The organism is Robiginitalea biformata HTCC2501, from assembly GCF_000024125.1.
Taxonomy (GTDB): domain Bacteria; phylum Bacteroidota; class Bacteroidia; order Flavobacteriales; family Flavobacteriaceae; genus Robiginitalea; species Robiginitalea biformata.
In genome coordinates, this window is the sequence record NC_013222.1 from 1,456,450 (window position 1) to 1,510,941 (window position 54,492).

Annotated in this window: 63 protein-coding genes and 1 pseudogene (2 of these 64 cut by a window edge); 48 read left to right on the forward strand and 16 right to left on the reverse strand. The window is 55.9% G+C overall.

Annotated features, from left to right (window positions below; translation table 11 throughout):
- Positions 1-90, reverse strand: the start of a protein-coding gene (locus RB2501_RS06400) for a SusD/RagB family nutrient-binding outer membrane lipoprotein (protein ID WP_015753948.1). It extends 1,557 nt beyond the left edge of the window; only the first 90 of its 1,647 coding nucleotides appear in the window; it begins with the start codon at positions 88-90; the stop codon falls past the left edge of the window.
- 21 nt (positions 91-111) lie between these two features.
- On the reverse strand, positions 112-3,354 hold the full coding sequence (locus RB2501_RS06405) for a SusC/RagA family TonB-linked outer membrane protein (RefSeq protein WP_041327031.1): 3,243 nt from the start codon (positions 3,352-3,354) through the stop codon (positions 112-114).
- A 569-nt stretch (positions 3,355-3,923) separates the two neighbouring features.
- On the opposite strand from RB2501_RS06405, the gene rpsL reads away from it, so the two are divergent.
- The 38 genes and pseudogenes from rpsL to ctlX all read left to right on the forward strand — a co-directional run bounded on the left by rpsL (position 3,924) and on the right by ctlX (position 29,015).
- On the forward strand, positions 3,924-4,298 hold the full coding sequence (gene rpsL, locus RB2501_RS06410) for a 30S ribosomal protein S12 (protein ID WP_013305196.1): 375 nt from the start codon (positions 3,924-3,926) through the stop codon (positions 4,296-4,298).
- A gap of 22 nt (positions 4,299-4,320) precedes the next feature.
- A complete protein-coding gene (rpsG, locus tag RB2501_RS06415) occupies positions 4,321-4,797 on the forward strand; it encodes a 30S ribosomal protein S7 (RefSeq protein ID WP_041327032.1) in 477 nt (158 codons plus the stop codon).
- A gap of 5 nt (positions 4,798-4,802) precedes the next feature.
- Positions 4,803-6,932: an elongation factor G gene (fusA, locus tag RB2501_RS06420; protein ID WP_015753951.1), complete on the forward strand. Its 2,130-nt coding sequence runs from the start codon at positions 4,803-4,805 to the stop codon at positions 6,930-6,932.
- An 11-nt stretch (positions 6,933-6,943) separates the two neighbouring features.
- Positions 6,944-7,249, forward strand: coding sequence for a 30S ribosomal protein S10 (gene rpsJ, locus RB2501_RS06425; protein ID WP_007094989.1), 306 nt, complete (start codon positions 6,944-6,946; stop codon positions 7,247-7,249).
- Positions 7,250-7,522: 273 nt separating this feature from the next.
- A complete protein-coding gene (gene rplC / locus RB2501_RS06430; protein WP_041327033.1) occupies positions 7,523-8,143 on the forward strand; it encodes a 50S ribosomal protein L3 in 621 nt (206 codons plus the stop codon).
- The gene (gene rplD, locus RB2501_RS06435) at positions 8,143-8,772 is read left to right on the forward strand and encodes a 50S ribosomal protein L4 (RefSeq protein ID WP_015753953.1); all 630 of its coding nucleotides are present in this window, start codon (positions 8,143-8,145) and stop codon (positions 8,770-8,772) included. Before rplC ends, rplD begins: the two co-directional genes overlap by 1 nt.
- Positions 8,773-8,778: 6 nt before the next feature.
- Positions 8,779-9,069: a 50S ribosomal protein L23 gene (gene rplW / locus RB2501_RS06440; RefSeq protein WP_041327034.1), complete on the forward strand. Its 291-nt coding sequence runs from the start codon at positions 8,779-8,781 to the stop codon at positions 9,067-9,069.
- A gap of 9 nt (positions 9,070-9,078) precedes the next feature.
- Positions 9,079-9,903, forward strand: a complete 825-nt coding sequence (gene rplB / locus RB2501_RS06445; RefSeq protein WP_015753955.1) for a 50S ribosomal protein L2 — start codon at positions 9,079-9,081, stop codon at positions 9,901-9,903.
- Between the two features lie 11 nt (positions 9,904-9,914).
- The gene (gene rpsS / locus RB2501_RS06450; protein WP_015753956.1) at positions 9,915-10,193 is read left to right on the forward strand and encodes a 30S ribosomal protein S19; all 279 of its coding nucleotides are present in this window, start codon (positions 9,915-9,917) and stop codon (positions 10,191-10,193) included.
- 5 nt (positions 10,194-10,198) lie between these two features.
- Positions 10,199-10,606, forward strand: a complete 408-nt coding sequence (rplV, locus tag RB2501_RS06455) for a 50S ribosomal protein L22 (RefSeq protein WP_041327035.1) — start codon at positions 10,199-10,201, stop codon at positions 10,604-10,606.
- 11 nt (positions 10,607-10,617) lie between these two features.
- Positions 10,618-11,328, forward strand: a complete 711-nt coding sequence (rpsC, locus tag RB2501_RS06460) for a 30S ribosomal protein S3 (RefSeq protein ID WP_015753958.1) — start codon at positions 10,618-10,620, stop codon at positions 11,326-11,328.
- 19 nt (positions 11,329-11,347) lie between these two features.
- On the forward strand, positions 11,348-11,770 hold the full coding sequence (rplP, locus tag RB2501_RS06465) for a 50S ribosomal protein L16 (protein WP_041327036.1): 423 nt from the start codon (positions 11,348-11,350) through the stop codon (positions 11,768-11,770).
- A 12-nt stretch (positions 11,771-11,782) separates the two neighbouring features.
- Entirely contained in the window at positions 11,783-11,974 is a 192-nt protein-coding gene (gene rpmC, locus RB2501_RS06470; protein WP_041327564.1) for a 50S ribosomal protein L29, read from the forward strand.
- A gap of 13 nt (positions 11,975-11,987) precedes the next feature.
- Positions 11,988-12,245 carry a 30S ribosomal protein S17 gene (rpsQ, locus tag RB2501_RS06475; protein WP_041327038.1) on the forward strand — a complete coding sequence of 86 codons (258 nt, stop codon included), beginning with the start codon at positions 11,988-11,990 and terminating at the stop codon, positions 12,243-12,245.
- A gap of 2 nt (positions 12,246-12,247) precedes the next feature.
- A complete protein-coding gene (gene rplN, locus RB2501_RS06480; RefSeq protein WP_015753962.1) occupies positions 12,248-12,616 on the forward strand; it encodes a 50S ribosomal protein L14 in 369 nt (122 codons plus the stop codon).
- 13 nt (positions 12,617-12,629) lie between these two features.
- The gene (rplX, locus tag RB2501_RS06485) at positions 12,630-12,941 is read left to right on the forward strand and encodes a 50S ribosomal protein L24 (RefSeq protein ID WP_015753963.1); all 312 of its coding nucleotides are present in this window, start codon (positions 12,630-12,632) and stop codon (positions 12,939-12,941) included.
- 2 nt (positions 12,942-12,943) lie between these two features.
- Positions 12,944-13,495 (forward strand): 50S ribosomal protein L5, encoded by a 552-nt coding sequence (rplE, locus tag RB2501_RS06490; RefSeq protein ID WP_015753964.1) that lies wholly within the window; start codon positions 12,944-12,946, stop codon positions 13,493-13,495.
- Position 13,496: 1 nt separating this feature from the next.
- Positions 13,497-13,766, forward strand: coding sequence for a 30S ribosomal protein S14 (rpsN, locus tag RB2501_RS06495; protein WP_041327039.1), 270 nt, complete (start codon positions 13,497-13,499; stop codon positions 13,764-13,766).
- 22 nt (positions 13,767-13,788) lie between these two features.
- Entirely contained in the window at positions 13,789-14,187 is a 399-nt protein-coding gene (gene rpsH / locus RB2501_RS06500) for a 30S ribosomal protein S8 (RefSeq protein ID WP_041327040.1), read from the forward strand.
- 23 nt (positions 14,188-14,210) lie between these two features.
- Positions 14,211-14,756: a 50S ribosomal protein L6 gene (rplF, locus tag RB2501_RS06505; protein WP_041327041.1), complete on the forward strand. Its 546-nt coding sequence runs from the start codon at positions 14,211-14,213 to the stop codon at positions 14,754-14,756.
- Between the two features lie 11 nt (positions 14,757-14,767).
- Complete coding sequence (rplR, locus tag RB2501_RS06510) at positions 14,768-15,124, forward strand: 50S ribosomal protein L18 (RefSeq protein ID WP_041327042.1); 357 nt, start codon at positions 14,768-14,770, stop codon at positions 15,122-15,124.
- A 9-nt stretch (positions 15,125-15,133) separates the two neighbouring features.
- A complete protein-coding gene (gene rpsE, locus RB2501_RS06515) occupies positions 15,134-15,658 on the forward strand; it encodes a 30S ribosomal protein S5 (RefSeq protein WP_015753969.1) in 525 nt (174 codons plus the stop codon).
- 11 nt (positions 15,659-15,669) lie between these two features.
- A complete protein-coding gene (gene rpmD / locus RB2501_RS06520) occupies positions 15,670-15,849 on the forward strand; it encodes a 50S ribosomal protein L30 (RefSeq protein ID WP_015753970.1) in 180 nt (59 codons plus the stop codon).
- Positions 15,850-15,861: 12 nt separating this feature from the next.
- Positions 15,862-16,314 (forward strand): 50S ribosomal protein L15, encoded by a 453-nt coding sequence (gene rplO, locus RB2501_RS06525; protein WP_015753971.1) that lies wholly within the window; start codon positions 15,862-15,864, stop codon positions 16,312-16,314.
- An 11-nt stretch (positions 16,315-16,325) separates the two neighbouring features.
- The gene (gene secY, locus RB2501_RS06530) at positions 16,326-17,666 is read left to right on the forward strand and encodes a preprotein translocase subunit SecY (RefSeq protein WP_015753972.1); all 1,341 of its coding nucleotides are present in this window, start codon (positions 16,326-16,328) and stop codon (positions 17,664-17,666) included.
- Between the two features lie 3 nt (positions 17,667-17,669).
- Positions 17,670-17,885 (forward strand): translation initiation factor IF-1, encoded by a 216-nt coding sequence (gene infA / locus RB2501_RS06535; protein WP_015753973.1) that lies wholly within the window; start codon positions 17,670-17,672, stop codon positions 17,883-17,885.
- 13 nt (positions 17,886-17,898) lie between these two features.
- Complete coding sequence (gene ykgO, locus RB2501_RS15975) at positions 17,899-18,015, forward strand: type B 50S ribosomal protein L36 (protein ID WP_013621733.1); 117 nt, start codon at positions 17,899-17,901, stop codon at positions 18,013-18,015.
- 2 nt (positions 18,016-18,017) lie between these two features.
- A complete protein-coding gene (gene rpsM / locus RB2501_RS06540; protein ID WP_015753974.1) occupies positions 18,018-18,392 on the forward strand; it encodes a 30S ribosomal protein S13 in 375 nt (124 codons plus the stop codon).
- A gap of 9 nt (positions 18,393-18,401) precedes the next feature.
- Positions 18,402-18,812: a 30S ribosomal protein S11 gene (rpsK, locus tag RB2501_RS06545; protein ID WP_015753975.1), complete on the forward strand. Its 411-nt coding sequence runs from the start codon at positions 18,402-18,404 to the stop codon at positions 18,810-18,812.
- Between the two features lie 103 nt (positions 18,813-18,915).
- A complete protein-coding gene (rpsD, locus tag RB2501_RS06550) occupies positions 18,916-19,521 on the forward strand; it encodes a 30S ribosomal protein S4 (RefSeq protein ID WP_015753976.1) in 606 nt (201 codons plus the stop codon).
- A gap of 19 nt (positions 19,522-19,540) precedes the next feature.
- Positions 19,541-20,533 carry a DNA-directed RNA polymerase subunit alpha gene (locus tag RB2501_RS06555; protein ID WP_041327044.1) on the forward strand — a complete coding sequence of 331 codons (993 nt, stop codon included), beginning with the start codon at positions 19,541-19,543 and terminating at the stop codon, positions 20,531-20,533.
- A 42-nt stretch (positions 20,534-20,575) separates the two neighbouring features.
- Positions 20,576-21,118 (forward strand): annotated as a pseudogene (rplQ, locus tag RB2501_RS16390) (50S ribosomal protein L17); the annotation flags it as partial.
- A gap of 231 nt (positions 21,119-21,349) precedes the next feature.
- Entirely contained in the window at positions 21,350-22,477 is a 1,128-nt protein-coding gene (carA, locus tag RB2501_RS06565) for a glutamine-hydrolyzing carbamoyl-phosphate synthase small subunit (RefSeq protein ID WP_015753979.1), read from the forward strand.
- A gap of 101 nt (positions 22,478-22,578) precedes the next feature.
- Complete coding sequence (eno, locus tag RB2501_RS06570; protein WP_015753980.1) at positions 22,579-23,871, forward strand: phosphopyruvate hydratase; 1,293 nt, start codon at positions 22,579-22,581, stop codon at positions 23,869-23,871.
- A 123-nt stretch (positions 23,872-23,994) separates the two neighbouring features.
- A complete protein-coding gene (locus RB2501_RS06575) occupies positions 23,995-25,563 on the forward strand; it encodes a glycogen synthase (protein WP_041327565.1) in 1,569 nt (522 codons plus the stop codon).
- A gap of 91 nt (positions 25,564-25,654) precedes the next feature.
- Positions 25,655-26,938, forward strand: a complete 1,284-nt coding sequence (locus RB2501_RS06580; protein ID WP_015753982.1) for a citrate synthase — start codon at positions 25,655-25,657, stop codon at positions 26,936-26,938.
- A 68-nt stretch (positions 26,939-27,006) separates the two neighbouring features.
- A complete protein-coding gene (locus RB2501_RS06585) occupies positions 27,007-27,927 on the forward strand; it encodes a dimethylarginine dimethylaminohydrolase family protein (RefSeq protein WP_015753983.1) in 921 nt (306 codons plus the stop codon).
- A 152-nt stretch (positions 27,928-28,079) separates the two neighbouring features.
- Complete coding sequence (gene ctlX, locus RB2501_RS06590) at positions 28,080-29,015, forward strand: citrulline utilization hydrolase CtlX (RefSeq protein ID WP_041327566.1); 936 nt, start codon at positions 28,080-28,082, stop codon at positions 29,013-29,015.
- Between the two features lie 11 nt (positions 29,016-29,026).
- On the opposite strand, the gene RB2501_RS06595 is transcribed toward ctlX, so the two are convergent.
- Positions 29,027-30,454: an SDR family oxidoreductase gene (locus RB2501_RS06595; RefSeq protein ID WP_015753985.1), complete on the reverse strand. Its 1,428-nt coding sequence runs from the start codon at positions 30,452-30,454 to the stop codon at positions 29,027-29,029.
- A complete protein-coding gene (locus RB2501_RS06600) occupies positions 30,451-30,900 on the reverse strand; it encodes a hypothetical protein (RefSeq protein ID WP_015753986.1) in 450 nt (149 codons plus the stop codon). The genes RB2501_RS06595 and RB2501_RS06600 overlap by 4 nt, the downstream gene beginning before the upstream one ends.
- Before the next feature lie 107 nt (positions 30,901-31,007).
- Between RB2501_RS06600 and argS the strand changes: the two genes are divergently transcribed.
- Entirely contained in the window at positions 31,008-32,792 is a 1,785-nt protein-coding gene (gene argS / locus RB2501_RS06605; RefSeq protein WP_015753987.1) for an arginine--tRNA ligase, read from the forward strand.
- 134 nt (positions 32,793-32,926) lie between these two features.
- Here argS and RB2501_RS06610 read toward each other — a convergent pair whose 3' ends face one another.
- The 5 genes from RB2501_RS06610 to RB2501_RS06630 all read right to left on the reverse strand — a co-directional run bounded on the left by RB2501_RS06610 (position 32,927) and on the right by RB2501_RS06630 (position 38,768).
- Positions 32,927-33,694: a DUF6090 family protein gene (locus RB2501_RS06610; RefSeq protein WP_015753988.1), complete on the reverse strand. Its 768-nt coding sequence runs from the start codon at positions 33,692-33,694 to the stop codon at positions 32,927-32,929.
- Between the two features lie 238 nt (positions 33,695-33,932).
- Positions 33,933-36,509, reverse strand: coding sequence for a TonB-dependent receptor (locus RB2501_RS06615; RefSeq protein ID WP_015753989.1), 2,577 nt, complete (start codon positions 36,507-36,509; stop codon positions 33,933-33,935).
- Positions 36,490-37,401 carry a FecR family protein gene (locus tag RB2501_RS06620; protein WP_015753990.1) on the reverse strand — a complete coding sequence of 304 codons (912 nt, stop codon included), beginning with the start codon at positions 37,399-37,401 and terminating at the stop codon, positions 36,490-36,492. The genes RB2501_RS06615 and RB2501_RS06620 overlap by 20 nt, the downstream gene beginning before the upstream one ends.
- Before the next feature lie 154 nt (positions 37,402-37,555).
- Entirely contained in the window at positions 37,556-38,044 is a 489-nt protein-coding gene (locus RB2501_RS06625) for a hypothetical protein (protein ID WP_148214304.1), read from the reverse strand.
- A gap of 226 nt (positions 38,045-38,270) precedes the next feature.
- Positions 38,271-38,768, reverse strand: coding sequence for an RNA polymerase sigma factor (locus RB2501_RS06630; protein ID WP_015753992.1), 498 nt, complete (start codon positions 38,766-38,768; stop codon positions 38,271-38,273).
- Positions 38,769-38,893: 125 nt separating this feature from the next.
- Here RB2501_RS06630 and RB2501_RS06635 point away from each other — a divergent pair, with 125 nt between their 5' ends.
- The 3 genes from RB2501_RS06635 to folD all read left to right on the forward strand — a co-directional run bounded on the left by RB2501_RS06635 (position 38,894) and on the right by folD (position 43,167).
- A complete protein-coding gene (locus tag RB2501_RS06635) occupies positions 38,894-40,666 on the forward strand; it encodes a hypothetical protein (protein ID WP_015753993.1) in 1,773 nt (590 codons plus the stop codon).
- 152 nt (positions 40,667-40,818) lie between these two features.
- Complete coding sequence (ffh, locus tag RB2501_RS06640; protein ID WP_041327045.1) at positions 40,819-42,150, forward strand: signal recognition particle protein; 1,332 nt, start codon at positions 40,819-40,821, stop codon at positions 42,148-42,150.
- Between the two features lie 138 nt (positions 42,151-42,288).
- Positions 42,289-43,167, forward strand: coding sequence for a bifunctional methylenetetrahydrofolate dehydrogenase/methenyltetrahydrofolate cyclohydrolase FolD (gene folD, locus RB2501_RS06645; protein ID WP_015753995.1), 879 nt, complete (start codon positions 42,289-42,291; stop codon positions 43,165-43,167).
- Positions 43,168-43,283: 116 nt separating this feature from the next.
- Here the strand turns inward: folD and RB2501_RS16230 are convergent, their stop codons facing one another.
- Positions 43,284-43,445 carry a hypothetical protein gene (locus RB2501_RS16230; protein WP_015753996.1) on the reverse strand — a complete coding sequence of 54 codons (162 nt, stop codon included), beginning with the start codon at positions 43,443-43,445 and terminating at the stop codon, positions 43,284-43,286.
- Positions 43,446-43,612: 167 nt separating this feature from the next.
- On the opposite strand from RB2501_RS16230, the gene RB2501_RS06650 reads away from it, so the two are divergent.
- The 5 genes from RB2501_RS06650 to RB2501_RS06670 are packed head-to-tail and all read left to right on the forward strand — an operon-like array spanning position 43,613 to position 47,740.
- Complete coding sequence (locus tag RB2501_RS06650; protein WP_015753997.1) at positions 43,613-45,337, forward strand: alpha/beta hydrolase-fold protein; 1,725 nt, start codon at positions 43,613-43,615, stop codon at positions 45,335-45,337.
- Between the two features lie 28 nt (positions 45,338-45,365).
- Positions 45,366-45,995 carry a DUF2306 domain-containing protein gene (locus RB2501_RS06655; protein WP_041327048.1) on the forward strand — a complete coding sequence of 210 codons (630 nt, stop codon included), beginning with the start codon at positions 45,366-45,368 and terminating at the stop codon, positions 45,993-45,995.
- A gap of 17 nt (positions 45,996-46,012) precedes the next feature.
- Positions 46,013-46,531: a GNAT family N-acetyltransferase gene (locus tag RB2501_RS06660; protein ID WP_015753999.1), complete on the forward strand. Its 519-nt coding sequence runs from the start codon at positions 46,013-46,015 to the stop codon at positions 46,529-46,531.
- An 11-nt stretch (positions 46,532-46,542) separates the two neighbouring features.
- Positions 46,543-47,514 (forward strand): aldo/keto reductase, encoded by a 972-nt coding sequence (locus RB2501_RS06665; protein WP_041327049.1) that lies wholly within the window; start codon positions 46,543-46,545, stop codon positions 47,512-47,514.
- A gap of 37 nt (positions 47,515-47,551) precedes the next feature.
- Positions 47,552-47,740 carry a hypothetical protein gene (locus RB2501_RS06670; RefSeq protein ID WP_015754001.1) on the forward strand — a complete coding sequence of 63 codons (189 nt, stop codon included), beginning with the start codon at positions 47,552-47,554 and terminating at the stop codon, positions 47,738-47,740.
- A gap of 90 nt (positions 47,741-47,830) precedes the next feature.
- Here RB2501_RS06670 and RB2501_RS06675 read toward each other — a convergent pair whose 3' ends face one another.
- From RB2501_RS06675 to RB2501_RS06695, 5 genes are all read right to left on the reverse strand, one after another.
- On the reverse strand, positions 47,831-48,253 hold the full coding sequence (locus RB2501_RS06675) for a VOC family protein (protein ID WP_015754002.1): 423 nt from the start codon (positions 48,251-48,253) through the stop codon (positions 47,831-47,833).
- 46 nt (positions 48,254-48,299) lie between these two features.
- A complete protein-coding gene (locus tag RB2501_RS06680; protein WP_015754003.1) occupies positions 48,300-49,151 on the reverse strand; it encodes an alpha/beta fold hydrolase in 852 nt (283 codons plus the stop codon).
- 70 nt (positions 49,152-49,221) lie between these two features.
- Entirely contained in the window at positions 49,222-50,736 is a 1,515-nt protein-coding gene (locus RB2501_RS06685) for a TolB family protein (RefSeq protein ID WP_041327050.1), read from the reverse strand.
- Between the two features lie 87 nt (positions 50,737-50,823).
- Positions 50,824-51,387 (reverse strand): hypothetical protein, encoded by a 564-nt coding sequence (locus tag RB2501_RS06690; RefSeq protein ID WP_041327051.1) that lies wholly within the window; start codon positions 51,385-51,387, stop codon positions 50,824-50,826.
- A 55-nt stretch (positions 51,388-51,442) separates the two neighbouring features.
- A complete protein-coding gene (locus RB2501_RS06695) occupies positions 51,443-52,969 on the reverse strand; it encodes a helicase HerA-like domain-containing protein (RefSeq protein WP_015754006.1) in 1,527 nt (508 codons plus the stop codon).
- Positions 52,970-53,076: 107 nt separating this feature from the next.
- Between RB2501_RS06695 and RB2501_RS06700 the strand changes: the two genes are divergently transcribed.
- Positions 53,077-53,709 carry a 7-carboxy-7-deazaguanine synthase QueE gene (locus tag RB2501_RS06700; RefSeq protein WP_015754007.1) on the forward strand — a complete coding sequence of 211 codons (633 nt, stop codon included), beginning with the start codon at positions 53,077-53,079 and terminating at the stop codon, positions 53,707-53,709.
- On the opposite strand, the gene RB2501_RS06705 is transcribed toward RB2501_RS06700, so the two are convergent.
- Positions 53,706-54,492, reverse strand: the 3' portion of a protein-coding gene (locus RB2501_RS06705; RefSeq protein ID WP_015754008.1) for a hypothetical protein. 23 nt of this gene lie beyond the right edge of the window; 787 of the gene's 810 nt are visible here — the last part of the coding sequence; its start codon lies beyond the right edge, outside the window — the gene reads right to left on this strand; the stop codon is at positions 53,706-53,708. The genes RB2501_RS06700 and RB2501_RS06705 overlap by 4 nt on opposite strands.

Here is a 54,492-nt window from a genome sequence, read left to right on the forward strand (position 1 = left end):
CCGAAGATCCAATTCCGTGGTTTCACATGACTGGAACGTCAACGCTCCGGCAGCCAGGATGAAACTCGCTATTTTTAATACTTTTTTCATAATCTATTGCTATATTTTTTTTTAGAAACTGGCTTTGATGCTGAATCCGTAACGCTTGGAGCTCGGTCCGTTCAGGTAATCGAATCCCTGGCCATTTCCTACTCCGATACCCGCTACGTTGGGATCGAAATTGGAGCTTTCCGGCACATTGAAGGCCTTATACCACAGGTTAAATCCTGAAACGGTAAAGGAAAGGCTTCCAAACGGCGTTTTGTCCAGGTATTTGCTCGGCACACTGTATCCGAGGGATACCTCCTGGAGACGGAGCGTGGTAGCATCGTAAATCTGCAGCTCGGAAGGTCCGAAAAGCACGTTGCTAAAGTAATAAGCAGAGTTGTTGATGGCTACGGTGTTCGGGCTGCCGTCGGTGCTTACACCCGGCAGGATGAACGTGGCTTCCCGGTTGTCCGTATCGGCAATCAGCCCCCGTCCGAGTAGCGTGGCTACGGTTTGGGAGTAGATGTCCCCACCTTGCTGGTGGTTGAACAGGAAGCTCAGGTTGAAGCCTTTGTAATTCAGGTCACTGCCTACGTTGAGGATGAAATCCGGAGTCGGGTTCCCGATGACGGGCAGACGACCGTTTTCATCTACTTCTTCCGAAATGTAGTTTCCGTTACTATCCACAACAAACTCGCCGTTCTCGTTCCGCTGGATGCGGCTACCGACAATCACCCCGAGTTGCTCGCCTTCAATGGCGGCGTTCCCCAGGTTGGTGAAACCGGCGTACACGATGATATCGGTGTCTTCTCCCAGATCAGTAACTGTAGACTGGTTCGTGTTGAAATTGGCATTTACGTTCCAGCTGAAATCCTCAGTTTGAACCAGGGCTGCTCCCAGGTCAATCTCAAGTCCTTCACCTTCGATTTCCCCGACGTTCGTCTGGATGGTGGTACCACCGGTAGCCGGCCCCAGGGGACGGTTGACGATCAGGTCGTTGGTGAATCGCTTGTAGGCGGAAACATCCAGCGTCAGGAAGTTAAAGAAACGCCCTTCCAAACCTAATTCGTACTCGGCGTAACGCTCGGGCTTGATATTCGGGTTGGCCAGGGTGTTGGATACCGTGTTGGAAACCACAAAGGCACCATCCTGGTCAACGAAGTTCTGCGTGTTCAGGAACAGGTCGACAGAAGTCGGATACCCGGTTGCAAAACCGGCAGATTCCCCGTAACCACCCCGGATCTTCAGGTAGTTGATCCCTCCCGGGCTCGACAGGCCGTCAAAGGCCGAAGTCGGGATAAAGGAGAAGCTACCACCTTTGTAGAGGAGGGAGCGGTTGTCCACCGACTGGTTGGAAACCCAGTCGTTCCGCGCATTCAGCGTCAGGTAGAGCCAGCTGTCGTAGCCAAAGTCTACCTGGCCGTACAGACCGACGATGTTCCGCTGCTGCGTAAATTGGATTTCATCCTGCAGGTCGAAGTTGAAGTGACGGAGGACGCCGAAGACGTTCTGGCCGCTACTGGCAACCCCCTGTTGGTCGAAATGCGTCAGTCGCGACTGCCCACCGACGTTAAACGTCAGGTCCAGTTTTTCGGAGAGGTCGTAGGATCCGTTCAGGATCACATCGTGGTTCCAGATGGTGTTGTTGTTGTCCCAGGTCTGGTAAACCCCGCTGATATATTGGGTAGACACCCCGATACCTCCTTTGTTCTGAGCGTTCAGGTTACGCTCGTTGTACACGTCGTAACCAAAGCGGTAGAGCAGGTTCAGGTTGTCGTTGATATCGTATTGGGCTGAGATGTTACCAAAGGCCCGGTTGGTCAGCTGACGCGTAAAGGCGTTGTTCACTGTCCAAAGCGGGTGTTGGATACTGTTGTTCTGACGGTAGTAAACGCTTCCTCCGGTGATCGGGTTCTGGAACGGGATGTTCATCAGGTCTACCGAACGCGGCGTAAAGAATACGTTACTAAATACAGAAGCACCGCTACCGATTACCTGGTTACCGTCCCCGAGAGCTACAGGAGGCGATTTAAAATCGGTACGGGAATAGTTCATCGTCCCGTTGATGGTGAATTTATTGCTGAGTACCGCGCGCCCACCGAGACCGAGAGTATTCCGGTTCAGCGTGTTGCCGCGGGTAAATCCTTCGTCTTCCAGGTGACCGAAGCTCGCGTTGTAGCTCAGTGTTCCGTCGTCGGATGAGCCGTTGGCGTTTACCGAGAGATTGGAAACTGTTCCCGTGCGGAAGAAGTTCGGCACACTGGCGTAGGGCTTCCACTCGTAGCGGCGTCCCTGGAATTCCGGGAAAGCTGCAGGGATGCCCGTAGAGGCACCTGCAGTGGAGAAGGGGTGGAGGATGGTCCCGTCGTTACGAATGTCGTAAACTGACGGGAAGTTTGAAAAGTTCCCCCATCCGGCGCGGCCTTCGCGCTCAAAGGAAGGACCCCAGTTGGAGAAGAACCAGCCGAATGCCTGGTCAAACCCATTCCCGTACTTCATGGTGTAGTCCGGGGTGGAGGCGATCTTGTTAAAGAAGATCGAAGAGGAAACCGTGATTTCCGACTTCTTGGGTTGCCCGCCCACAGCACCGTTCTTGGTGGTGATCAGGATAACCCCGTTCTTACCTTGCTCCCCGTACAGGGTAGCTGCAGAGAGCCCCTTCAGTACGTTGACGCTTTCGATGTTGTTCGGGTCCAGGTCCAGGAAACGGGAGGAACCGTTGTTCCCGTCCACAAAGCTACCCTGGGCGTTGGTGTCGCTACTGAAAGGCACCCCGTCCACGATAAAGAGCGGCTGGTTGTCCTGGCTGAAGGATTGATACCCCCGGATAACGATATTGGTCGCAGAACCTGAAATACCACTTTGCTGGGTAATATTCACACCGGAAGCCTTACCCCTGAGGATACGGCCCACATCACCTTCCGTCCGGTTTTCCAGTTGGTCCTCGTCTACCGAGGAGACCGCATAACCAAGCGCTTTCTTTTCCCGCTTGATACCCTGGGCGGTTACAACCACCTCTTCCAGGGCCTGGGCGTCCTCTGCCATCTGAACGTTAATGGTGTTCCCGGCGCCCACGGTACGGTTCTCTGCACGCATGCCGAGATAGGTGAAGACCAGCACATCGCCTTCACTCGCCTGGATGGCGTAGTTTCCGTCGAAGTCGGTCTGCGTACCCGTGGTACTGCCCTGAACAAGGATGTTAACCCCAGGTAGCGGCAGACCGTCTGCGTCGGCAACCGTACCTGAAATCGTCTTTTCTTGTGCAAAGGAAATCTGCACAACCAACGCTAAAAATAGCGTCAGGATTCCATTTAATTTTGTTCTCATTTTTTAATTATTTGAATTAGCTAAGTGCGAAAATCTTAATTCTGTGTTAATAATCCAAACTTATTTTAATAAAACTTTAAGCGCTGCCGGGATAATTCGTAGTCAAAATTTTAGGCCTTTCCCATTTGTCAGATGCGTATTTTTGACCCCGCCTGGTTGCGAAAAAGATAAAATGACTGCTGCCTGCTGCCGAACGTCCACTTTAAGTCTTTCTGGTAACGAGCGTCATTTTCGACCCCGGCTTTCCGGCACGCCTTCACAAGACCGGGGGCGGCAGCTGGAGCAGGCGGCCTGTTCCCGGCCCGTGACACGCGATTGCTTCCCCGCAACTCATGTGGAAGTGTTGGGGAGACACAACCGGGCCCCTATATATATTAAGGTATAACCGAACGGCAAAACCGGCATCCGGGTGCGTGCGGTTTCAGGTGTGCGGAGGGGTCGGTCCGGGGATGAAGGGTTGCGGGGATAAAAATGCCTTAAAATTAAATGTCAGGGATTTGAATTACAGGAAATAATTGCTACATTTGCCAGCCCTTAAACAGGGGTATATTTTTTTATCAAGCGATTTTATGCCAACAATTTCACAATTAGTACGAAAAGGAAGGGCCACAATTACCAAGAAGAGTAAATCGGCTGCTTTGGATTCGTGCCCGCAACGCAGAGGGGTCTGTACGCGCGTTTACACCACCACGCCCAAAAAGCCGAATTCCGCCATGCGGAAGGTTGCCCGGGTGCGGCTTACCAACGGTAAGGAGGTCAACGCATACATCCCCGGCGAAGGTCACAACCTCCAGGAGCACTCGATAGTATTGGTTAGAGGCGGACGTGTGAAGGACTTACCGGGTGTCAGATACCATATTGTGCGCGGGGCATTGGATACCGCCGGCGTAGCCGGACGGACCCAGCGCCGGAGCAAGTATGGAGCCAAACGCCCCAAAAAGTAATTCACCACATTAATCAGAAGCAATGAGAAAAAGACAGGCAAAAAAAAGACCGCTGTTGCCAGACCCGAGGTATAACGACCAGCTGGTGACGCGTTTTGTGAATATGATGATGTGGGACGGGAAGAAATCCGTCGCATTCCGGATTTTCTACGACGCCATGGATATCGTCGAGGAAAAGAAGACGGACGAAGAGAAAAATGCCCTGGAGCTCTGGAAGGAAGCCCTTTCCAATATTATGCCCCACGTGGAAGTGCGCAGCCGTCGTGTCGGTGGTGCCACTTTCCAGATCCCGATGCAGATCCGCCCGGATCGCAAGATTTCCACCGCGATGAAATGGCTGATCAGCTTTTCGCGGAAACGGAACGAAAAATCCATGGCCCAGAAACTGGCTGCCGAGGTGCTTGCTGCGGCGAAGGAAGAGGGCGCGGCCGTTAAAAAGCGCGTGGATACGCATAAAATGGCCGAAGCGAATAAAGCATTTTCTCACTTTAGATTCTAAAGATAATGGCGAGAGACTTAAAATTTACAAGGAATATTGGTATTGCGGCTCACATCGATGCCGGGAAAACCACCACGACGGAACGCATCCTCTTTTACACGGGCGTAAGCCACAAGATCGGGGAGGTTCACGACGGGGCGGCTACCATGGACTGGATGGAGCAGGAGCAGGAGCGCGGGATTACGATTACCTCCGCGGCTACCACCTGTACCTGGCAGTTCCCGCTCGAAAACGGGCAGCCGACCGACAATACCAAGCCTTACCACTTTAATATCATCGACACCCCCGGCCACGTGGACTTTACCGTGGAGGTAAACCGTTCCTTGCGGGTGCTCGACGGACTGGTATTCCTCTTTAGTGCCGTGGACGGCGTGGAACCCCAGTCTGAGACCAACTGGCGTCTGGCGGACAACTACAAGGTGCCGCGGATGGGGTTTGTCAACAAAATGGACCGCCAGGGTTCCAATTTCCTGGCTGTTTGCCAGCAGGTGCGCGACATGCTGAAATCCAATGCCGTGCCCATCGTATTGCCTATCGGGGACGAGGCGGATTTCCGGGGGATTGTGGACCTGGTGAAAAACCGCGCCATCATCTGGAGCGAGGAAAACATGGGGTCTACCTTCGAGGAGATCGACATTCCCGCCGATATGGAGGAGGAAGTGAAAAAATACCGCGCCGAGCTGATTGAGGCCGTTGCGGAATACGACGAAAATCTGATGGAGAAGTTCTTTGAGGACGAGGATTCCATCACGGAAGCGGAAGTTCACGCCGCCCTTCGGGCTGCGGTGATGGACATGAGCATCATCCCGATGATCTGTGGCTCCGCCTTCAAGAATAAAGGAGTTCAGTTTTTGCTGGACGCCGTGTGCCGCTACCTGCCTTCGCCCCTGGACAAGGATGCGATTGAAGGAGTGAACCCCGATACGGAAGAGCCGGCCAAACGGAAGCCGGATCCTACCGCGCCTTTCTCGGCCCTGGCATTTAAAATTGCCACGGACCCGTTTGTGGGCCGCCTGGCATTCTTCCGCTGCTATTCCGGGAAACTGGATGCGGGCTCCTATGTACTGAACACGCGTTCAGGCAACAAGGAGCGGATCTCGCGGATCTATCAAATGCACTCCAACAAACAAAATGCCATCGAATCGATTGCGGCCGGGGATATCGGCGCAGCAGTTGGGTTCAAGGATATTAAAACGGGTGACACCCTCTGCGACGAGAAGCACCCGATCGTGCTGGAAAGCATGAATTTCCCCGATCCGGTAATCGGTATCGCCGTGGAGCCCAAGACCAAGGCCGACGTAGACAAGCTCGGGATGGCCCTCGCCAAGCTGGCGGAGGAAGACCCGACTTTCCAGGTCAAGACGGACGAGGCGAGCGGACAGACCATTATCTCGGGTATGGGCGAGCTGCACCTGGACATTATCGTCGACCGGCTCCGCAGGGAGTTCAAGGTGGAGGTGAACCAGGGTCAGCCGCAGGTAGAATACAAGGAAGCCCTTACCCAGGAAGCCAACCACCGCGAAGTTTACAAGAAGCAGACGGGTGGACGCGGTAAGTTTGCCGATATCGTCTTCACGATGGCCCCGGCCGACAGTGAGGAGGACCAGGGCCTGACCTTTGTCAACGAGATCAAGGGGGGTAACATCCCTAAGGAATATATCCCTTCCGTCGAAAAAGGCTTCAAGGAAGCCATGAAAAACGGGCCGCTGGCCGGTTTTGAAATGGACAGTATGAAGATCACCCTCAAGGACGGTTCCTTCCACCCGGTGGATTCGGATTCCCTCTCCTTTGAGCTGGCTGCCAAGCTCGGCTACAAGGCCGCTGCCAAGGCGTGCCGCCCGATCATCATGGAGCCGATCATGAAGCTGGAGGTGCTCACCCCGGAAGAGAATATGGGGGACATTGTAGGAGACCTGAACCGCCGTCGCGGACAGGTGAACAACATGTCCGACCGCGCCGGATCCAAAGTGATCAAGGCCGATGTGCCGTTGTCCGAGATGTTCGGATACGTCACCTCGCTGCGGACCCTTTCCTCGGGCCGTGCAACTTCGACCATGGAATTCTCCCACTACGCGGAGACCCCGTCGAACATTGCCGAAGAAGTGATTAAAGCAACCAAAGGTGTAACCGCCTAATTCCGGAAGTGATGAGTCAGAAAATCAGAATCAAATTGAAATCATACGATCACAACCTGGTAGACAAGTCTGCCGAGAAGATCGTCAAGACGGTCAAGACGACCGGAGCGGTGGTTACCGGACCCATTCCGTTGCCGACGCATAAGAAGATATTCACCGTGTTGCGTTCGCCCCACGTGAATAAAAAATCCCGGGAGCAGTTCCAGCTGAGTTCGTACAAGCGGCTGCTGGATATTTACAGCTCCTCCTCCAAGACCATCGATGCCCTGATGAAGCTTGAGCTTCCCAGCGGGGTCGAGGTGGAGATCAAGGTCTGACGCTGTCAGGCAAACCGGTTGCCAGGCCCGGGAGGGTGGGGGCAGCCCATTGAAAAGCCGGGGGGTGCGTCCTCCCACGACATGTCCGGAGCTGCAAGCGAAGGAAAAACGGAAACAAAAATACATTCGGGGTCGGATTATTTTTGGCCCTGTTTTTTTGTCGGAAAGTTGAGAATGAATTTGTAAATCAGTAATAACCGGGAGGATGGCCCGGTTCGGGTCCCCTCAGGGGCCGGAATCCAAGGCCAAAGCCCCAACTTAAATCAATTAAGTATGTCTGGGTTAATCGGAAGAAAAGTCGGCATGACCAGCATCTTTGACGAGAATGGGAAGAATATCCCCTGTACCGTCATCGAAGCGGGGCCCTGTGTCGTCACCCAAGTCAGAACCGAGGAAGTAGACGGGTACAATGCCCTTCAGCTCGGTTTCGATGACAAGGCAGACAAGCGTGCCAACAAGGCCGAGAACGGCCATTTCAAGAAGGCAGGCACTGCGCCTAAAAAGAAGGTTGTCGAATTCCGCTATTTCGAAGAGGGAGCTTTCAAACTGGGGGACACCATTAATGTTGAATTGTTTAAGGAAGGCGAGTTTGTGGACGTCAACGGTATCTCCAAGGGAAAAGGCTTCCAGGGAGTGGTAAAACGCCACGGATTCGGCGGTGTCGGCCAGTCTACGCACGGTCAGCACAACCGCCTTCGGGCTCCGGGTTCCATCGGGGCTGCATCGGACCCTTCGCGCGTATTCAAGGGTATGAAGATGGCCGGGCAGATGGGCAACCAGCGCGTCACCGTCCAGAACCTCCGCGTGCTGAAAGTCGTCCCGGAAAAGAACCTCCTGGTACTCAAGGGAGCGGTTCCGGGCCATAAGAACGCATACATAACCATCGAGAAGTAATGAAGGTAGCAGTTTTAGATATCAAGGGAAAAGAGACCGGGCGCAAAGCGGAGCTTGCGGACGACGTCTTCAAGATAGAACCGAACGAGCACGCCATTTACCTGGATGTGAAGCAGTACCTGGCCCACCAGCGGCAGGGTACCCACAAGGCCAAGGAACGCGCTGAGATTGCAGGGAGTACCCGCAAGATCAAGAAACAAAAAGGTACGGGTACCGCCCGGGCGGGCAGCATCAAGTCGCCCATCTTCCGCGGGGGTGGCCGGATCTTCGGGCCGCGTCCCAAGGACTACACCCAGAAGCTCAATAAGAACGTAAAGCGGCTGGCCCGCAAGTCGGCCCTGAGCCTCAAAAGCCAGGCCAACGCCATCACCGTGGTGGAAGACTTTTCATTCGATACGCCGAAGACGCGGGACTTTATCGACGTACTGAAGGCCCTCGGGCTGGAGGACAAAAAGTCCCTGATAGTGTTGGGTGAACAAAATAATAGCGTATATTTGTCGTCGCGTAATTTTAAGGGTGCTGAAGTTGTAACTAACACTGAATTAAGCACTTACAAAATTATGAACGCCAACAATGTCGTCCTGACCGAAGGAGCTCTGGAAGGAATTGCGGCAAATTTAAATAAGTAGGAAATCATGAGTGTGTTGATTAAGCCGATCATTACCGAAAAAATGACCTCCGACAGCGAGTTGTACAACCGCTACGGGTTTATCGTAAACCCGGCGGCCAACAAGCTGCAGATCAAGGATGCCGTGGAGGCAGCCTATGGGGTTACCGTCAAGAAGGTTCGCACCATGAACTACGGCCCTTCCCGCAAGACCCGCTACACCAAGACCGGTGTTCAGCAGGGCAAGACCAATGCCTATAAGAAGGCCATTGTGGATGTGGAAGATGGTGACGTAATAGATTTTTACAGTAATCTCTAAAGACACGGCATGTCAGTTAGAAAGTTAAAACCGATCACTCCCGGACAGCGTTTCAAGATAGTAAATGGCTTTGACGCCCTTACTTCCGATTCGCCGGAGAAGAGCCTGCTCGCCCCGATTAAAAAGTCGGGCGGCCGGAACAGTCGAGGAAAGATGACCATGCGCTACAAAGGTGGTGGGCACAAGAGAAGGTACCGTGTAATCGACTTCAAACGCGACAAACAGGATGTTGCCGCCGAAGTAAAGTCGATTCAGTACGACCCGAACCGTTCTGCATTTATCGCCCTGGTGGAATACACCGACGGCGAAAAGCGTTACGTGATTGCCCAGAATGGCATGCAGGTAGGGCAAAAGATCCGCTCAGGTGCCGGTTCGGCTCCTGAAATCGGGAATGCCATGCCCCTGGCTGAGGTTCCCCTGGGTACCATTATCTCCTGCATCGAGCTGCGCCCCGGACAGGGAGCGGTGATGGCGCGGAGTGCCGGGACCTTTGCCCAGCTGATGGCCCGTGAAGGCAAGTATGCCACCATCAAGCTGCCTTCCGGCGAAACCCGGATGATCCTGGCCAACTGCCTGGCAACCATCGGCGCCGTGTCCAATTCGGACCACCAGCTGCTCGTTTCCGGTAAGGCCGGCCGCAGCCGTTGGCTCGGACGCCGTCCCCGGACCCGTCCGGTAGCTATGAACCCGGTGGATCACCCGATGGGTGGTGGGGAAGGCCGTGCATCCGGAGGCCACCCGAGGTCGCGTAACGGCGTACCTGCCAAAGGGTACCGCACCCGTTCCCGGACCAAGGACAGCAACCGGTATATTGTAGAACGCAGAAAGAAATAAAACAGTAAGAAATGGCACGTTCCCTAAAAAAAGGACCATACGTTCATTACAGCCTGGATAAAAAGGTTCAGCAAAACGTGGATTCCGGCAAGAAGACCGTAATCAAGACCTGGTCGCGGGCTTCGATGATCACCCCGGATTTCGTGGGGCAGACCATCGCCGTACACAACGGCCGGCAATTCGTCCCGGTATATGTCACCGAGAACATGGTAGGACACAAACTGGGTGAATTTTCTCCCACGCGTTCCTTCCGGGGGCATGCCGGAGCAAAAAATAAAGGTAAAAAATAAGCGCTATGGGTGTTCGTAAAAAACAGATGGCCGAGAGGATCAAAGAGGAGAAAAAACACTTGGCATTCGCCAAGCTGAACAACTGCCCGACCTCTCCCCGCAAGATGCGTCTGGTCGCCGACCAGGTGAGGGGCGAAGAAGTTGAGAAGGCCCTGGCGATCCTGCGCTACAGTACCAAGGAGGCCTCCCGGCGGCTCGAGAAGCTGCTGCTTTCGGCCATTGCCAACTGGCAGGCTAAAAACGAGGATGCGGATATCGAGAACGCAGACCTTTTTGTACAGGAAATCCGCGTAGACGGCGGCCGCATGCTCAAGCGCCTGCGCCCCGCCCCGCAAGGACGCGCACACAGAATCAGAAAGCGTTCCAACCATGTGACTTTGGTATTGGGAGCCAGAAATAACGCAGAAAGCTAGCATAAGATAGTATGGGACAAAAAACGAATCCGATAGGGAATCGCCTGGGAATCATCCGGGGCTGGGAATCCAACTGGTACGGAGGTAACGACTACGGCGATAAACTGGCCGAGGACGATAAAATCCGCAAGTATATCCACGCCCGTCTGGCAAAAGCCAGTGTTTCCCGCGTCATCATCGAGCGGACCCTGAAGCTGATCACCGTTACCATTACCACTGCCCGCCCGGGTATCATCATCGGGAAAGGCGGCCAGGAAGTGGACAAACTGAAGGAGGAGCTCAAAAAGATCACCGACAAGGAGGTACAGATCAACATTTTTGAGATCAAGCGCCCCGAACTGGACGCGAATTTGGTTGCCGCGAGCATTGCCCGGCAGATCGAGAGTCGTATTTCCTATCGCCGTGCGATCAAGATGGCTATCGCCGCTGCCATGCGGATGAATGCCGAAGGGATCAAGATCCAGATTTCCGGCCGCCTGAACGGCGCCGAAATGGCCCGGAGCGAAAGCTATAAGGACGGTCGTATCCCGTTGTCCACCTTCCGTGCGGACATCGACTACGCCCTGCACGAAGCGCACACCACCTACGGCCGGCTGGGCGTGAAGGTGTGGATCATGAAGGGAGAAGTATACGGCAAGCGCGAGTTGTCGCCCCTGGTAGGTATGTCCAAAGGAGGCAGCAAGTCCGGAAAACAGGACGGCAAGAAGCGTCGCAGAAAATAAATAAAGAAGCTTAAAGAACATGTTACAGCCAAAAAGAACCAAGTTTCGGAAGGCCCAGAAAGGCCGAATGAAAGGTATATCGCAGCGGGGCCACCAGCTCTCCAATGGGATGTTCGGGATCAAATCCCTGGATTCCAGCTTTATTACCTCCCGGCAAATTGAGGCGGCGCGTATTGCAGCCACCCGTTACATGAAGCGCCAGGGACAACTCTGGATTAAAATATTCCCGGACAAGCCCATCACCAAGAAACCCCTCGAGGTTCGGATGGGTAAAGGTAAGGGAGCCCCGGAATACTGGGTAGCGGTTGTGAAACCGGGCCGGATCATGTTCGAAGTAGCCGGTGTGCCGATCGATGTCGCCCAGGAAGCTTTGCGCCTGGCCGCCCAGAAACTGCCGGTGAAGACAAAATTTATAGTGGCCAGGGATTACGATCCCTCTTAATTGGACCGAATCATGAAACAAGCAGAGATAAAAGAGCTGTCCGTAGAGGAGCTGAAAGAGAAGATGGCCGATTTCAAGAAGCAGTACGACGAACTGAAAATGGCACACGCCGTTACGCCGCTTGAGAATCCGCTTCAGATCAAAACGGCCCGGAGGACCGTTGCGCGACTGGCGACTGAATTAACAAAAAGGGAAAACCAATAATTGGTGTTGCTTTATGGAAAATAGAAATCTTAGAAAAGAACGTATTGGCGTGGTGACCAGCAACCGGATGGAGAAGTCCATCGTGGTTTCCGAGGTCAAGCGGGTAAAGCACCCGATGTACGGGAAGTTCGTACTGCGGACAAAAAAATATGTAGCCCACGACGAAAGCAACGATTGCAATATCGGCGATACCGTGAAGATCATGGAAACCCGCCCGCTTAGCAAGACCAAGTGTTGGAGACTCGTAGAAATCCTTGAAAGAGCCAAATAATTATGTTACAGCAGGAATCAAGACTCAAAGTAGCAGATAACACCGGGGCCAAAGAAGTATTGACCATCCGCGTGTTGGGAGGTACCAAAAGGCGGTACGCCTCCCTGGGCGACAAAATCGTGGTAACCGTCAAGGAGGCGACTCCCAACGGAACCATCAAAAAAGGAGCTGTTTCAACGGCCGTGGTCGTTCGTACGACCAAGGAAGTTCGTCGCCCGGACGGATCCTACATCCGTTTCGACGACAACGCCTGTGTGCTGCTGAACCCCACCGGGGAGATGCGGGGCACCCGCGTGTTCGGGCCGGTGGCGCGGGAACTGCGTGACAGACAATTTATGAAAATCGTTTCCTTGGCCCCCGAGGTACTCTAAATAAGACAACGAGATGAAGTTCAAGATCAAATCAGGAGATACCGTTCGCGTAATTGCCGGCGACCACAAAGGGAGCGAAGGCAAGGTGGTGCGCATTATCCGCGAGAAGAACAAAGCGATCGTGGAAGGCGTGAACACGGTGTCCAAACACGAGAAGCCGAGTGCCAGCAACCCCCAGGGAGGGATTGTGGAAAAGGAAGCGCCCATCCATATTTCCAACCTGTCGCTGATCGACGCCAAATCCGGGGATACCACCCGTGTAGGCTATGAAATGCGCGACGGGAGCAAGGTACGGGTGGCGAAAAAATCCAATGAAGTTATTTAGTTATGGCCTACGTACCAAGATTAAAACAGGAATATAAAGAGCGCGTGATCAAGGCGCTCGAGGAAGAGTTCGGGTACAAGAACATCATGGAAGTTCCCAGGCTCCAGAAGATTGTCGTTAGCCGTGGCGTCGGAGCCGCAGTTGCCGATAAGAAGCTGATCGACCACGCCGTGGACGAACTCACGATGATCACGGGTCAGAAAGCCGTTTCCACCGTCTCTAAAAAGGACGTTGCGGCCTTTAAGCTGCGGAAGGGCATGCCCATCGGGGCCAAGGTTACCCTCCGGGGCGAGCGGATGTACGAGTTCCTCGACCGGCTGGTAACTACCGCGCTGCCCCGGGTACGCGATTTCCAGGGGATCCGCGCCACCGGCTTTGACGGTCGCGGGAATTACAACCTGGGGATTACCGAGCAGATCATCTTCCCGGAGATCAACATCGACAAGATCAACCGGATCAACGGGATGGACATCACCTTTGTGACTTCGGCACAAACGGACAAGGAAGCGAAATCACTGTTAAGCGAATTGGGGTTACCCTTTAAAAAGAACTAGTATGGCTAAAGAATCAATGAAAGCCCGCGAACGCAAAAGGGCGAAACTGGCAGCAAAATACGCCGAGAAGCGCAAGGCCCTGAAAGAGGCCGGCGACTACGAAGCGCTGCAAAAGCTTCCCCGCAATGCCTCTCCGGTTCGCCAGCACAACCGCTGCAAGCTTACCGGACGCCCCAGGGGATATATGCGGACTTTCGGGATTTCCCGGGTCATGTTCCGCGAAATGGCAAACCAGGGACTGATCCCCGGAGTCAAAAAGGCCAGTTGGTAACCGATATAATACAGGAAAGAAGATGTTTACAGATCCTATCTCAGATTATTTGACCCGCATCCGGAACGCGAGCCGTGCCGGACACCGCGTGGTGGAGATCCCCGCTTCCAACTTAAAACGGGAGATCACCAAGATCCTGTTCGACCAGGGGTACATCCTGAGCTACAAGTTCGAGGAGAACAACACCCAGGGAACCATCAAGATCGCCCTGAAGTACGACAAGGTGACCAAGGAGCCGGTAATCCGGAAAATCCAGCGTATGTCCAAGCCGGGACTGCGGAAGTACGCCGGCAGTGGCGAATTGCCGCGGGTACTCAATGGCCTGGGGATTGCCATTGTCTCTACCTCCCACGGGGTAATGACCAGCAAGCAGGCCCAGCAGGAAAACGTCGGCGGCGAAGTGCTGTGCTACGTTTATTAATAGAATTATAAAGATTAAGAAGCATGTCTAGAATAGGTTTAAGCCCGATTCCGATCCCGGAGGGAGCCACTGTGGAAGTTTCCGGCAACGTGGTGACCGTCAAAGGCAAACTGGGGGAACTTACCCAGGAATTCAGCAACGTCGGGGTGAAGGTAGAAGATGGCGAGGTAATCGTATCCCGCCCGGAGAACTTTACCAAGGACGACAAGGCCAAACACGGTCTCTACCGCGCGCTGATCAACAACATGCTCCAGGGTGTTACCAAAGGGTGGACCAAGGAGCTGGAGCTGGTGGGGGTTGGATACCGCGCCAGCAACCAGGGCCAGAAACTCGACCTCGCCCTCGGGTTTTCTCACAATATCGTGATGGACCTGGCGCCGGAGGTCAAGATTGAGACTACTTCGGAAAAAGGGAAGAACCCGACCATCAAGCTCACCTCCCACGACAAACAACTCGTCGGGCAGGTAGCTGCCAAGATCCGCTCCTTCCGCAAGCCGGAGCCCTACAAAGGCAAAGGGGTGAAGTTCAAAGGCGAGCAACTGAGAAGAAAAGCAGGTAAATCAGCATAATCCAACGAACTATGGGACTATCTAAGTCTGAAAAGAGAAACAAGATCAGAAGGCGCATCCGCAAGGTGTCCTTCGGTACCGCAGAGCGCCCGCGCCTTTCGGTATTCCGGAGCAACAAGGAGATCTATGCCCAGGTGATCGACGATACCACTGGCAAAACGCTGGTTGCCGCTTCGTCCAGGGATAAGGAACTGGCCAAAGCCAAAGGCACCAAATCTGAAATCGCCGCCGCTGTCGGCAAAAGCCTGGCCGAAAGAGCCAGGGAAGCCGGTGTCGAGAAAGTGGCCTTCGACCGTGGGGGATATCAGTATCACGGCCGGGTGAAGTCCCTGGCTGAAGGAGCCAGAGAAGGCGGATTAAAATTTTAATACAAGTCTATGTACGGGAAATACAAAAATGTGGAAACGGTTAAGCCGGGCGGTCTGGAACTGAAAGACCGGCTGGTTGGAGTACAACGGGTTACCAAGGTAACCAAAGGTGGACGGGCCTTCGGCTTTTCTGCAATTGTCGTGGTCGGTGACGAAAACGGCGTAGTGGGCCACGGGCTTGGCAAATCCAAGGAGGTGGCCACGGCCATCGCCAAAGCAGTGGAGGATGCCAAGAAGAACCTGATCCGTATCCCCCTGAACAAGGGAACCCTTCCGCATGAGCAGAAAGGCAAATACGGGGGCGCCCGGGTCTATATCCAGCCTGCTTCCCACGGTACCGGTGTGATTGCCGGGGGTGCGGTACGCGCCGTACTCGAAGCCGTAGGCGTACAGGACGTACTGTCGAAGTCCCAGGGGTCTTCCAACCCGCACAACGTGGTGAAGGCGACATTCGACGCCCTGCTGCAATTGCGGGACGCGAATACCGTTGCCAAGCAGCGCGGCATTTCCCTGGAGAAAGTATTCAACGGATAAGGAGCAGACAGATGGCTAAGATCAAAGTACGACAAGTAAAGAGCAGCATCAAGCGTCCTCAGGACCAGAAACGGACCCTGGAGGCCCTTGGGCTGAGAGGTATCGGGCAGGAAGTGGAGCACACCACCTCCCCGAGCATCCTCGGAATGATTGAAAAAGTAAAACACCTGGTTTCTACAGAAGAAGCTTAAAAGAAAGGGAGTATGGATTTAGGGAATTTAAAACCTGCAAAAGGATCTGTTCACAAGGGCGGCAAGACCGTTGGTCGCGGCCAGGGTTCCGGTAAGGGCGGTACAGCCACCCGGGGCCACAAAGGGGCCAAGTCCCGTTCCGGCTATTCCAAGAAGATCGGGTTCGAAGGCGGGCAGATGCCGCTTCAGCGCCGTGTGCCCAAGTTCGGTTTCACCAATATGAACCGCGTGGAATACCGCGGCATCAACCTGGACACCCTCCAGGAATTGGCGGACAGCGGTACGATCAAAAAGGAAGTCAATGTGGATAACCTCGTTGAGCTTCGCCTGGCGCACAAAAACGACCTGGTGAAAATTATGGGTCGGGGCGAATTGAAGGCCCCCCTGAAAATCACTGCTCATAAATTTACGGCCAGTGCCAAAGCGGCCATCGAGGCTGCCGGCGGTGAGGCAATAAGTTTATAAGCGAGCCAGATATGAAGAAATTTTTTGAGATCATAACGAATATCTGGAAGATCGAAGAGCTCAGGTCCCGTATCCTGATTACGCTCGGTCTGCTGCTGGTGTATCGTTTCGGGGCCCAGGTGGTGCTCCCCGGGATCGACACCTCCCAGCTGGCCGAACTGTCGTCGAATACGGAGCAGGGCATCCTCGGTATCCTGAATGCATTTACCGGCGGGGCCTTTGCCAACGCCTCGGTTTTTGCCTTGGGGATTATGCCGTATATCTCGGCTTCCATCGTGGTGCAGCTCATGGGGATCGCGATTCCCTACCTGCAGAAACTCGATAAGGAAGGCGAAAGCGGCCGGAAGACCAAAAACCAGATAACCCGATGGCTCACCATCGCCATCTGTATTATCCAGGCACCGACCTACCTCTATAGCCTCGGGGCCCTGGGGGTTCCGGACAGCGCATTCCTGCTGGGCAAAGGCCTCAGCTTTATGGTGCCTTCCGTGGTTATCCTGGTAACCGGTTGCGTCTTTGCCATGTGGCTGGGTGAAAAGATTACCGACAAGGGAATCGGCAACGGGATTTCCCTGCTGATCATGATCGGGATCATCGCCACGCTGCCGCAGGCCTTCCTGCAGGAATCGGCCTCCCGCCTTAACGGCAACGGCGGCCCGATGCTGATCCTGGTGGAACTGATCCTCTGGTTTGTGGTGATCCTCGCCAGCGTACTGCTGGTGATGGCGACCCGCCGCATCCCGGTGCAGTACGCCCGCCGATCCGCCTCCGGGGGATATGAAAAAAACGTTATGGGCTCCCGTCAGTATATCCCGCTGAAGCTGAACGCTTCCGGGGTGATGCCCATTATTTTTGCGCAGGCGATTATGTTTGCGCCCGGTTTGATCGGAAGCACGTTTAACGAAACAGCTGTTGGACAGTGGATGGAAGTGAACTTCCAGGACATTTTCGGATTGTATTACAATATCCTGTTTGCCCTGCTGATCATCATCTTTACGTATTTCTATACCGCAATCACGGTCCCGACCAATAAAATGGCCGACGACCTGAAACGCAGCGGCGGCTTTATCCCGGGCATCCGCCCCGGAAAGGAAACCGCCGATTTCCTGGACAAGGTGATGTCGCTCATCACGCTGCCCGGCTCGGTATTCCTGGCCCTGCTGGCCGTATTGCCGGCGGTGGTGGTGAAGCTGATGGATATGCAGGCCGGTTGGGCGCTGTTCTACGGCGGCACCTCCCTGCTCATCATGGTCGGGGTGGCTATCGATACGGTGCAACAGGTAAATTCCTACCTGCTCAACCGCCATTACGACGGCCTGATGAAAACAGGTAAGAACAGAAAAGTAGCATAATATATGGCCAAGCAAGCTCCGATAGAACAAGACGGATCGATAATAGAAGCGCTTTCCAACGCCATGTTCCGCGTGGAATTGGAGAACGGTCACGTGGTGACGGCTCATATTTCGGGCAAGATGCGTATGCACTACATCAAATTGCTGCCCGGGGACAAGGTAAAGCTTGAAATGAGCCCCTACGACCTGACCAAAGCCAGAATCACATACAGATACTAAAGAAACGGACAAGATGAAAGTAAGAGCATCCATAAAGAAACGCAGCGCCGAATGCAAGATCGTACGGCGCAAAGGGCGACTGTACGTAATCAACAAGAAGAATCCTAGATTTAAACAAAGACAAGGGTAACTATGGCTAGAATCGCAGGGGTAGACATCCCAAAACAAAAGAGAGGCGTGATTGCCCTTACCTACATTTTCGGTATTGGCAAAAGCAGGGCAAAGGAAATCCTCGAGAAAGCCAAGGTGGACGAGGATACCAAGGTCTCCGACTGGAGCGACGACGAGATCGGTCGCATCCGGGAAGCTGTAGGTGAATTTACCATTGAAGGGGAACTCCGTTCCGAGACGCAGATCAACATCAAGCGACTCATGGATATCGGATGTTATCGCGGCATTCGCCACCGGTCGGGACTGCCGCTCCGGGGCCAGCGTACCAAGAACAACTCGCGTACCCGTAAAGGAAAGCGTAAAACCGTAGCCAACAAGAAGAAAGCTACCAAGTAATAGCAGATTATGGCAAAGACAGGATCAAAGGGCGCTAAGGCGGCCAAGTCGACCAAGAAACGCAAGGTGGCGGTTGAATCCACCGGGGAAGCCCATATCACGGCTTCTTTTAACAACATCATCATCTCCCTGACCAATAAGAAAGGGGATGTGATTTCCTGGGCGTCTGCCGGGAAGATGGGATTCCGCGGCTCCAAGAAAAACACGCCTTATGCGGCCCAGGTGGCTGCCGAGGAATGTGTCAAGACGGCCCACGAAGCCGGCCTGCGCAAGGTCAAGGTATACGTGAAGGGGCCGGGTAACGGACGGGAGTCTGCCATCCGGACCATCCACAACAACGGCATCGAGGTAACCGAAATCATCGATGTGACCCCGCTGCCGCACAACGGGTGCCGCCCGCCCAAGCGACGCAGAGTCTGATACGAGCAAGAAACACCAATAATTAATTTTTCACTGGGGGTGTTGTTACGGTTATCGAAGGATTAAGCCTTAATTCATAACCACATCCTCAAAATTTCTGAAAATGGCAAGATACACAGGACCAAAATCAAAAATAGCCCGCAAATTCGGCGAGGCTATCTTCGGAGACGACAAGGCCTTCGAGAAAAAGAATTACCCTCCGGGGCAACACGGGAACAACCGCCGTCGCGGTAAGAAGTCGGAATACGCAATCCAGCTGATGGAGAAGCAGAAGGCCAAGTACACCTATGGCATCCTGGAACGCCAGTTCCGGAATCTGTTCGCCCAGGCCAACCGGAGCAAAGGGGTTACCGGTGAGGTACTCCTGCAGCTCTGCGAGTCCCGACTGGACAATGTCGTCTACCGCATGGGTATCGCCCCCTCCAGGAGGGCAGCCCGGCAATTGGTTTCCCACCGGCACATTACCGTTAACGGGGAACTGGTGAACATTCCTTCTTACTCCCTGAGTGCCGGCGACGTGGTTGGGGTCCGCGAAAAATCCAAATCCCTCCAGGCCATCGAGGATTCCCTGTCCAACCACAGCAATGTGTACGAGTGGATCAGCTGGAATTCCGATAAGAAGGAGGGTACGTTCGTCGCTGTTCCGGAACGTCTCCAGATCCCGGAGAATATCAAGGAACAGCTGATCGTCGAGTTATACTCTAAATAAAAACCACACAGATCCGATTATGGCATTATTTAATTTTCAGAAGCCCGATAAAGTTATCATGATAGACTCGACCGACTTCGAGGGGAAGTTTGAATTCCGCCCCCTGGAGCCCGGTTATGGTCTGACTGTCGGGAATGCGCTCAGGAGGGTGCTGCTCGCCTCCCTGGAAGGTTTTGCGATCACTTCGGTGCGCATCGACAAGGTGGAGCACGAATTTTCGGTGATTGAAGGGGTTGTGGAAGATGTAACCGAGATCATCCTGAACCTGAAGCAGATCCGCTTCAAGCGTCAGATCGACGACGTCAACGAGGAAACTGTCTCAATTTCCGTCAGCGGAAAGGAACAACTGACCGCAGGGGATTTCCAAAAATTCATTTCCGGATTCCAGGTGCTGAACCCGGACCTGGTTATCTGCAACATGGACCCGAAGGTGAGTATCAACATGGAAATCATCATCGAAAAGGGTCGCGGATATGTTCCCGCCGAGGAGAACAAGAAATCGAATGCGCCGCTGGGAAGCATTGCCGTGGACTCGATTTTTACCCCGGTCCGGAATGTGAAATACAGTATTGAGAACTACCGGGTGGAGCAGAAGACCGACTACGAGAAGCTGGTCTTCGAAATCCTGACGGACGGTTCCATCCACCCCAAGGACGCGCTCACCGAAGCCGCCAAGGTGCTGATCCACCATTTTATGCTCTTCTCCGACGAGCGGATCACCCTGGAAGCCGACGAGATTGCGCAGACGGAAACCTACGACGAGGAATCCCTGCACATGCGGCAATTGCTGAAGACCAAGCTGGTGGACATGGACCTGAGCGTCCGGGCGCTGAATTGCCTGAAAGCCGCCGAGGTGGATACCCTTGGAGACCTGGTGTCCTTCAACAAGAACGACCTGATGAAGTTCCGCAACTTCGGAAAGAAGTCACTGACCGAACTCGAGGAACTGGTTATCAACAAAGGGTTGAACTTTGGCATGGACCTGTCAAAATATAAATTGGATAAGGATTAAGCAGGCAGCGTTCCGCGCCGCCAGCGAAACTATTGATAGAAGATGAGACACGGAAAGAAAATCAACCACCTGGGAAGGAAAACAGCGCACCGCAAGGCGATGCTGGCCAATATGGCATGTTCCCTGATCGAACATAAGCGCATCAACACCACGGTTGCCAAGGCCAAGGCGCTCAAGCAGTTCATCGAACCGCTGATCACCAAGTCCAAGGCCGAAAACAACCAGTCTGCCGAACTCGGTACGCACAACCGTCGGATCGCCTTCCGCTACCTGCGCAGCAAGGAGGCCGTATCCGAACTGTTCAGCTCGGTAGCCGAAAAGGTCGGTGACCGCCCGGGCGGATACACCCGCATCATCAAGCTGGGAAACCGGTTGGGTGACAATGCCGACATGGCGATGATTGAGCTGGTGGATTTCAACGAGCTCTACAACGCGGATAAGCCGAAGAAGAAGTCTACGCGCCGCAGCCGCCGATCCAAATCCAAGGGGTCTGCCGCCGCCACAGAGGCACCGGCAGCCGGGCAGGCGCCCGCTGAAGAGCAGGTAGCCGAAGCCAAGGAGGAGAAGGCCCCCGAGGCTCAGGAAGCCAAAGCCGCCGAGGCCAAGGAGGAGAAGGCCGCCGAGGCTCAGGAAGCCAAAGCCGCCGATGAGCCGGCTGAGGCTCCGGAGAAGGAAGCGGAAGACCAAAAAAAAGCCGATGATTCCAAGGAATAAGCGGTACTTTTTAAAAGTTTTAAACCAAAAAGGGATAGTCTTCACAGGCTGTCCCTTTTTTTATGTTATTTTGTCTAACACCTATAATTCACGGAAGTATCTATGAAGTATCAGTCCAAGCGAAAAGCACTGATTTTGCTAGCCGACGGCACCGTATTTTACGGAAAGGCGGTAGGCGACAAAGAGGGAACCGCCTTTGGCGAAGTGTGTTTTAACACGGGAACCACGGGGTATCAGGAAATTTTCACCGATCCGTCCTACTTCGGGCAGCTTATGGTGACTACCAATGCGCATATCGGGAACTACGGTGCCCGGGAGGAGGAAGTGGAATCCGACGGGGTAAAGATTGCCGGGTTGATTTGCAAGAATTTCTCCTATAGTTACAGCCGGCCGGATGCAGATTACAGTTTGCAGGAATTTCTGGACAAGAATGGCCTGTTTTCCATCTCGGACGTGGATACCCGCGCCCTGGTGAGCTATATCCGGGACAACGGCGCTATGAATGCCGTGATTTCCACCCGCGTGGATGAGCTGGACGCCCTCAGGGAGGAGCTCGCAAAAGTGCCCAGCATGGAAGGCCTGGAACTGGCCTCTTCGGTTTCTACCCGGGAACCCTATTTTGTCGGTGAAGCGGATGCGGAGATCCGGATAGCCGCCCTGGATATCGGCATCAAAAAGAACATCCTGCGCAACCTCGCCAAACGCGGGGCTTACATCCAGGTATTTCCGCACGATACCACTTATGAAACCATGGAAGCCTGGAGCCCGGACGGGTATTTTATTTCCAACGGCCCCGGGGACCCCCAGCCATTGAAGGCGGCTGTGGAACTGGCCAAAAAGATCATCGCCGCGGACAAACCGCTCTTCGGTATATGCCTGGGGCACCAGGTGATTGCCCTGGCCAATGGGGTAAGCACTTACAAGATGCACCACGGGCACCGGGGGATCAACCACCCGGTAATCAACCTGCAGACCGGCAAGGGGGAGATCACCTCCCAGAATCACGGATTTGCCGTAAACCGCCAGGAGACCGAGTCGCACCCGGACCTGGAGATCACCCATCTCCACCTGAATGACGACACGGTGGCAGGAATAAGGATGAAGGACAAGAACGTATTCTCCGTTCAGTACCACCCGGAGGCGAGTCCGGGCCCGCACGATGCGGAATACCTCTTTGACCAGTTCTTCGAAACCATCCGGAAAACCACAACAAAAACAACGGCTGTTTAAGATATTGTTACGCGGGTGTCAATAGCCCGGGTACCCGGGCCGGGTCACCGCTGCGTTTCGTATCTTTGCAACCGGAATCAACCGAATAAATCGACAACCTTATGAGTATCATTATCGACGTTCACGCACGACAAATCCTCGATTCGCGGGGCAACCCCACCGTGGAGGTGGACGTAGTGACCGAAAACGGCGTCCTGGGCAGGGCGGCCGTCCCTTCCGGGGCATCCACAGGCGAACACGAGGCCGTGGAATTGCGCGACGGGGGAAAGACATATATGGGCAAGGGCGTGAGCCAGGCCGTAAAGAACGTAAACACGGAAATCGCCGAAAAAGTCCGTGGCATGCTGGTGTATGAGCAGAACAAGATCGACCAGGCGATGATTGAACTGGACGGCACCCCGAATAAGGGAAGGCTGGGCGCCAACGCGATCCTGGGGGTTTCCCTGGCCGTGGCCAAGGCAGCCGCCAATGAAATGGGCCAGTCCCTGTACCGCTATGTGGGCGGGGTAAGCGCCAATACGCTGCCGGTTCCCATGATGAACATCATCAACGGGGGGTCTCACTCGGATGCCCCGATCGCCTTCCAGGAATTCATGGTCATGCCGGTCAAGGCCAAAAACTTTACCCATGCCATGCAAATGGGGACTGAAATCTTCCACAACCTGAAGAAGGTCCTCCACGATCGCAACCTGAGCACCGCTGTGGGGGATGAGGGCGGATTTGCCCCGACCCTGGACGGAACGGAGGACGCCCTGGATACCATCGCGAAGGCTGTGGAACAGGCCGGGTATAAAATGGGGGACGAGGTAATGATCGCCCTGGATTGTGCCGCGGCTGAATTTTTTGTCGACGGCAAATACGACTACACGAAATTCGAAGGGGACAGCGGGGCCGTGCGCAATTCCGCCGAACAGGCCCAGTACCTGGCGGACCTGTGTGCCAAATACCCGATTATCTCGATTGAGGACGGGATGGACGAGAACGACTGGGAAGGCTGGAAAATGCTCACCGATAAAGTTGGCGATACCGTTCAGCTCGTCGGGGACGATTTGTTCGTCACCAATGTGGAGCGCCTCTCCCGCGGGATCGACGAGGGGATTGCCAATTCGATCCTCATCAAGGTAAACCAAATCGGTACCCTGAGCGAAACCATCGATGCGGTGAACATGGCCAAGAACGCCGGGTATACCTCGGTGATGTCCCACCGCAGCGGGGAAACCGAAGACAACACGATTGCCGACCTGGCCGTGGCCCTGAATACCGGGCAGATCAAAACCGGTTCGGCTTCCCGGAGCGACCGGATGGCCAAGTACAACCAGCTCCTCCGCATCGAGGAGGAACTCGGGAGTGTGGCCTATTACCCGGGGTCGGATGCCTTTAAGGTAAGGTCCTGACCCGGTTGAAATACAGATAAGTCAAGGGCCCGGTACAGATATCGCGGCCCTTTTTTGATGAATACGGAGCGCCGGTTGCGGATGGCAGAAGCGCCGGTTGCGGAAAGCAGGAGTAATAAAAGGATGAACCGATTTTTATTTGTCGCAGCCGAGAATGACGGGATACCCGCCTGCAAAGCCGGTGGGATGGGCGATGTGGTCCGGGATGTGCCGCGGCAACTGGCTGTCCGGGGCGATGAGGTACACGTGGTGGTGCCCGCCTACGGCCGGCTGCATCGGGACGGGGTTCTCTTGCGTGAATTCCAGGTCCCCCTCGGTGGACGCCGCTACGACCTTTCGCTTTACCGAGTGCCGGGAAAAAAAGAACTGCCGGGTATTGCGCATTACGCCCTGCACCACCCGGAAATAACCTCCGGGGATATTGCCCACCTCTATCACAACGACCCGCAGGAACCTTTTTATACGGACTTCATCAAGTTTGCGATTTTTTGCACCGGGGTGGCAGGGGCCATCCGGGAAGGGGCATTTGGCCAACTGGATGTGGTCCACCTGCACGACTGGCATGCAAGCCTGCTGTTGTACCTCAGGGAGTACCACCCGGAATTCCGAGAGCTGGCGGATATCCGCTTTGTCTACACCATCCACAACCTCGCCATACAGGGGATTCGACCCTTTTCGGGAAACCCGTCCTCCCTGGAAGCCTGGTTTCCCGGGGTCCCGTACCGGGAAGAACAGCTGAGCGATGCCCGCTACCCCGACTGTATCAACCTGATGGCCATCGGCATCCGCCTGGCAGATGCCGTCCACACGGTTTCGCCATCCTATATGGAAGACATCCAGAAGCCGAGTTCCCCGCCTGAGTTTATCGGGGGTGAAGGCCTGGAAGCAGACCTGGTCACCGCCAGGAAGGAGCAGCGGCTTTTCGGGATCCTGAACGGCTGCAATTACGATAGTATCCGCACGGCGGAGCGCGGGCGGTTGTTCCCGAATACCATCCGGGCGCTCTTTGGCTGGCTCCAGGAGGAGTCCAAGAAATACAAGGCGGACTTCCTGGCCCATACGGGTGAGAAGGTGGTGCGATGGATGGATGCCCCCCCGGCGTTTATTTGTTCGAGCGTCGCCAGGCTTACAGAGCAAAAATTCTATTTTTTTAAACGGCACCCGGAGTGTCTTGAAAACCTGTTGGGCCGATTGGCGGCCGACAACGGGGTTTTTGTGCTGCTGGGCACCGGCGACCCCGTTTACGAGGAACTCTTTCGGGAAATGAGCTATCGACATCCGAACTTTATTTTTACCAATGGGCAGTCCGAGGACCTGATCGATTCGATTTACCTGGAATCCGACCTCTACCTGATGCCCAGTCTTTTTGAACCCTGCGGGATCAGCCAGATGCTGTCCATGCGGAACGGCAACCCCGTGCTGGCCCATGCCACGGGAGGCCTGCGTGATACAATCCGGCACCGGGAGACAGGTTTCCTCTTTGACGGGGAGTCGATTGCCGAAAAAGTGTCCAACCTGGAGGCGGTTTTCAACGAGGCCCTTGACCTCTGCCAGCAGGACCCGGCAGCCTGGGAAGCCATCCGGGAGAACGCCCGGGGGGTCCGCTTTACCTGGGCGGAATCCGTGGACGCCTACTACCGGAGTCTTTACCAAATCCGGGCGCCTCGAAAAAGGCCCCGAAAGACCCGTTAAGAATAGCATAAAACGGCGCTTCCGGATTGTTAAAAAGAGGGCTTTTTCGTAGTTTTACAGGACCTGCATACATAAATTTTAAACCGAACAAATGTCAGACAAAGCGAGTATTTCAATCCATGGGAAATCGTATGAATTTCCGGTGGTGGAAGGCACGGAAAATGAAGTAGCCATCGATATAAAAACCCTTCGGGCGGCCACGGGGATCATCACCCTGGATCCGGGATTCAAGAATACCGGATCCTGCGAAAGCGCCATCACCTTCCTGGACGGGGAAAAAGGCGTGTTGCGCTACCGGGGGTATTCCATTGAAGAGCTCGCCGAGAAAGCCGATTTCCTGGAGGTTGCCTATCTGCTAATTTTCGGGGAACTTCCCAACAAGGAGGAGCTGGAAAAGTTCCACAAGGACATCAAGGCGGAATCCCACGTGGACGAGGAGATGAAGAAAATCCTCGACGGGTTTCCGAAGTCCGCCCACCCGATGGGGGTAATTTCCTCCCTGACCAGCGCCCTGATCGCTTTTAACCCGTCGTCTGTCAACGTTTCGTCCAAGGAGGATATGTACCATGCCATTGTCCGCCTGTTGGCAAAGTTTCCGGTACTGGTGGCCTGGACGCACCGGAAAAAAATGGGACTTCCCCTGGATTACGGGGACGATTCCCTGGGGTACGTGGAGAACATCCACAAGATGATGTTCAAGCGGCCCAACCAGGAATACAAAAGGAATGAGGTGGTCATCGAAGCCCTGGACAAGCTGTTGATCCTCCATGCGGACCACGAACAAAATTGCTCGACTTCCACGGTGCGGATTGTGGGGTCATCCCACGCCGGGCTGTTTGCCTCCATATCTGCCGGGATTTCCGCTCTCTGGGGTCCGTTGCACGGAGGTGCCAACCAGGCGGTCCTGGAGATGCTTCAGGCAATCGAAGCCGACGGAGGGGATACCAAACGCTACATGGCCAAGGCCAAGGACAAGAAGGACCCGTTCCGCCTGATGGGCTTCGGCCACCGGGTATACAAGAATTTCGACCCGCGGGCCCGGATCATCAAGAAAGCGGCCGATGAGGTACTCAGCGACCTGGGGATCGAAGACCCGATCCTGGATATCGCCAAAGGTCTGGAGAAAGAAGCCCTGGAGGACGATTACTTCGTAAAGCGGAAGCTCTACCCGAATGTAGACTTTTACTCGGGGATCATCTACCGGGCTTTGGGAATCCCCGTGGAGATGTTCACCGTGATGTTTGCACTCGGACGCCTCCCCGGCTGGATTGCCCAATGGCGGGAAATGCGCCTGAAGGGCGAGCCGATCGGACGCCCCCGCCAGGTGTATATCGGGGAGAACCAGCGGCCGTTCAAGGCGCTCGATAAACGCTAAACACAATAATATTCGAACCGGGGGGCCACATAAAGCGGCCCCTCGTTGTATCCATCAGCAGTTCAACTATGCTCAACCTGAATATTGCGGACGAAACGGCCCGGCTCCGGGCTGTAGTGCTCGGGACCGCCGCGGATAGCGGCCCGGTGCCCGACCCTGCGGAAGCCTATGACCCGAAATCCCTGCAGCACATCCTGGCGGGGACCTATCCGGAAGAGGCGGATATGGTCCGGGAAATGGACGGATTTGAGGCGGTGCTCAAAAAGCATGGGGCCCGGGTTTTCCGCCCGGAAAATATCCCGGGATGCAACCAGATATTTTCCCGGGACATCGCCTTTGTGGTGGATGACAAAATGGTGGAAGCGAATATCCTGCCCGAGCGGGAACGGGAATTCGAAGCCATTGTCCACGTACTCGACAAACTCGGCCCCAGCCAGTTGTTGGTCCCGCCCGAGGAGGTGCATGTGGAAGGCGGGGACGTGATGCCCTGGAAGGAATTCCTCTTTGTGGGTACCTATACAGCCCGGGATTACCCCGGCTACATCACAGCCCGTACCAACCGGGAAGCGGTGGCATACCTCCGGGAGGCATTTCCGAACCGGGAGGTTAAGTCGTTTGAACTTCGCAAGCACAACACAGACCCCCGGTTGAATGCGCTGCACCTGGACTGCTGCTTCCAGCCCGTGGGCCATAACCTGGCAATCCTGCACAGGGAGAGCTTTATCCACGCCAGGGACTACGAATGGTTGCGCAGTTATTTTGGTCCGGAGAATGTATTTGAGATCACCACCGAAGAAATGTACCGGATGTTCAGCAATGTGTTTTCCATATCCCCCGAAGTAGTGGTAAGCGAACAGAGCTTTACCCGCCTGAACGCCTGGCTGGAATCTCGCGGCCTGCAGGTAGAAACCATCCCCTACAACGAGGTGGGGAAACAAGGCGGGCTCCTGCGCTGCAGTACGTTGCCGCTGGCCCGGGAGCCGGGGTAAAGCCCCGGGCATCCGGCGGGATGAATCCGGTAAAATAAAGTGGGTGCCTCTCCGCGATTTTGGTACCGGAAATGGCTAATTTTGATTCCGGATTCCACGCGGCAATCCCACAGGTCCCCAATTTCGAATTCAAAAAAAATCACGTTCCCCATATGCAGATTACCGATTCCATATTGATGATTCGCCCGGTGCAGTTCCGCATGAACGAGCAGACGGCAGTCAATAATTATTTCCAGGAAGACCTGAGCCTGAGCGATGCGGAAATCAACCGCCGCGCCCAGGCGGAATTCGATGGGCTTGTCCGGGTGTTGGAAGCTGAAGGCGTCTCCGTCATGGTGGTGGAGGACCGGTTGGAAACGGATACCCCGGACTCCATCTTCCCCAACAATTGGATTTCCTTCCACCGGGGCGGGATGGTGGTTATCTATCCGATGTTTGCAGTGAACCGCCGGCGCGAGCGGCGGGAAGACTTGCTGGACCGGCTGGAAGAGGCGGGCTTCCGGATTACGGAAGTGGTGGATTACACGGCCGCAGAAGCGGACGGGGTGTTCCTGGAAGCCACAGGGAGCGTAGTCCTTGATCGGGAAAATATGAAGGCATACTGCGCCCTATCCGAGCGGGCCGACGAAGGGTTGCTGATAGAATTCTGCGAGGATTTTGAATTGCTGCCCGTGGTTTTCACGGCCTATCAATCCGTGGACGGGCAGCGAAAGCCCATCTACCACACCAATGTGATGATGTGTGTGGCGGAAGCATTTGCCGTTATTTGCCTGGAGGCCATTGACAATCGGAAAGAACGAAAATTTGTGGCCGACCAATTGCGGCAGGACGGGAAGGAGATCATTGAGATCACCGAGGCACAGGTCCACGCCTTTGCAGGGAATATGCTGCAACTCCGGAACGGCAAAGGGGAGCGGCTCCTGGTGATGAGCGAGAGGGCGCGTCAGTCCCTCACGCCTGCGCAGATCCGGGCCATCGAAAAGACCTCCCGCATCGTTTCCAGCCCGCTGGATACCATCGAGACCTGTGGGGGCGGTAGTGCGCGTTGTATGATTGCCGAGATATTCCTTCCCAGGGAAGGAGCGTAATTCCAGCGGCCTCAGGCGGTCTTGGCGATATTCCGGATCATCCCCCCGAAAATGAAATAGTGGAACGGCAGGACGCTGTACCAATAGAGCCTCCCTTTCAGGCCCCGCGGCCGGAAGGTGGCATTCTGGTGCAGGTAGTTGTCCGAATCGATTCGAAACTCCAGCCAGGCCTCGCCCGGGAGTTTCATCTCGGCGAATAGCAGGAGGCGCCCCTTTTCGCGGTCGGCCAGCAGGACCCGCCAGAAATCCAGGGAATCGCCCGTGTAGATTTTGTCCGGGTGGGTCCGGCCCCGACGGAGCCCTACGCCCCCGCCCAGTTTGTCCAGCAGCCCGCGGATTTTCCACAGCCAGTTCATGTAGTACCACCCGGTTTCGCCCCCAATTTTCCAGATATTTTCCAGGACGGCCTCCCGGTCGGTGATCCGGACTTTTTTATTGTCGGTCAGCACCCCGTATTTCGGGACCTGGATGTATTTTTCGAGCTGTTGGTTGAAGCGGCCGCTGACCATGCTGTCCTTCCAGCTGCTCACCACCAGGTTCTGCTCGATTTTCTTGAATGCGAGGTCGATGGCCTGCTGGTAGGTAATGGTTTCGATGCCCAGGATGTCCTGGAGTTTCCTGTCGCGGGCCACCACTTCCATCTTCATACTGTCCACGAGGTTTACGGCGAGTTTATACGAGGTGGAGGTGACAAAGTACAGCCAGTATGACGAAAGTTTGGGGGTCATCACCGGCACGGTGAAGATCCAGTTCCGGAATCCCCGCACGCGGGCATACCCGTGGAGCATTTCCTTGTAGGAGAGCACATCCGGCCCGGCGATGTCAAAGGACTGGTCAAAGGTCTCGTTTTGTCCGAGAACCCCGGTGAGGAAACGGATCACGTCCCGGATGGCGATGGGCTGGGTTTTGGTCAGCACCCATTTTGGGGTAATCATCACCGGCAGTTTCTCGCAGAGGTCCCGGATGATTTCAAAGGATGCGCTGCCGGAACCGACGATGATGCCCGCCCGCAGAACAGTGAGCTGAAACGGCCCGGTATACAGGATGTCCTCTACCTGTTTTCGGGAGCTGAGGTGTTTGGAAAGTTCCTCGTTATTGACGATGCCACTCAGGTAGATGACTTGTGTGGGACGGGCCACCTCCATATAGCTGATAAAATTCCGGGCGGCCTGCGCCTCCTTTTTATCAAAATCGCCCGTGGAGGTGCTCATGGAATGGATCAGGTAATACGCGGCGTCCAGCTTTTCGCTCAGGCGTTCGGGTTCGGGTTCTTTCAGGAAGTCAATTTCGACGATTTCGATGCGGTCCAGCATGTCCTCGTCCACGGAGAGCCGGTTCCGGTCGCGTACGGCACAGACCACCTGGTGTCCGGCATCCAGCAATTGGGGCAATAGCCGCATGCCGATGTACCCGTTGGCGCCGGTGAGCAGGATCCTCATGTTTCGGGGTTGTGTTGTTCGGGATGCCCGGGCGGGGCGGGGGGATGCTGGTCTGCCTTGTAGCCGAGCAGTTTCACAAAAAATTTCTGGACGGCTTTAGTGTCGGCAGCCACCCGGACAAAATGGTGGTCCGAATGGACCGTGTAGACCCCCAAATCGCCTTTGTAAAGGGTGAGTTTGTAATAGGGGATGACCAGGCCAAAAGTTTCGAGCAGGGACCGGAACCGCAGGATGATGCCGCCGGGGCGCATTTCGATATTGCAGGAATCCCGGTTGTTGTCCAGGAGCAGCAGGTTTCGAATCTCGACGCTGGCTTCCCTGATAATCAGTTTCGGCGACCCGATGCCGTTCATGGCCCAGCGTTGTTTCAACGGAAACGGTTTTCCGACGAGTTTTTCAATTCGCCGGTCGAGCTCCCGGTTTGTGTAGGAGACGTTAACCAGCATGTGCAAAGATTTCCATAGCGTTGTTTTACCCCTAAAGATAACCAAAACGGCCGGGGCGGGGAAACCCGGCGGAAATGTGTAATTTTGCCCGTTCAAAGCAAAGTAATATGGCGTTGGAAAGCGTATTGACCCGGGGCGTACGAGAGGCGGTTTCCAGGGAATTCGGGGTTGAACTCGAAACCGTGGAACTCCAACCGACCCGCAAGGAATTCGAAGGGGATATCACTGTGGTGGTTTTTCCCATGCTGCGGCAGGTCAAGGGGAACCCTGCAGCCATCGGAGAGGCCATCGGGGCTTACCTGGCCGAAAACCTGGAAGAGGTCAGCGGGTATAACGTTATCAAGGGCTTTCTGAACCTGGTAATCGACGATGCCTGGTACCTGGAATTCTTTACCCGGATGCGCGCGGATGCGGATTACGGTTTACACACGGGGGCGCGGCGGGGCTCCATCCTGGTGGAGTACTCTTCGCCCAATACCAATAAACCGCTGCACCTGGGGCATATCCGCAACAACCTGCTGGGGTATTCGGTGTCGGAAATCCTGAAGGCCGCCGGTTACAAGGTCTACAAGACGCAAATCATCAACGACCGGGGAATCCATATCTGCAAGAGCATGCTGGCCTGGAAACGCTTTGGAAACGGGGAGACCCCGGCCCAGTCGGGCCTGAAGGGCGACAAGCTTGTAGGGAATTACTACGTGGCCTTCGACAAGGCCTATAAGGAGGAAATCGCCGAATTGACCGCCGGGGGGATGGATGAAAAGGAAGCCGCCAAATCGGCGCCCATCCTGCTGGAAGCCCAGGATTTGCTGAGGCGCTGGGAGGCTGGCGACCCGGAGGTTGTGGACCTCTGGCGGAAGATGAACGGCTGGGTATACGACGGTTTTGAAGCGACCTACCGGAACCTTGGGGTGGATTTCGACAAGCTCTACTACGAAAGCGATACCTACCTGCTCGGCAAGGATGTCGTGGCGGACGGCCTGGAAAAAGGCGTGTTTTACAAGAAGGAGGACGGCAGCGTCTGGATAGACCTGACCGACGAGGGCCTGGATGAAAAGATCGTGCTGCGCGCCGACGGGACGGCTGTTTATATGACCCAGGATATCGGCACGGCCATTCAGCGTTTCCGGGATTACCCGGATATTACCGGGATGGTCTATACCGTGGGGAACGAGCAGGACTACCACTTCAAGGTGCTGTTCTTGATCCTCAAGAAGCTCGGTTTTTCCTGGGCCGAACACCTCTACCACCTGAGCTATGGCATGGTAGACCTGCCCGGCGGCAAAATGAAGAGCCGGGAAGGCACCGTGGTGGATGCCGACGACCTGATGCGGGAAATGGCTGCCACGGCCGAATCCATCGGGGAGGAAATGGGAAAACTGGACGGGTACACCGCCGAGGAGAAATCTGCCCTGTACCACCAGATTGGGCTGGGGGCCCTCAAATACTTCATCCTTCGCGTGGACCCCAAAAAGCGCATCCTTTTCAACCCGGAGGAGTCCGTGGACTTCCAGGGGAATACCGGGCCGTTTATCCAGTACACCTATGCCCGGATCCGATCCATCTTGCGCAAGGCGGGCGACGGCTATGCGGTACCGGACAAGGACCTGTTGTCGCTTAGCCTGCACGAAAAGGAAAAACAGCTATTGAAGGATTTGCTTGAATTCCCCGAAGTGGTTCTTCAGGCGGCCGAACAATACAGCCCCGCCCTGGTCGCCAACTACACGTACGACCTGGTCAAGAACTTCAACTCCCTCTACCAACAGGTTTCCATCCTGGGCGAAGAAGATGCCGTCCACCGGAATTTCCGGGTGCAGCTTACCGGGGAGGTGGGCCGGGTGGTAGCCCGTGGCTGCAAGTTGCTGGGCATCGAAGTCCCGGAGCGTATGTAAGCCGGGGGACCCCAACCCGGCGTAAAGACTATTGCCAGAGCGTTTCCCCCGGTGTTTCCCGGGGGAGGGGGTTCCCGTGCCGATACCCCGTGCTGGTGCGAAAGGGGGTAAGCCCGGGGCTGGTACGCAGGGGGTTACTCCCGGTCCTGATCTATCAGCGACAGGATTTTCTGAATCTCCTCGAGCAGCGGCTGGTAATGCATTTGCTCGGTGTAGACGGCCGTCAGGATAAAAATCAGCACATTGTTTTCGAATTGCCTCGATTCGAGCAGGGGCAGGTTGGTACCCGGATCCGGGCTGGGCGTCATGCCCAATAGTCCTTCGGCCAGGCCGTTCTCCTCAAAAATGCGGCGGATGCTGCCCGTCCCGCTCCGGGCTACATCCAGTACCCGGTAGCGCTGTTCCCTCAGCGAGGTCTCCTGCTGGCGGATGCGTTCAATCCGCGAATTCCAGCCAGTCAGTTTATTGCGCAGTTCGGCATTGGACAGGATTTCCAGCCGGCCCGCGCTGAGCAGTTCCTGCAGGAGCGAATTGTTGGGGTTGTAGGCAAAATCGTCGGAGAAGGCCTGGAAGAGCAGCCGGGACATCTCGGCATCGCTCAAAACCGAATCGGGGTGCGCGATGGCCTCGGCAATGGAGCGGGCCTTCACGTAGGTGTCCTGGTTTACCTTGATGAGGACCTGCAGTTTGGCCCGGCTTTGCTCAAACTCCTCCTGGAGCCCGGCCAGGTAAAATTGTTCCCGCTCCCGCTTTTTATATTCCTCACTCAAATCGCTGAGCCATATGGCGATCAGGATACCGATGACAATCAGGATTACTTCGCCCACGGCGTAGATGGCATATCGGGTGAAATTTCGGTTTTCGAGGACCTGGAGCCGGGCTTTGCGCAGAATACGGAGCATATACGAGAATTTCTATGGCGGGATTTATCCGGATTACCGGATTAAATGTAGCAGTTTTTGGAATATCCGTCCCGAAGCACCAGAAAAAAAGCCCCTGGTTTCCAGGAGCTTTTTGACAATTCTCAGAAAATAGGTGGATTACGCGGCAGCTTTTTGGGGGATTCCTCCCTGTTTTCTTCTCTTTCCTCGCGGCAATTTCCTTTCCGCATGTACTGACCATGAGCGGCTTCCTCAAGCCCTAGAAGCGAACCCGGAGGCTCAGGTTGGGCGTCAAGCCAAGGGACACGTTCTCCACCTGCTCCACCTCGTTCTGGTCATTCAACCGGTAGTACGTGTTCAGGATGTTCCGCCGCCCGGTCAGGTTCAGCACGGATGCACCTACGGAAGCGCGTACGGTTTCGGAGAGCTCAAATCCATAGATCGCCGAGGCATCGGCCCGGAAGTATTCCGGAAGCCGGCTGCTGTTGGGCTCGGAAAAATTCACCCGGTTCGGGAATACCGAGGTATCCACGGAATTCGGTTCCGGTTCGGGTTCTGTATAGGGCCGGCCGGTCCGGTAATTTACCCCGATACCCAATTTGAGGTTCCCAGAGGTGTAGTTTGTCCCGAAACTTATCGTGTGGCGGATGTCCAGGTTATTGGGAAATTCTGCAGGGTCCAGATCTTCAAACCGATAGTCGTTCCGGTTCCAGGCATAGCTGACCCAGCTGCTCCATTCGGCGCTTTTGAAGTTCAGCAGGGCCTCCACCCCATGTACGCGATACCGTCCCAGCTCCCCGTTGAACTGGTATTCGTTCTGGAACCCCTGGGTGTCCGTGGTGATGCCGTCCACTTCCTTGTAGAAGCCCTCGATCCCGGCTATCCAGTGGCCCCTGTCGTGGTGCAGCCCCAGGGAGATCTGCCGGCTGGTTACCAACGGGAGGTTCTGGTCGTCCGCCAGGATCCACCGCCGTTTTTCGATGCCCAGGAAATTTTGTTCCAGGTCAATCTTCTGGAGGCTCGTCTGGTTTTTCATCTCCCCCAGGACGCCGAGGACCAGGTGGGGGCGAAGCTTGTACTGCAGGTTGAGCCGTGGCTCCAGTCGGAACCGGTCAAAGTCGTCCGGGTTGCTCAGGTAATTCAGGCGCAGGCCGGCCCGCGCGTCGAGTCGTTTCCCGGGCCCTGTATACCGCCATTCGGAAAACAGGGCGTGGGTGTAAAGCACGTCTTTGATTCGGCTCAGGAACGGGGGTTGGTTCACCTCGGAATTGTTGGTGATGCCGGTGACCAGGAACTGGTAGCCCGCCTGCCAGTTTACATACGGGTTGAGGGCATAGTCCATTTCGGTCTTCAATGCAGTCTCCTCCACTTCATTGGCCTGGAAGAGCTGCTGCTGGCTCGCTTCGGTGGCGTAATAGGAGTCCAGGAGGTAGCGGGTGAAATACCCGCTGACGGCCGTGGAGAAACGGTCCGACCATTCGCTGGTCAGCCTTCCGCCCACCGCCAGGTTGGACTGGTCCAGCCGGCTGCGGTTCTCAGTGCTGTCGGCGGCCAGGACCTCCCGGTAGGAAAGCTGGTTTTCGATATTCAGTGCGCTCACCCGCAATTTGTGGTAAGCGTTCAGGTCGTAGAGCAGTTTCGCGCTTATATCGTAAAAGTAGAAGTCTTCATCCCGGCTTTGAAATCGCTCCGTATTTTGCCCGCCCGGGCCGCTGACCTGCGTATCCTGGAATGCGCGGTCCGAGAAATTCGAATAGGTGGGGGTGTTTAGAAAATCCGTCACGGAACGCCTTCCCGAGACCTGGATGGCCAGGCGGTCCGAAATAGGGATATGGCCGTAGGCATCCCCGCTCAGCAGGTTCAGCCCGGCCCCGCCAAAATAGGTTCGTTCCACCTCGTCGTGGGTGTGCATACTGATAATGCCGCTGAGCCCGTCCCCGTACCGGGCGCTACTGCCGTTCTTGATGATTTCCACTTCCCGCGTCAGGTAGGGGTTGAAGGCGGATATCAGCCCGAAGAAATGCCCGGACTGGTACATCTTGATCCCGTCCCAGAGCAGCAGGTTCTGGTCGTTTGTGCCTCCCCGGATATTGATATTGGAAACGGTCTCGTCCACACTTTTGATACCCGGCAGGGCCTGGATGGTTTGCAGGACGTCCGGTTCGGTCAGGCCGGGCAAAACCCCGAATTCCGAAGGCATCATCAGGATGCTGCCGTTGTCCCCGCGCCGGAGGCCGCTGGTGAGAAACTTGTAGACGACCACCTCCTGGAGTTCCTGGTAGCGTACCGGCAGGAGGAGCGGGGTACAGCGGTCCCTCCGTACCAGTTCTTCCGCCCGCATATAGCGCGTCCGGAATCCGAGGTGGCGGATCCTCAGGGTGGCACCCCTCGGGATTTCCTGCAGCCGGAAAGCCCCGTCCGGTCCGGTAACCGTGGCAATACTGCTTCCGAGTACTTCCACGGACGCCCCGGAAATCGTATTGTCCTCAAAATTATCGTAGACCTGGCCGCAGATAGTTACCAGGTTGCTTTTGGCTACCGTATAGTACCGCTCGTTGAGTTTCTCGATCCGGAGCTGGATTTGCTGCCGGAGCTCTTCGAGCACCGGCTCAAGGGGCAGGCTGGCCAGGAGGTCGGCAGGCAGGCCCACCCGAAGGTTTCCCAGGTCCTCGTCCACATAGGAAAACGCCACCTGGTGACGCGCTTCCAACTGCCGGAGCAGGCCGATGACATCCTGTTCCCCGGCGGTCTGCCCTCGGGCAATTGCGGAGGCGAACAGGGCCAGGAGAAGGAGGAACGGGTAAAACGACCGGACCTTACGGAGTTTCTTCGGCATATATAAGTACTTTGTTACCGGCTACTTCATAAGTAAGTTGTAGCGGGGCACTTATACTTTGTAACGCCAAATCCATATTTGTGTTGCTGATGGTCCCGGTATATCGCCGGGAAAGATCGAAGCCGCGGGTCTCTACTTCCATATTGTACTGGCGGCGGAACTCGTCGATCACGAAGGAAAGGGGCATGGACCGGAAGGCAGTTTCCTCCCCGGTCCAGGAGGGGCGGTCTCCTTCAACCGTTTCGGATTTGAAGGCGGTGGAACCGACTACCCGGTAGGCGCTTCCCGCCGGGAGTTCAATGGTCTTGCTTTTGTGAGTTACCCGGACGCGGCCCTCGTAACAGCTGACGATAAACACATCGCCCCGCTGGAGGACATTGAACTGGGTGCCCAGAACAGCTACGGTACCGGCAGGGGTTTCCACCGTAAAGGTTTCCCCTTTGGCAACCTTAAAGTAGGCCTCGCCAGTGAGGCGGACCTGCCGCTTTTCATCCCATTTTGTCTTGCTGTAGGTGAGTTCGGAGCCCGCATTGAGCAGCACCTCCGAGGCATCCGGCAGGCGCAATTCCTGGCGTTGGGCAAATTTGGCTTCCACGGTGGCCTCCAGGGAGTTTATATAGAAGTATCCGGCAGTCAGCATCAGGATCACGGCCGCAGCGATGCTCAGCCAGCGAACGGCCGGCTGCAGTCGGCGCACTTTTCCCGTGTTGCCGGCCCGTGCCTGCTTCACGCGGTCCAGGGCCGCTTCCGTGTCGAATGCGGGGCCTTCCAGGCGGGACGAAACCGACGCAATGCGCTCGTAGGTCTCGAATTCAGGGGAATCCCTGAAGACCTTCATTTCGGCTTCCGTAAGCTCGCCGTTCAACCATTTTGCCAGATAATTCTCTTTCACAATGAGATACTTTACACCTCTTAAACAACTGTTTAGTAGGATACCCTACCTGGAATATCCATTTTTTGACGTATTTCGGGTAAAGATATTAAATAATCGGTGTGTGGTGGGTTTTGGCTGTGAGGTGGAATCCGTGGACAAACCGCATTTGATTTCAGTGGACGACCCGCAGGTGGGAGGTCAGCCCGAGCTCGTGAAACAGGCGGGACAGTTCTTCCCGCATCTTCTTTTCAAACCGGAAGTACAACAGGAAATACAGCGGCAGCCCCAGGAGGCCGATCCAATGATCCCGGATCTGCCGTTTCTGGCCCAGACTCTGGAAGTATGCGGAGCGGTGGTAGCGCCCCATGAGCAAAAAACAGAGGAAGCCTGTAAAACAGCCCAGGCAAAGCGCGGCAGTATACCATCCCGGGGAAGCCAGCCAGGATCCCAACAGGAGCACTACCAGCATCAGGTGGACAAATAAAGCCATCCGGATACTGCGGCGATAGTGCAGGAAGGATGCCACCGCCCCCCGGAGTTGCCGGGAGGTGTGCCCGGCCGCGGAACGCGAAGGGCGGAAGCCATTGGCGCGCAGCTCGGCGGTTATCCGCATCAACTCGGGTAGCGACAGGACTTGCTGGTTTGTTTGAGGTGTTCTCATTTACAGGTTGCACAGCCTGAAATCCGCGGAAATCCGGCTCAGGGAAGTCCAAAATAGGAAATTTTGCGCCCTGCCCGGGTTGAACGGCCTTCTAATCGGCTGATTTTCGGTAAGGTGTATGATTTTTCCGGGGAATGGCGCCCCGGTTGGTGTCAGAACCTACAAACCGACCAGTTGGTCTGTAAGTGGTTGACTGTGAATTATTAACAGGTGTCCCGCCCGAAGTTCAGATACCGTCGATCTCTTCCCGGAGCGATTTCAGGGCCAGGTGCATGCGCTTTTCGATGGCTTTGACACTCACCCCTTCGATTTCGGCGATCTGCACGTAGGTTTTCCCGTCGATCCGGTTGAGCAGGAAGGTGGTCCGCTGGTTCTCGGGCAGGGCCGAAAGGGCGGCTTCCAGTTTTTCCTTGAATTGCTGCTCTTCCAGCAGGAACTCGGGACTTTCCCGCGTCACGTTTCCGCCGGGTTCCCGATGTTTCAACCGGACTTTTTCGGCTTTGATAACATTCAGGTACAGGTTGTTCGCCACGGTGGAAACAAAGGCCCGGGCTTTCTCCGGGGCCACCTTGGCGCAATTCTCCCAGAGCTTTACAAACGCTTCCTGAACGGCATCGTGGGCTTTTTCCTCATTGCCGAACTTATAATATATGTAGTTGAAAATCGTTTTTGAATGGGTGCGGAAGATCTCGCTATATACCTGGTCGTCACAGACGTTGTCCATACGGGTGTTTTGATGGGTTGGACGCGTTTTTCAAAGATATCCCAAATATTTTAACAATCCGGTAGGGTATTTCAAAAGTTGGTTGTTCTATAGGAAACGAGCATTCAACAAAAATCCAAATCGTTATGAAAAAGTATGTTAACCTCGCCACCTACACACTATTCCTTCTGGCTATTATGGCCTTTACCTCCTGCCAGTCGGAATTTGAAGAGGTAAATACCGCGGATACTCAAGGCGAATCCTTTGCGGCGAATTCCTCAACGGCCCTGCTTATTGAGAAGACCGCCCGCCTCGATGGCTCTTTCGACAATATCGTCGACGGTTCGAGCTGTATTGCCTTGAATTTCCCCTATTCCGTGAATGTAAACGGGATCGACCTGGTGATTGATTCCCGGGAAGACCTCCACCTGATCGAGGAAATCTTTGACGAGTTTGAAGAAGATGAGGACATCCTGGAGATCATATTCCCCATTACCATCACCACCAAAGACCTGGACGAGCTGGTCATCGAGGGCCCCGACGCCCTGGAGGAATTGGTCCGCGATTGCGTGGAAGGCGGGGACGATGACGATATCGAATGTATCGACTTCGTCTATCCGATAACCTTTTACACCTTCGACGTAAGCAATACGCAAACCGGCCAGGTGACTGTGGAGAGCGACGAACAGCTTCAGCGCTTCCTGAAGGAACGCGGGGGTGACGATATCATCAGCATCCAGTACCCGATCACCCTGGTGAAGTACGACGGAACCGAGATCCGCGTGAGCAGCAACGAAGAACTGGCAGTTGCCCTCGATACGGCCCGCGACATCTGTGATGAGGACGACGATGACGATTACAACGACGACGACTTTGACGAGGAGCGCCTGGCAAACCTGCTGACGGAATGCCCCTGGATTGTGCTGACCGTAGAACGGGATGCAGCAAACCTCTCGGATCGGTATGAGGCCTACAAAATGTTCTTCGGCGTCGATGGCGCTGTGGAAGTGAAAGACCGCGAAGGCAATACCCTGGTGGGCGAATGGAACCTGCGGATGTCCGACCACGGCGTCCTGCTGCAACTCAGCTTCGATACCCTGGTGGACTTTAACCTGACCTGGCTGGTCTACGATATCGGCGATGGCAAGATCAAGCTCTTTGCCGAGGGAGGAAACCGCATCATCATGAAGATTACCTGCGGCGACCCCGGTGGCATCCTGCCGGGAACCCTTGCCGAAATCCTGCGCGAATGCAGCTGGATCATTAAAAAGGTGAAGAACCAGGGCGAGGAGATCGACCGCCTGCTCGGATATGAATTTGAGTTCCAGGCCGAAGGCGTGGTAACGCTGAGCAACGGGGTTACCGTGAGCGAAGGCACCTGGGAAGTAACCACCAATACCGAAGGCCATCTGGTACTGGCCATCTCCATGGGAGACGAGCCCGGGGTCAACTTTGAATGGCCGCTGCGCGAACTCCTGGACAACCGCCTGAAATTCGAGGTGGAGGAGATCGACTACGAACTGATCCTGCTGCGCGTATGCCCGGGGACTGTTGACAACGACGTTGCCGAAATCCGCAATGTCCTGATGGGGGGCGACTGGATGGTGGCTGCCTATACGGAGACCTACATGGAGGAAACCGTTGACGCCACGGCTGAATTTGCCGGGTTCGACTTCAATTTCGGCGCCGAGCACGTCCTCACGGTGAGCACCAATATGGATCCGTTGAAACAAGGACTCTGGCGTGTTGTTCGCGACAGCGAAGGCAAGATCAAATGCTACCTGAACCTCGGGGACGACGATGACCTGCTGTCGGAACTGACCGAGGATTGGGAATTTGTCTCCATGACAGAAAGCCGGATTGAGCTGAAGGATATCAGCGGAGACGGTAAAGTTTCGGTACTCGTATTTGAAAAATAAATGATTGTTACCATGAATTTCAACTGAAATTCTTTTTTGCCCCAATTTTGACGGAAGGGCGGTTTCCCGAAAGGGAAGCCGCTCTTTTTTTGGCCCTATGTTAATCCCCTCCGGATTCGTACCTTTGCCATTGCTGAAAAACGAGGCAAATTATGTTTGATAGCTTAAGCGAGAAACTGGACAAGGCGATGCACGTGCTGCGCGGGCACGGGCAGATCACGGAGATCAACGTGGCGGAGACCACCAAGGAAATCCGCCGGGCCCTGCTCGACGCGGACGTCAACTTCAAGATCGCCAAGGAGTTCACCAATACGGTCAAGGAAAAGGCCATCGGGCAGAACGTGCTTACCACGCTGCAGCCCGGGCAGCTGCTGACCAAGATTGTCAAGGACGAGCTCACCCAGCTCATGGGCGGGGAGGCCGAAGGGGTGGACCTGCAGGGGAGCCCGGCGGTGATTCTGATGTCCGGCCTTCAGGGTTCGGGTAAGACCACGTTTTCCGGGAAGCTTGCCAATTTCCTCAAATCAAAGAAAACAAAGAACCCCCTGCTGGTGGCCTGCGACGTCTACCGCCCGGCAGCTATCGACCAGTTGCACGTGGTGGGAGACCAGATCGGCGTCCCGGTCTTTTCCGACAAGGAAGTGAAGGACCCGGTACAACTCGCCAAGGCCGGGGTGGCACACGCGAAACAAAACGGACACAATGTGGTGATCATCGATACGGCCGGTCGGCTGGCCGTGGACGAGCAGATGATGACCGAGATCTCGAATATCCGCGACGCGGTTAGCCCCGGCGAAATACTCTTTGTGGTGGATGCCATGACCGGGCAGGACGCGGTGAATACGGCCAAGGCCTTTAACGATGTGCTGGACTTTGACGGGGTGGTACTCACCAAGCTCGACGGGGATACCCGTGGGGGGGCGGCCATTTCCATCAAATCCGTGGTGGACAAGCCCATCAAATTTATCGGTACGGGGGAAAAGATGGAGGCCATCGATGTATTCCACCCTTCCCGTATGGCCGACCGGATCCTGGGGATGGGCGACGTGGTTTCCCTGGTGGAGCGCGCCCAGGAGCAGTTCGACGAAGAGCAGGCCCGGAAGATCCAGAAAAAGATCGCCAAGAACCGGTTTGGTTTTGACGATTTCCTGAGCCAGATCCACCAGATCAAGAAAATGGGCAGCATGAAGGACCTGGTGGGGATGCTCCCTGGGGCAGGCAAGGCGCTCAAAGGCATGGACATCGATGACGACGCCTTCAAGCACATCGAGGCCATCATCTATTCGATGACGCCGGACGAACGCTCCAATCCGTCCCTGCTGGACGCCCGCCGTAAAAGGCGGATCGCGGCGGGAAGCGGCACGAGTATCCAGGAGGTAAACCAGCTCCTGAAACAGTTCAACCAGATGAGCAAGATGATGAAGATGATGCAGGGCGGCGGCGGCAAGAAGATGATGCAGATGATGCAGAACATGCGGCCCTAGGGCCAAAGGTACCGGTCCGGAAGCAGGGCACCCGGCCGTACGCAGTATGCGGGCCGTTACCCGCTTCGCAATTACCCGGCCAATACAGCGTCAACAGCTATACCATAGAAAAACCAGAATTGCTTAAAAACCAACCCGATGAACCTATTAGACGGTAAGAAGCTCTCCAACGAAATCAAAGATGAAATTGCCGGGGAGGTGGCCCGGATGAAGGAAAAAGGAGAAAAAGTGCCGCACCTGGCGGCCGTAATCGTCGGGGAGGACGGCGCCAGCCTCACCTATGTGGGGAGCAAGGTGCGGGCCTGCGAGCGCATCGGTTTTGAATCCACGCTTAAGAAATTGCCGGAATCCACCACCGAGCAAGAATTGCTCGCCGTGGTCCGGGAGCTCAACGCGGACCCGGCCATCGACGGGTACATCGTCCAGTTGCCTTTGCCCGACCATATCGACGAACAGAAAATCCTGATGGCCGTGGACCCGGACAAGGATGTGGATGGTTTCCACCCTGCCAATTTCGGGAAGATGGCCATGGAGCTCGAATCGTTTATTTCGGCCACTCCTTACGGGATTATCGAAATGCTTCGCCGCAATGGGATAGAAACCTCGGGAAAACACGCCGTGGTGATCGGCAGGAGCCATATTGTGGGGCGGCCCATCAGTATCCTGCTCAGCCAGAAAGGCCCGGCGGGCAACGCAACGGTTACCCTGGCCCACAGCCGCACGAAGAACCTGGCCCATCTGACCCGTCAGGCGGATATCGTGGTTTCTGCCCTGGGCGTACCGAATTTCCTGAAAGCGGACATGGTGAAGGAAGGGGTAGTGGTCATCGATGTGGGGATAACGCGTGTCCCGGACGCCAGCCGGGAACGCGGCTATTACCTCTGCGGGGATGTCGATTTTAAAGCCGTCAGCAAAAAAGCCTCCTGGATTACCCCCGTTCCCGGCGGTGTAGGGCCGATGACCATTGCCATGCTGTTGAAGAACACCCTGCTGGCCCGGCAGCGCCACCGGGGCTAATCCCGGTTCTTGCAACCCGGGTAGGCCAATGCCGCTGGTCCCGGTTGTAGCCGCCAGGCAAGGCCAACCCGGCCCATTCCGGAAATTTTTATCCCTGCACCCCTCCCGGGACCGCGTTAACCGGCGGGTTCCCGGCATACTTCCTGCTGCTGGTGGAGTTGCGTCTCCTCCTCGTTTGGGGTCAGTGTTTCGAATTCCGGGTCCATTTCATCGTTGGTGCAACCCAGGAGGGAACCTGCGGCTATCGCCACGACCCATGCCATCTTCAATGGTTTCATAGCGGACGGTTTAAGGCGCATGTTGCGCCGTGACTCTTAAAAGCCTAACGTCCGGTACGCGGAATTCTTATGAAGTTTTCGACGAACGGGGGAACTGCAGATCACCCCGCCGGCGCACCCCGGATGCCAAAAATCCCGTATCTTTTTGGAAAATTCCATAAATGCGAATGCAATACTTCCCATTCCTCGCAGGCCTCCTCCTGATGGCATGCGGGAATCCCGATGGCCAACGCACTGCAGAAATCTCGGTGTCCTTCAGCAGCGGCGCGAGTGATTCTGCCCTGGACGGCCGGCTGCTGTTGATGCTGTCCAGCGACCCTTCGGGCGAACCGAGGTTCCAGATCGGCACGGGGCTGAACACCCAGCTGATCTTCGGGATGAACGTGGATGGTATGGCCCCCGGGGAGACCCGGAGCTTTACCGGTGAGGAACCCGGCTTCCCGTATGCAGACCTGACAAGCGTGCCCCCGGGGGAATACCGGGCCCAGGCCTTGTTGCACGTGTACGAAACGTTTAACCTCTCCACCGGGCATACGGTGAAACTGCCCATGGACAACGGGGAAGGCCAGCAATGGAACCGTTCCCCCGGCAACCTGTACAGCCAGCCCGTCACCGTGCAGGTTACCGAAGACGGGATCAGCGGCCTTGAAATCGTGATGGACCAGAAGATTCCGCCCATCCCGGAACCCGCGGATACCCCCTGGATCAAACACATTAGAATCCGCTCGGAGCGCTTGTCGGAATACTGGGGCCGCGACATGTACCTGGGGGCCCACGTGCTGTTGCCCAAAGGTTTTGAGGAGCATCCGGAGGCCCGGTATCCGCTGATGGTCTTCCACGGGCATTTCCCCTCGGATTTCGGCGGTTTCCGCACCGAGCCGCCAGACCCGGGCCTGGAACCCGAATATTCCGAGCGCTTTGACGTGGAGGGGTACAACATTATCCAGCAACAGGAAGCCTATGATTTCTACCAGCGATGGACCTCCCCGGACTTCCCCCGATTCCTGATCATTGAAATCCAACACCCGACCCCGTATTACGACGACTCCTATGCCGTGAATTCGGCCAGTCAGGGACCTTATGGGGATGCGATTACCTATGAGCTTATCCCGTATATCGAAGAGCAGTTCCGGGGCCTGGGCGAAGGATGGGCCCGCTTTCTGTACGGCGGTTCTACCGGGGGTTGGGAAGCGTTGGCAGTCCAGGTAAAATACCCCGAAGAATACAATGGCTGTTTTGCGGCCTGCCCGGACCCGATCGATTTCCGGGCCTATTGTCTGACGAATATCTACGAGGACCAAAACGCCTATTGGTACGACAGCGAACACAAAACACTGGAAGTGCCAGCGCATCGCGATTACCTGGGCCATATCCAATCGACGGTGCGGGAGCAAAACCACCTGGAAGCCGTCCTGGGCGACAAAAGCCGCTCGGGCCAGCAATGGGATATCTGGGAGGCAACTTATTCGCCCCAGGGAGCGGATGGCTATCCGGAGCGGATCTGGGACAAGCACTCCGGGGAGATCAACCGCGAAGTGGCCGAATATTGGCGGGAGAACTACGACCTGCGCCATATCCTGGAACGCGACTGGGAGAAACTGGGACCTTCCCTCCGGGGGAAAATCCACATTTATTGCGGGGACATGGATAATTACTATTTGAACAATGCCGTGTACCTGATGGAGGACTTTTTGGAGCAGACCACCGATCCGTATTACGAGGGGGAAGTGCTGTACGGGGACCGGGCCGAACACTGCTGGAACGGGGACCCGGAATTGCCGAACCATATCAGCCGGCTCCGGTACAACAGCATGTATGTACCCAAGATTATGGACCGTATCGCCCAATCGGCACCGCCCGGGGCAGACCTGGAGAGCTGGCGCTACCGGTAGTGCCCGGATGAATAATTAAAACGATAAAATGAGTTGGCGATCTACTACCAATAAAGTGTCCTGGGTGGCCTTCGGCACCCTGGCAATTGCCATCGGGCTCTATCCTTTGGTCTACCTGGCCATGGACCGCGATATGGGGCTATTGGGCTCCAAAAGCGACGAGTTGCTGGCACAGGCCTCCTGGCAGGTAGCTTTCTACGGGCATATCGCCCTGGGCGGCCTCAGTTTGCTGGTGGGCTGGACGCAGTTCAGCCGTCGTATCCGCAGGAAATATCTCAGCTGGCACCGCAGGCTCGGGACCATCTATCTGCTGGCTGTACTGATCAGCGGGAGTTGCGCCATCTTCCTGTCCTTTTACGCCACCGGTGGCTGGGTGCCGGGGCTGGGTTTCTTCCTTCTGGGGGTTTTCTGGATATATTTTACCCTTCGTGCCTACCGGGCAGTCCTGCAGTCGGATTTCCGGCAGCACGGCCATTGGATGGTCTACAGCTACGCCGCCTGTTTTGCAGCAGTCACCCTCCGGATCTGGATGCCCCTCCTGATTTTTGGCCTGGGGGATTTCCTGACTGCGTATAAGATCGTGGCCTGGCTGTGCTGGGTCCCGAACCTGGCGTTTGCCTGGTTTTGGGTGCGCAGACGGGGCATGGAACTGGGGTAAATGCTTATTTTTAGGGTATGCAGCCCAAAAAAACCCAATCCGAGAACCCGGATTTCCGCTCCCTGGTGGCACGCCTGGATGCGGAGTTGGCCGCTCGTGATGGGGAGGACCATGCCTTTTACAACCAGTTCAATGGGGTGGAAGCCCTGGGCCGGGTGGTGGTACTCTACAATGGGGCAGTTCCCGCGGGATGCGGCGCCCTGAAACCCTTTGGGGAAGACGCGGTGGAAATCAAGCGGATGTACACGTTGCCCGCCCACCGGGGGCGCGGGGTCGCCAGCCGGGTGCTGAAGGAGCTGGAAGCCTGGGCGCGGGAAGACGGTTTTTCCCGGGTGGTTTTGGAAACCGGGAAACGGCAACCCGAGGCCATTGCGTTGTACGAAAAACACGGGTACCTTCGGATTCCGAATTATCCCCCCTATGAGGGGGTCGATAACAGCGTTTGCTTTGAAAAACGATTTGGCCGTCTGCAACCGGAAGCCCCGGAAGGACGGGAAGCACCGGGGGGCGGAAGCTCCGGAAACCCGGAACAATAAATATTTATATTATGAAATACAGAGATTTTGGAAGTACTGGCTGGCAGGTCAGCGAAATTGGCTACGGTATGTGGGGCATGGCGGGTTGGAAAGGTTCTGACGACGACCAGTCCGAGCGGTCCCTGGACCTGGCTGTGGAACGCGGTGTAAATTTCTTCGATACCGCCTGGGGGTACGGGGAAGGCCACAGCGAACGGTTGTTGGGGGAATTGCTACGCAGGCACCCGGATAAAAAGCTCTATGCAGCCAGCAAAATCCCCCCGAAAAATTTCAAATGGCCCGCTAAGCCTGAATACAGCCTGGAGCAGTCCTATCCGGCGGAACATATACGGGAGTATACGGACAAAACGCTCGCCAACCTGGGAACGGAACAGATCGACCTGATGCAGCTCCACACCTGGGACGACCGCTGGGCAGACCGTGAGGAATGGAAGCGTGCCGTGGAGGACCTGAAGAAACAGGGGAAAATTGCCGCAATGGGCATCAGCATGAACCGCTGGGAACCGGAAAACGGAATGCGCGCCCTGGAATCCGGGTTGATCGATGCCGTTCAGGTGATCTACAATATTTTTGACCAGGCTCCCGAGGATGTACTGTTTCCCTATTGCCGGGAACATGGAATCGGGGTGATTGCCCGGGTGCCTTTTGACGAGGGGACACTCACCGGGAACATCACCCGGGATACCGTTTTCCCCGAGGGCGACTGGCGCGCCACGTATTTTGTGCCCGAAAACCTGGAGGCATCGGCAGACCGGGCAGACCGGCTGCGTCCGCTGGTCCCGCAAGGGATGACCATGGCCGAGATGGCCCTTCGCTTCATCCTGGAGAACCCGGATGTGGGCACGATCATCCCCGGGATGCGCAAGGCGCCCCACGTAAAGGCCAACACGGGGACAAGCGACGGCAAGGGGCTGCCGGCGGGGTTGAAGGAGCAATTAAGAGATCACCGCTGGGACCGGGTCCCGACGAGTTGGTCGCAGTAGCGCGGTGCGAAACCGGGTTGCCATAACCAGAGAACATATGAAACGCATTGCCTTTCGGGCCCTGATCGGGGCGGTATTCTTCTATATTTTCAAACTCGTGCTGGGAGGGGTATACACTCCGGAAGCCTTTTTCAGGGAGGCGAAGTACGCCCTGGCCTTCGGTGTTTTCTACGCCGTGTTCCTCCTGGCGATGGATCGGTTCGGCAAGAATAAAAAAAGGGACTGACGCCAAACTACCGCCCACTGCGCCCCAACTGCCGCGGGCCGGCAGCCCTCTAGGTTCACCCCGGTTGCAAAGCCCGCCCAAAGGGCCGGGTTATTTGGCGAACAACTGGTCCATGTTCCTGAAGGCTTTGAACTCCAGGGCATTCCCGGCGGGGTCCAGGAAAAACATGGTGGCCTGTTCCCCCACTTCCCCCTTAAATCGGATATAGGGTTCAATGACGAAGGAGATTCCTTTGCCCTCCAGTTTTTTGGAGAAAGCCTCGAAGGTCTCCCACGGCAGGACCACCCCGTAGTGGGGTACCGGTACATGTTTCCCGTCTACCGGGTTGGTGTGGAGGGATTCCGCGGACCGGGGTTTGTAGTGGATGACCAACTGGTGGCCAAAGAGGTTGAAGTCAACCCATTGGTCGCTGCTCCTGCCTTCCTCGCATTCCAAAACGTCCCGGTAGAATTTGCGGCATTCGGCGAGGTTGTGGACGGGGATGGCGACGTGAAAGGGGGTGATGTTTTCCATGATCGGGTTTTCCCCAAAAATACAAAATTCCGCAGGGGCTGCCCCATCAGGATTCCGAAAGGAAGGCGACAATCCGCTTGTTGACGGCCTCCTGGTGCATGGAGTGGCCGAGGCCTTCGGTGGGGACCAGCACGCTTTCCCGCCACGCGTTGTGGACGCGTACGGAGGCGTGAAACGGGGTAATCGGGTCGGATTTGTCGTGCAGAATCAACCCTTTTTTGGGATTCCCCTCCACAAACCGGGAGGTGGAGAATTCATGGGTGTGGTACCCGAACTCTTCAAAGATAAATTGGTCCAGTGCCTGCATCACCCGGTCGTTAAAACCTACGATTCGCTGGTAGTCCTCCATAATTTCATAGAATTCGGAAGGCGATCCGATCGTCACGATTTTTTCCACGCCCTCATTCGGATGCCGGTGGGCGTGATACAGGGCCGTCATTCCCCCTACGGAGTGCCCGACGATGTACCGGGGTTGGAACTTCTGCACCATGTGTTCCACGCATTCGGCATACATCGGGACATGCATGTAGGTTCCGGAAGAATAACCGTGGGCCGGGGCGTCAAAGGCAACGATGTGGAACCCGGCTTCCCGAAGGTGCCCGATGAGGTTGCGCCACCTGAAGGTATTGCTCTCCCATCCGTGGATCAGCAGGACCACCGGGCCGTCACCCGACCATTGGTAGGTCTGGATCTGGTGATCCGCCACGGATTCCACCTTGTGCCGGGCTGCCTGCAAATAATCTTGCTGCGCGGGTTGTACGCGGCCCCGGCGGACTTTACTGAAAACGAAAAACGCCTTCCGGGCAGCCCGGGATGGGCTGATAAGGACCAGCAGGTTCAGGTACCAGCCGATCAGCCGGGGTTGTAATCTCTTCAGTGCGGTGCGCAATTTATTCATAGGGGGGCTGCTGCCTTTCGTGCTTGCAACTTCAAAATAAAGGGAAATATCCGAGGCCTCAAAAGTGCCCTCAGTCCGAGTTGGTCACAAAAGCGATGTACCGGCTGTCGGGAGACCAGCTGGGTACATTGATGGTCCCCTGCCCGCCGTATACATAGGCGATAGCCACCGGCTGCCCTCCTTCGTATGGCATGATGCGCAACATGCAGTGCTTGTAAAAAGGGTGGTCGCCGGACGGGACGCTCGTTGGGAAGCTGATCATTACCACCTGTTTCCCGTCCGGGGATACATGCGGGAACCAGTCGTTGAACCGGTCGTGGGTCAGTTGGGTTTGTTCGGAGCCGTCGGGCCGCATCCGCCAGATCTGCATGGTGCCCGTGCGGTTGGAATTAAAATAGATCCACTGGCCGTCCGGGCTGTACTCCGAGCCGTCGTCCAGGGTTTCCTGGTTGGTAAGTTGGGTTTCCTTCCCCGAGGCCACATCCACCGCATAGATGTCGTATTGCCCGTTCCGGTTGCCGGTAAAGAGCATGGTCTGCCCATCCGCGGACCATCCGTGGAGGTAGGAAGCGCCCAGGCCTTCCCCGGTTACTTTTTCCGGATGGTCGCTGCCTTCAATGGGCAGGTGGTAGATGGACGAAACCCCTCCGTCGTCCGGGTTGTGGTGGCTGATGGCAATTCGGCTTCCGTCGGGGAGGAGTACGTGATCGTTGTTGTTGGAATCCGCAAACCCGGTATTGAGGACCCCGATGCGCCCGGATTCCAGGTCGTACGTATAGAGATAGCCGTTGGAATTGTAGATCAGTGTTTTTCCGTCGGGGGTCCAGTTGGGAGCCTGGATGCTATGGGCCGAATAAAACAGTACTTTCCGCAACCCCGTCTTCAGGTCCAGGACCTCGAGCCGGCTTCCCAGGTAATCCCGGTAGGGCGTATCCTGCGGGCTTTCCGGTTTGATAATGCGCACGTTGCGGAATGTCGCGGTCTCCGGTACACCCGGGTTGTGGGAGCAAACGTACAGCCCTGCAAACAGCTCCGGATCGAGCGACAGTACCTGGCTCACCGATTCAAAAGGTTCCCCCATCCGGGCTACGGAGAGCGTCAGGGTGTCTCCCCGGCGTTCCAGCTGCACCACATCGGGAGCGCGGGTTTCCAAGGGGTTTTCCAGGGTTTCCGCCCCGGTGGCCGCGCGGTATTGCAAGGCGGTTGTCCCATCCCCGTGGACGCAGGCATTTGCATGGGCCGCGTCGGGGCGAAGGGATTCCCGGACCATCCACCCGATTTTACGGTGCGGGTCGGCCCCTTCCCCTTCAAAGGCCATTTCGGCCCGCAGGATAAAATCGCCGTTGACGCTGGTCCAGGCGTAGTGGAAGGAATCGCTGCCAAACCACATATTCGCCCCGGCTCCGGTGATCCGATAGGTGCCGGTTTCGGCTTCATATTCGGCCGAGCCGGGTACCTGTACCCCGCCGATATCCTGGTTTCTGTCAAAGATGCCCGGGCCGGACTGGGCGCTTCCCGCAAGTGTTGCCATCAGGCAGGCAGCCGGCAAAAGATACCGGAGGAGGTGGGTGTGGATAGGTCGCATGTTGTATGAGTTGAGTGGCCGACATGGCGGGACTCTTTTCCCCCGGGCAGCCAAAAAGACAAGATATGAAAAATTGCGGACGCGTCCTTAATCCCAGCCTACCATCAGGTATTTCACCGGCGCCGTATCCGGGATCTGCACGGCTTCAATGGGGTCCTGGGAATAGCGCAGGGAGGCCGGGAGCGATTCCTTGGAAATCGTTACATACACGTCCGTGCCTTTGAACAGGACGAGCACATTGTTCAAAGAAGTGATGATCTTTCGGATTTCGTATTGTTCCTTGATTTCCCCGAAGGTGCTGCCCAGGTGGATGTCCCGGTCGGTGGCAAAGCGTTTGTCGTGTACCCGGATATTGCCAATCCGGCCCAGGCTGTCACCGGTGGGGCTGAGGGTCAGCAAATGTTTCCCTCCTTTTTCATACACCTCAATCCTTCCGGCATTTCCCAGTTGGGTCCGGGTGGTGTCCCGCACCAGGGAATCGGCCTGGTACACGCTGTCGAGCTGTGCCAGGGTGTGTGATCGACGGAGCTTGCCGACCTGTCCGCTGGAAATTAGGAAAGGGTCCCCGGCCGGGTCGTTCTGGCAACCTGTCAATAAGAGAAACACGGTTGAAAATAATAAGCCTAAAAGGCAGGCGGAGGTATGTTTCATGCGATTCGGGCGTTCGTTGAATTCACTTGCAGATTAGCAGTTGGTGACAAATGGTTTAACGGATGACTTTTTTCAACACGCCGAGCACCCCGCGAATAAACGTAGCGCTGGTCAAAACCTTGACGACCGGGTTCATGCGCGTTGAGCGACGGGAAGATGACGACCTGCGAGTGCCGGAAGCTTTCGCCCGGGCCTCAGCTTCTTCTTCCCGGGCGGCTTCGGCCTCGGCTTTTTCAATTTTCTCGTTCAACATTTCATAGGCGCTTTCCCGGTCGATGGCCTCGTTGTATTTCTCCCGGAGTTTTGAAGCGGCAACCAGGTCGGCGAGTTCCGGGTCCGTCAGGATATCCATCCGGCTCATGGGCGCCCGCATCAGCGTGGCGGCCAGGGGGGTGGGCCGGCCTTTTTCGTCCAGGGCGGAAACCAGCGCCTCCCCGATACCCAGGGATGTCAGGACCTCTTTGGTGTCGTAATATTCCGAGATCGGGTAGTTTTCAGCAGTCAATTTTATCGCCTTCCGGTCGCGGGCGGTAAAGGCCCGGAGCGCGTGCTGGACTTTCAACCCAAGCTGGGCAAGTACTTCGTTGGGGATATCCGTCGGGTTTTGGGTGACGAAATACAGGCCAATCCCCTTGGAGCGTATGAGTTTGACAATCCCTTCGATCTGTTCGAGCAGCGCCTTGGAGGCCTGGTCGAAAATCAGGTGGGCTTCGTCGATAAACAGGATGAGTTCGGGCCGTTCGCTATCGCCCTGTTCCGGGAAGGTGCTGTAGATTTCCGCCAGCAGGCTGAGCATAAAGGTGGAAAACAGTTTTGGCCGGTCCTGTATATCCGTAAGCCGGATGATATTGATATACCCGCGGCCCTTGTCGTCAATCCGGGTCAGGTCGTTGACCTCAAAGGATTTTTCGCCGAAAAACAAATCGGCCCCCTGCTGTTCGAGTTCGATGACCTTCCTGAGGATTGTCCCGGTGGAACTCGTGCTGATGCGCCCGTAGTTTTTCTTGAATTCTTCCTTGCCTTCGCCTGTGGCGTACTGCAGGACCTTTTTAAAATCCTTCAGGTCCAGGAGCGGCAGTTTGTTGTCGTCGCAGTATTTGAATATCACCGCCACGATCCCTTCCTGTACGGTAGACAGGTCGAGTATCCGGGACAGCAACACGGGGCCGAATTCCGAAACGGTGGCCCGCAGTTTTACCCCGTCCTGTTCGGAAAGGGTCAGGACTTCCACGGGAAAGGACGACGGCTCGAAGCCCAGGCCAATCTGGGCCATGCGCTCGTCGATTTTCGGGTGCCCCGGGCTGGGTTGAGCCAGGCCGCTGAGGTCGCCTTTCAGGTCCATGAGCAGTACGGGCACGCCCTTGAGCGACAGGTTTTCCGCGAGTACTTGCAGGGATTTGGTTTTACCCGTACCGGTTGCCCCGGCGATGAGGCCGTGCCGGTTCATCGTCTCCAGGGGGATTTTTACATGCGCCCCGGTCAGGGCCTCCCCGTTGAGCATGGCGGCGCCGACGGTTATGAAGTCGCCCTTGCAGCGATATCCGTTCTCGATGTGTTCCCGGAAGGCTTCCGCGTTGGACATAGGTTGGATTTTGTGATAAAAATAGGGGAATTACCCAGAATACTAAAACAAATTGATGCCCGGGGAGGGACCCGGTGCGGGAACCCCGGATTCCCTATCTTTGCGGCATGGAAAAAGCAGGGGTACTGGCGCAGGTGGACAAGGGGCTGATGCTCCCGTTGATGGAGGCGTTCTACACGATACAGGGCGAAGGTTTCCACAAGGGGACGGCTGCCTACTTCATACGGGTAGGCGGCTGCGATGTGGGGTGCCACTGGTGCGACGTCAAGGAGAGTTGGAATGCCGACCTGCATCCCCCCACGGCCGTCGATACAATCGTCCGGGATGCCGCAGCGGCCTCGGATACCATTGTGGTGACGGGCGGGGAGCCGCTCATGTGGGATATGGCCCCGCTGACTTCCCGATTGAAATCCCGCGGAATGAAAATCCATATCGAGACTTCCGGGGCCTACCCGCTCACCGGTACCTGGGACTGGATCTGCCTTTCCCCGAAAAAGAACAAGGCCCCGGTGGGCGATATCCATCAGCGGGCACATGAACTAAAAGTAATCGTTTACAACCGGCACGACCTGAAATTTGCCGAGGAGCACGCGGAGCTGACTTCCCCGGACTGCCTGCTCTACCTGCAGCCGGAATGGAGCGTGCGGGAGAGGGTGACCCCGCTCATCGTGGAGTACGTGATGGCGAACCCCCGGTGGCGGGTGTCGCTGCAGACGCATAAATACCTGAATATCCCCTAATTTGGCCGGCCGCCTGCCTGCACGAGGTCCAGGATGCATTCCGGGCCCAGGGCGGGGACGGCTGCCATCCCTTTGGCGGTCCTTTTTTCCAGCATGCTGGTCATCCCCGTCCCGAATTCCAGTTGGGCCCGCATCAGGCAATCGGATTCATTGCAGTGGTTGGGCGCCTCCGGGTCCTCGTGCGGGTTGACCTCCGGGGTGCCCAGGTCTACCAGGCCAAACAGGTGGCCGAATTCATGGCCGATGGTGGCCGTTTCCACATCCGCAACGCGCAGGAAATTCGAGCGGAAGGTCACATCGCGAATGGTGGTGGCGTGGATGACCATGGAGGTATTCCGGTACACCGCCCCCAGGGTGACGATGTTTTCGTCTTCCATATCCGCATCGGCCGGCGCATCGGCAAAATAGATGTACATCCCAAGGGTGTTTCCCTCGTTGAAGACCGTCCGGTTTTCGTTCTCCAGGTTGGCAATTTCCTGGAGGCTCAGGCTTTCTTCCCCCGGGGACTGCAGGGGCAGGAATTCAAACTGGATATCCGTTTTGAAGGTGCGGTCCTCCAGAAAGTCCCGGACATTGTCCAGCGATTCGTCCAGGGGGCGAAACCCCTGTACATAGGCCACTTGCACGCGCAGGGCGTCAAAGTCGTCGTTGGTGAGGAAATCGGGGGCGCTATCCCCGGTAGCAAGCAGGTTGGCCGATCGGTCGATGGGGACCTCTACGGGCCCCTCGTCTTTGGAACATCCTGTGAGTGCCAAAAACAGGAGGGCCAGGCCGGTGAACAAT

Coding starts and splice junctions, on each gene's coding strand:
- RB2501_RS06405 (WP_041327031.1), bottom strand. CDS start 3,354: ATGAGAACAAAATTAAATGGAATCCTGACGCTATTTTTAGCGTTGGTT.
- rpsL (WP_013305196.1), top strand. CDS start 3,924: ATGCCAACAATTTCACAATTAGTACGAAAAGGAAGGGCCACAATTACC.
- rpsG (WP_041327032.1), top strand. CDS start 4,321: ATGAGAAAAAGACAGGCAAAAAAAAGACCGCTGTTGCCAGACCCGAGG.
- fusA (WP_015753951.1), top strand. CDS start 4,803: ATGGCGAGAGACTTAAAATTTACAAGGAATATTGGTATTGCGGCTCAC.
- rpsJ (WP_007094989.1), top strand. CDS start 6,944: ATGAGTCAGAAAATCAGAATCAAATTGAAATCATACGATCACAACCTG.
- rplC (WP_041327033.1), top strand. CDS start 7,523: ATGTCTGGGTTAATCGGAAGAAAAGTCGGCATGACCAGCATCTTTGAC.
- rplD (WP_015753953.1), top strand. CDS start 8,143: ATGAAGGTAGCAGTTTTAGATATCAAGGGAAAAGAGACCGGGCGCAAA.
- rplW (WP_041327034.1), top strand. CDS start 8,779: ATGAGTGTGTTGATTAAGCCGATCATTACCGAAAAAATGACCTCCGAC.
- rplB (WP_015753955.1), top strand. CDS start 9,079: ATGTCAGTTAGAAAGTTAAAACCGATCACTCCCGGACAGCGTTTCAAG.
- rpsS (WP_015753956.1), top strand. CDS start 9,915: ATGGCACGTTCCCTAAAAAAAGGACCATACGTTCATTACAGCCTGGAT.
- rplV (WP_041327035.1), top strand. CDS start 10,199: ATGGGTGTTCGTAAAAAACAGATGGCCGAGAGGATCAAAGAGGAGAAA.
- rpsC (WP_015753958.1), top strand. CDS start 10,618: ATGGGACAAAAAACGAATCCGATAGGGAATCGCCTGGGAATCATCCGG.
- rplP (WP_041327036.1), top strand. CDS start 11,348: ATGTTACAGCCAAAAAGAACCAAGTTTCGGAAGGCCCAGAAAGGCCGA.
- rpmC (WP_041327564.1), top strand. CDS start 11,783: ATGAAACAAGCAGAGATAAAAGAGCTGTCCGTAGAGGAGCTGAAAGAG.
- rpsQ (WP_041327038.1), top strand. CDS start 11,988: ATGGAAAATAGAAATCTTAGAAAAGAACGTATTGGCGTGGTGACCAGC.
- rplN (WP_015753962.1), top strand. CDS start 12,248: ATGTTACAGCAGGAATCAAGACTCAAAGTAGCAGATAACACCGGGGCC.
- rplX (WP_015753963.1), top strand. CDS start 12,630: ATGAAGTTCAAGATCAAATCAGGAGATACCGTTCGCGTAATTGCCGGC.
- rplE (WP_015753964.1), top strand. CDS start 12,944: ATGGCCTACGTACCAAGATTAAAACAGGAATATAAAGAGCGCGTGATC.
- rpsN (WP_041327039.1), top strand. CDS start 13,497: ATGGCTAAAGAATCAATGAAAGCCCGCGAACGCAAAAGGGCGAAACTG.
- rpsH (WP_041327040.1), top strand. CDS start 13,789: ATGTTTACAGATCCTATCTCAGATTATTTGACCCGCATCCGGAACGCG.
- rplF (WP_041327041.1), top strand. CDS start 14,211: ATGTCTAGAATAGGTTTAAGCCCGATTCCGATCCCGGAGGGAGCCACT.
- rplR (WP_041327042.1), top strand. CDS start 14,768: ATGGGACTATCTAAGTCTGAAAAGAGAAACAAGATCAGAAGGCGCATC.
- rpsE (WP_015753969.1), top strand. CDS start 15,134: ATGTACGGGAAATACAAAAATGTGGAAACGGTTAAGCCGGGCGGTCTG.
- rpmD (WP_015753970.1), top strand. CDS start 15,670: ATGGCTAAGATCAAAGTACGACAAGTAAAGAGCAGCATCAAGCGTCCT.
- rplO (WP_015753971.1), top strand. CDS start 15,862: ATGGATTTAGGGAATTTAAAACCTGCAAAAGGATCTGTTCACAAGGGC.
- secY (WP_015753972.1), top strand. CDS start 16,326: ATGAAGAAATTTTTTGAGATCATAACGAATATCTGGAAGATCGAAGAG.
- infA (WP_015753973.1), top strand. CDS start 17,670: ATGGCCAAGCAAGCTCCGATAGAACAAGACGGATCGATAATAGAAGCG.
- ykgO (WP_013621733.1), top strand. CDS start 17,899: ATGAAAGTAAGAGCATCCATAAAGAAACGCAGCGCCGAATGCAAGATC.
- rpsM (WP_015753974.1), top strand. CDS start 18,018: ATGGCTAGAATCGCAGGGGTAGACATCCCAAAACAAAAGAGAGGCGTG.
- rpsK (WP_015753975.1), top strand. CDS start 18,402: ATGGCAAAGACAGGATCAAAGGGCGCTAAGGCGGCCAAGTCGACCAAG.
- rpsD (WP_015753976.1), top strand. CDS start 18,916: ATGGCAAGATACACAGGACCAAAATCAAAAATAGCCCGCAAATTCGGC.
- RB2501_RS06555 (WP_041327044.1), top strand. CDS start 19,541: ATGGCATTATTTAATTTTCAGAAGCCCGATAAAGTTATCATGATAGAC.
- carA (WP_015753979.1), top strand. CDS start 21,350: ATGAAGTATCAGTCCAAGCGAAAAGCACTGATTTTGCTAGCCGACGGC.
- eno (WP_015753980.1), top strand. CDS start 22,579: ATGAGTATCATTATCGACGTTCACGCACGACAAATCCTCGATTCGCGG.
- RB2501_RS06575 (WP_041327565.1), top strand. CDS start 23,995: ATGAACCGATTTTTATTTGTCGCAGCCGAGAATGACGGGATACCCGCC.
- RB2501_RS06580 (WP_015753982.1), top strand. CDS start 25,655: ATGTCAGACAAAGCGAGTATTTCAATCCATGGGAAATCGTATGAATTT.
- RB2501_RS06585 (WP_015753983.1), top strand. CDS start 27,007: ATGCTCAACCTGAATATTGCGGACGAAACGGCCCGGCTCCGGGCTGTA.
- ctlX (WP_041327566.1), top strand. CDS start 28,080: ATGCAGATTACCGATTCCATATTGATGATTCGCCCGGTGCAGTTCCGC.
- RB2501_RS06595 (WP_015753985.1), bottom strand. CDS start 30,454: ATGAGGATCCTGCTCACCGGCGCCAACGGGTACATCGGCATGCGGCTA.
- RB2501_RS06600 (WP_015753986.1), bottom strand. CDS start 30,900: ATGCTGGTTAACGTCTCCTACACAAACCGGGAGCTCGACCGGCGAATT.
- argS (WP_015753987.1), top strand. CDS start 31,008: ATGGCGTTGGAAAGCGTATTGACCCGGGGCGTACGAGAGGCGGTTTCC.
- RB2501_RS06610 (WP_015753988.1), bottom strand. CDS start 33,694: ATGCTCCGTATTCTGCGCAAAGCCCGGCTCCAGGTCCTCGAAAACCGA.
- RB2501_RS06615 (WP_015753989.1), bottom strand. CDS start 36,509: ATGCCGAAGAAACTCCGTAAGGTCCGGTCGTTTTACCCGTTCCTCCTT.
- RB2501_RS06625 (WP_148214304.1), bottom strand. CDS start 38,044: ATGAGAACACCTCAAACAAACCAGCAAGTCCTGTCGCTACCCGAGTTG.
- RB2501_RS06630 (WP_015753992.1), bottom strand. CDS start 38,768: ATGGACAACGTCTGTGACGACCAGGTATATAGCGAGATCTTCCGCACC.
- RB2501_RS06635 (WP_015753993.1), top strand. CDS start 38,894: ATGAAAAAGTATGTTAACCTCGCCACCTACACACTATTCCTTCTGGCT.
- ffh (WP_041327045.1), top strand. CDS start 40,819: ATGTTTGATAGCTTAAGCGAGAAACTGGACAAGGCGATGCACGTGCTG.
- folD (WP_015753995.1), top strand. CDS start 42,289: ATGAACCTATTAGACGGTAAGAAGCTCTCCAACGAAATCAAAGATGAA.
- RB2501_RS16230 (WP_015753996.1), bottom strand. CDS start 43,445: ATGAAACCATTGAAGATGGCATGGGTCGTGGCGATAGCCGCAGGTTCC.
- RB2501_RS06650 (WP_015753997.1), top strand. CDS start 43,613: ATGCAATACTTCCCATTCCTCGCAGGCCTCCTCCTGATGGCATGCGGG.
- RB2501_RS06655 (WP_041327048.1), top strand. CDS start 45,366: ATGAGTTGGCGATCTACTACCAATAAAGTGTCCTGGGTGGCCTTCGGC.
- RB2501_RS06660 (WP_015753999.1), top strand. CDS start 46,013: ATGCAGCCCAAAAAAACCCAATCCGAGAACCCGGATTTCCGCTCCCTG.
- RB2501_RS06665 (WP_041327049.1), top strand. CDS start 46,543: ATGAAATACAGAGATTTTGGAAGTACTGGCTGGCAGGTCAGCGAAATT.
- RB2501_RS06670 (WP_015754001.1), top strand. CDS start 47,552: ATGAAACGCATTGCCTTTCGGGCCCTGATCGGGGCGGTATTCTTCTAT.
- RB2501_RS06675 (WP_015754002.1), bottom strand. CDS start 48,253: ATGGAAAACATCACCCCCTTTCACGTCGCCATCCCCGTCCACAACCTC.
- RB2501_RS06680 (WP_015754003.1), bottom strand. CDS start 49,151: ATGAATAAATTGCGCACCGCACTGAAGAGATTACAACCCCGGCTGATC.
- RB2501_RS06685 (WP_041327050.1), bottom strand. CDS start 50,736: ATGCGACCTATCCACACCCACCTCCTCCGGTATCTTTTGCCGGCTGCC.
- RB2501_RS06690 (WP_041327051.1), bottom strand. CDS start 51,387: ATGAAACATACCTCCGCCTGCCTTTTAGGCTTATTATTTTCAACCGTG.
- RB2501_RS06695 (WP_015754006.1), bottom strand. CDS start 52,969: ATGTCCAACGCGGAAGCCTTCCGGGAACACATCGAGAACGGATATCGC.
- RB2501_RS06700 (WP_015754007.1), top strand. CDS start 53,077: ATGGAAAAAGCAGGGGTACTGGCGCAGGTGGACAAGGGGCTGATGCTC.